The 54,043-nt window shown below is 69.1% G+C and carries 61 protein-coding genes; 27 read left to right on the forward strand and 34 right to left on the reverse strand.

From position 1 onward, the window contains the following. Window positions 1-475: 475 nt before the first annotated feature. Window positions 476-1,342 (reverse strand): hypothetical protein, encoded by an 867-nt coding sequence (locus tag G406_RS53905; RefSeq protein WP_028934085.1) that lies wholly within the window; start codon window positions 1,340-1,342, stop codon window positions 476-478. Window positions 1,343-1,561: 219 nt separating this feature from the next. Here G406_RS53905 and G406_RS46465 point away from each other — a divergent pair, with 219 nt between their 5' ends. Then, window positions 1,562-2,041 (forward strand): Fur family transcriptional regulator, encoded by a 480-nt coding sequence (locus tag G406_RS46465; RefSeq protein WP_051341998.1) that lies wholly within the window; start codon window positions 1,562-1,564, stop codon window positions 2,039-2,041. Continuing rightward, window positions 2,038-3,486 (forward strand): catalase, encoded by a 1,449-nt coding sequence (locus G406_RS0112440; RefSeq protein ID WP_028934086.1) that lies wholly within the window; start codon window positions 2,038-2,040, stop codon window positions 3,484-3,486. The genes G406_RS46465 and G406_RS0112440 overlap by 4 nt, the downstream gene beginning before the upstream one ends. A gap of 261 nt (window positions 3,487-3,747) precedes the next feature. Here G406_RS0112440 and G406_RS0112445 read toward each other — a convergent pair whose 3' ends face one another. After that, window positions 3,748-5,157, reverse strand: a complete 1,410-nt coding sequence (locus G406_RS0112445) for a WS/DGAT/MGAT family O-acyltransferase (RefSeq protein ID WP_037076290.1) — start codon at window positions 5,155-5,157, stop codon at window positions 3,748-3,750. A gap of 103 nt (window positions 5,158-5,260) precedes the next feature. Next, window positions 5,261-5,776 (reverse strand): MarR family winged helix-turn-helix transcriptional regulator, encoded by a 516-nt coding sequence (locus G406_RS0112450; protein ID WP_028934088.1) that lies wholly within the window; start codon window positions 5,774-5,776, stop codon window positions 5,261-5,263. A 94-nt stretch (window positions 5,777-5,870) separates the two neighbouring features. Here G406_RS0112450 and G406_RS0112455 point away from each other — a divergent pair, with 94 nt between their 5' ends. The 3 genes from G406_RS0112455 to G406_RS0112465 all read left to right on the forward strand — a co-directional run bounded on the left by G406_RS0112455 (window position 5,871) and on the right by G406_RS0112465 (window position 8,585). Further along, entirely contained in the window at window positions 5,871-6,770 is a 900-nt protein-coding gene (locus G406_RS0112455; RefSeq protein WP_028934089.1) for an EamA family transporter, read from the forward strand. Between the two features lie 2 nt (window positions 6,771-6,772). Then, the gene (locus tag G406_RS0112460) at window positions 6,773-7,645 is read left to right on the forward strand and encodes an SDR family oxidoreductase (RefSeq protein ID WP_028934090.1); all 873 of its coding nucleotides are present in this window, start codon (window positions 6,773-6,775) and stop codon (window positions 7,643-7,645) included. Window positions 7,646-7,721: 76 nt separating this feature from the next. After that, window positions 7,722-8,585, forward strand: coding sequence for a siderophore-interacting protein (locus G406_RS0112465; protein ID WP_028934091.1), 864 nt, complete (start codon window positions 7,722-7,724; stop codon window positions 8,583-8,585). A gap of 105 nt (window positions 8,586-8,690) precedes the next feature. Here the strand turns inward: G406_RS0112465 and G406_RS0112470 are convergent, their stop codons facing one another. Next, window positions 8,691-10,265 (reverse strand): multicopper oxidase family protein, encoded by a 1,575-nt coding sequence (locus G406_RS0112470; protein ID WP_028934092.1) that lies wholly within the window; start codon window positions 10,263-10,265, stop codon window positions 8,691-8,693. 88 nt (window positions 10,266-10,353) lie between these two features. Between G406_RS0112470 and G406_RS0112475 the strand changes: the two genes are divergently transcribed. From G406_RS0112475 to arsC, 3 genes are read left to right on the forward strand one after another with little or no spacing between them, the layout of a single operon-like run. Further along, window positions 10,354-10,692 carry a PadR family transcriptional regulator gene (locus tag G406_RS0112475; RefSeq protein WP_028934093.1) on the forward strand — a complete coding sequence of 113 codons (339 nt, stop codon included), beginning with the start codon at window positions 10,354-10,356 and terminating at the stop codon, window positions 10,690-10,692. Then, the gene (locus G406_RS58355; RefSeq protein ID WP_064742907.1) at window positions 10,674-11,330 is read left to right on the forward strand and encodes a permease prefix domain 1-containing protein; all 657 of its coding nucleotides are present in this window, start codon (window positions 10,674-10,676) and stop codon (window positions 11,328-11,330) included. The genes G406_RS0112475 and G406_RS58355 overlap by 19 nt, the downstream gene beginning before the upstream one ends. Window positions 11,331-11,346: 16 nt before the next feature. Next, a complete protein-coding gene (gene arsC, locus G406_RS0112485) occupies window positions 11,347-11,706 on the forward strand; it encodes an arsenate reductase (glutaredoxin) (protein ID WP_028934094.1) in 360 nt (119 codons plus the stop codon). Here the strand turns inward: arsC and G406_RS0112490 are convergent. From G406_RS0112490 to G406_RS53910, 4 genes are all read right to left on the reverse strand, one after another. Then, window positions 11,696-12,088 (reverse strand): thiol-disulfide oxidoreductase DCC family protein, encoded by a 393-nt coding sequence (locus G406_RS0112490; protein WP_051341999.1) that lies wholly within the window; start codon window positions 12,086-12,088, stop codon window positions 11,696-11,698. The genes arsC and G406_RS0112490 overlap by 11 nt on opposite strands. Further along, window positions 12,088-12,357, reverse strand: coding sequence for a hypothetical protein (locus G406_RS0112495; protein ID WP_028934096.1), 270 nt, complete (start codon window positions 12,355-12,357; stop codon window positions 12,088-12,090). Before G406_RS0112495 ends, G406_RS0112490 begins: the two co-directional genes overlap by 1 nt. 172 nt (window positions 12,358-12,529) lie before the next feature. Then, the gene (locus G406_RS0112500; RefSeq protein WP_028934097.1) at window positions 12,530-13,711 is read right to left on the reverse strand and encodes an MFS transporter; all 1,182 of its coding nucleotides are present in this window, start codon (window positions 13,709-13,711) and stop codon (window positions 12,530-12,532) included. Further along, window positions 13,708-14,310, reverse strand: a complete 603-nt coding sequence (locus G406_RS53910) for a TetR/AcrR family transcriptional regulator (protein WP_051342000.1) — start codon at window positions 14,308-14,310, stop codon at window positions 13,708-13,710. Before G406_RS53910 ends, G406_RS0112500 begins: the two co-directional genes overlap by 4 nt. Window positions 14,311-14,493: 183 nt before the next feature. On the opposite strand from G406_RS53910, the gene G406_RS55600 reads away from it, so the two are divergent. Next, on the forward strand, window positions 14,494-15,189 hold the full coding sequence (locus tag G406_RS55600) for a helix-turn-helix domain-containing protein (RefSeq protein ID WP_156934820.1): 696 nt from the start codon (window positions 14,494-14,496) through the stop codon (window positions 15,187-15,189). Here the strand turns inward: G406_RS55600 and G406_RS0112515 are convergent. Continuing rightward, window positions 15,103-16,188 carry a GNAT family N-acetyltransferase gene (locus tag G406_RS0112515; protein ID WP_028934099.1) on the reverse strand — a complete coding sequence of 362 codons (1,086 nt, stop codon included), beginning with the start codon at window positions 16,186-16,188 and terminating at the stop codon, window positions 15,103-15,105. The genes G406_RS55600 and G406_RS0112515 overlap by 87 nt on opposite strands. Window positions 16,189-16,309: 121 nt before the next feature. Here G406_RS0112515 and G406_RS0112520 point away from each other — a divergent pair, with 121 nt between their 5' ends. Beyond that, window positions 16,310-16,729 (forward strand): organic hydroperoxide resistance protein, encoded by a 420-nt coding sequence (locus G406_RS0112520; RefSeq protein WP_028934100.1) that lies wholly within the window; start codon window positions 16,310-16,312, stop codon window positions 16,727-16,729. Between the two features lie 42 nt (window positions 16,730-16,771). Here G406_RS0112520 and G406_RS0112525 read toward each other — a convergent pair whose 3' ends face one another. Next, window positions 16,772-18,646 (reverse strand): S9 family peptidase, encoded by a 1,875-nt coding sequence (locus G406_RS0112525; protein ID WP_037076367.1) that lies wholly within the window; start codon window positions 18,644-18,646, stop codon window positions 16,772-16,774. A 24-nt stretch (window positions 18,647-18,670) separates the two neighbouring features. Next, complete coding sequence (locus G406_RS46480) at window positions 18,671-20,392, reverse strand: NAD-binding protein (RefSeq protein WP_051342001.1); 1,722 nt, start codon at window positions 20,390-20,392, stop codon at window positions 18,671-18,673. A gap of 123 nt (window positions 20,393-20,515) precedes the next feature. On the opposite strand from G406_RS46480, the gene G406_RS0112535 reads away from it, so the two are divergent. Beyond that, window positions 20,516-21,838, forward strand: coding sequence for an ABC1 kinase family protein (locus G406_RS0112535; protein WP_028934102.1), 1,323 nt, complete (start codon window positions 20,516-20,518; stop codon window positions 21,836-21,838). A 341-nt stretch (window positions 21,839-22,179) separates the two neighbouring features. On the opposite strand, the gene G406_RS0112540 is transcribed toward G406_RS0112535, so the two are convergent. Then, window positions 22,180-23,655, reverse strand: coding sequence for a CoA-acylating methylmalonate-semialdehyde dehydrogenase (locus G406_RS0112540; protein ID WP_028934103.1), 1,476 nt, complete (start codon window positions 23,653-23,655; stop codon window positions 22,180-22,182). 248 nt (window positions 23,656-23,903) lie between these two features. Between G406_RS0112540 and G406_RS46485 the strand changes: the two genes are divergently transcribed. Both G406_RS46485 and G406_RS0112550 read left to right on the forward strand, forming a co-directional pair. Then, on the forward strand, window positions 23,904-24,542 hold the full coding sequence (locus G406_RS46485; RefSeq protein ID WP_064742908.1) for a L,D-transpeptidase: 639 nt from the start codon (window positions 23,904-23,906) through the stop codon (window positions 24,540-24,542). A 161-nt stretch (window positions 24,543-24,703) separates the two neighbouring features. Further along, window positions 24,704-25,789 carry a 3-deoxy-7-phosphoheptulonate synthase gene (locus G406_RS0112550; RefSeq protein WP_028934104.1) on the forward strand — a complete coding sequence of 362 codons (1,086 nt, stop codon included), beginning with the start codon at window positions 24,704-24,706 and terminating at the stop codon, window positions 25,787-25,789. A gap of 52 nt (window positions 25,790-25,841) precedes the next feature. On the opposite strand, the gene G406_RS57780 is transcribed toward G406_RS0112550, so the two are convergent. Genes G406_RS57780 through G406_RS46490 form a run of 3 tightly spaced genes read right to left on the reverse strand, consistent with a single transcriptional unit; the run spans window position 25,842 to window position 27,923 of the window. Next, window positions 25,842-26,006: a hypothetical protein gene (locus G406_RS57780; RefSeq protein ID WP_169736684.1), complete on the reverse strand. Its 165-nt coding sequence runs from the start codon at window positions 26,004-26,006 to the stop codon at window positions 25,842-25,844. 58 nt (window positions 26,007-26,064) lie between these two features. Then, window positions 26,065-26,715: a response regulator transcription factor gene (locus G406_RS0112560; protein WP_028934105.1), complete on the reverse strand. Its 651-nt coding sequence runs from the start codon at window positions 26,713-26,715 to the stop codon at window positions 26,065-26,067. Then, a complete protein-coding gene (locus G406_RS46490) occupies window positions 26,712-27,923 on the reverse strand; it encodes a sensor histidine kinase (RefSeq protein WP_051342002.1) in 1,212 nt (403 codons plus the stop codon). The genes G406_RS0112560 and G406_RS46490 overlap by 4 nt, the downstream gene beginning before the upstream one ends. A gap of 133 nt (window positions 27,924-28,056) precedes the next feature. On the opposite strand from G406_RS46490, the gene G406_RS0112570 reads away from it, so the two are divergent. After that, entirely contained in the window at window positions 28,057-28,533 is a 477-nt protein-coding gene (locus G406_RS0112570; protein ID WP_028934106.1) for a hypothetical protein, read from the forward strand. Here G406_RS0112570 and G406_RS0112575 read toward each other — a convergent pair. Continuing rightward, window positions 28,490-28,942 (reverse strand): MarR family winged helix-turn-helix transcriptional regulator, encoded by a 453-nt coding sequence (locus G406_RS0112575; protein ID WP_051342003.1) that lies wholly within the window; start codon window positions 28,940-28,942, stop codon window positions 28,490-28,492. The two genes, G406_RS0112570 and G406_RS0112575, sit on opposite strands and share 44 nt — an antisense overlap. An 85-nt stretch (window positions 28,943-29,027) precedes the next feature. Between G406_RS0112575 and G406_RS46495 the strand changes: the two genes are divergently transcribed. Both G406_RS46495 and trxA read left to right on the forward strand, forming a co-directional pair. Then, a complete protein-coding gene (locus G406_RS46495; RefSeq protein WP_051342004.1) occupies window positions 29,028-29,432 on the forward strand; it encodes a MerR family transcriptional regulator in 405 nt (134 codons plus the stop codon). After that, complete coding sequence (trxA, locus tag G406_RS0112585; RefSeq protein WP_037076295.1) at window positions 29,429-29,779, forward strand: thioredoxin; 351 nt, start codon at window positions 29,429-29,431, stop codon at window positions 29,777-29,779. Before G406_RS46495 ends, trxA begins: the two co-directional genes overlap by 4 nt. Window positions 29,780-29,903: 124 nt before the next feature. Here trxA and G406_RS0112590 read toward each other — a convergent pair whose 3' ends face one another. After that, on the reverse strand, window positions 29,904-31,049 hold the full coding sequence (locus G406_RS0112590; protein ID WP_028934109.1) for a citrate synthase: 1,146 nt from the start codon (window positions 31,047-31,049) through the stop codon (window positions 29,904-29,906). A 65-nt stretch (window positions 31,050-31,114) separates the two neighbouring features. Between G406_RS0112590 and G406_RS0112595 the strand changes: the two genes are divergently transcribed. Both G406_RS0112595 and G406_RS46500 read left to right on the forward strand, forming a co-directional pair. Next, entirely contained in the window at window positions 31,115-32,281 is a 1,167-nt protein-coding gene (locus tag G406_RS0112595) for a citrate/2-methylcitrate synthase (RefSeq protein WP_028934110.1), read from the forward strand. Window positions 32,282-32,612: 331 nt separating this feature from the next. Then, window positions 32,613-33,230: a L,D-transpeptidase gene (locus G406_RS46500; RefSeq protein ID WP_245607095.1), complete on the forward strand. Its 618-nt coding sequence runs from the start codon at window positions 32,613-32,615 to the stop codon at window positions 33,228-33,230. On the opposite strand, the gene G406_RS0112605 is transcribed toward G406_RS46500, so the two are convergent. Beyond that, window positions 33,227-34,603, reverse strand: a complete 1,377-nt coding sequence (locus G406_RS0112605; protein ID WP_028934111.1) for an MFS transporter — start codon at window positions 34,601-34,603, stop codon at window positions 33,227-33,229. The genes G406_RS46500 and G406_RS0112605 overlap by 4 nt on opposite strands. A 47-nt stretch (window positions 34,604-34,650) precedes the next feature. On the opposite strand from G406_RS0112605, the gene G406_RS0112610 reads away from it, so the two are divergent. Beyond that, window positions 34,651-35,010 (forward strand): MerR family transcriptional regulator, encoded by a 360-nt coding sequence (locus G406_RS0112610; RefSeq protein ID WP_028934112.1) that lies wholly within the window; start codon window positions 34,651-34,653, stop codon window positions 35,008-35,010. Window positions 35,011-35,042: 32 nt separating this feature from the next. Here G406_RS0112610 and G406_RS46505 read toward each other — a convergent pair whose 3' ends face one another. The 3 genes from G406_RS46505 to G406_RS0112625 form a co-directional block, all read right to left on the reverse strand. Then, window positions 35,043-36,119 (reverse strand): alpha/beta hydrolase family protein, encoded by a 1,077-nt coding sequence (locus G406_RS46505; protein WP_156934821.1) that lies wholly within the window; start codon window positions 36,117-36,119, stop codon window positions 35,043-35,045. A gap of 81 nt (window positions 36,120-36,200) precedes the next feature. Then, on the reverse strand, window positions 36,201-36,911 hold the full coding sequence (locus G406_RS0112620) for an ABC transporter ATP-binding protein (RefSeq protein ID WP_028934113.1): 711 nt from the start codon (window positions 36,909-36,911) through the stop codon (window positions 36,201-36,203). Window positions 36,912-37,144: 233 nt separating this feature from the next. Continuing rightward, window positions 37,145-37,939: a putative protein N(5)-glutamine methyltransferase gene (locus tag G406_RS0112625; protein WP_028934114.1), complete on the reverse strand. Its 795-nt coding sequence runs from the start codon at window positions 37,937-37,939 to the stop codon at window positions 37,145-37,147. A 324-nt stretch (window positions 37,940-38,263) separates the two neighbouring features. Between G406_RS0112625 and G406_RS0112630 the strand changes: the two genes are divergently transcribed. Further along, the gene (locus G406_RS0112630; RefSeq protein ID WP_028934115.1) at window positions 38,264-39,325 is read left to right on the forward strand and encodes a sodium:calcium antiporter; all 1,062 of its coding nucleotides are present in this window, start codon (window positions 38,264-38,266) and stop codon (window positions 39,323-39,325) included. Window positions 39,326-39,338: 13 nt separating this feature from the next. Here the strand turns inward: G406_RS0112630 and G406_RS0112635 are convergent, their stop codons facing one another. Further along, window positions 39,339-39,806: a VOC family protein gene (locus G406_RS0112635; RefSeq protein ID WP_028934116.1), complete on the reverse strand. Its 468-nt coding sequence runs from the start codon at window positions 39,804-39,806 to the stop codon at window positions 39,339-39,341. A gap of 116 nt (window positions 39,807-39,922) precedes the next feature. Between G406_RS0112635 and otsB the strand changes: the two genes are divergently transcribed. Beyond that, complete coding sequence (otsB, locus tag G406_RS0112640) at window positions 39,923-40,753, forward strand: trehalose-phosphatase (protein ID WP_028934117.1); 831 nt, start codon at window positions 39,923-39,925, stop codon at window positions 40,751-40,753. On the opposite strand, the gene G406_RS0112645 is transcribed toward otsB, so the two are convergent. From G406_RS0112645 to G406_RS0112655, 3 genes are all read right to left on the reverse strand, one after another. Continuing rightward, a complete protein-coding gene (locus G406_RS0112645) occupies window positions 40,750-41,706 on the reverse strand; it encodes a hypothetical protein (protein WP_156934822.1) in 957 nt (318 codons plus the stop codon). The two genes, otsB and G406_RS0112645, sit on opposite strands and share 4 nt — an antisense overlap. A gap of 111 nt (window positions 41,707-41,817) precedes the next feature. Beyond that, window positions 41,818-42,483 (reverse strand): hypothetical protein, encoded by a 666-nt coding sequence (locus tag G406_RS53915; protein ID WP_051342006.1) that lies wholly within the window; start codon window positions 42,481-42,483, stop codon window positions 41,818-41,820. Window positions 42,484-42,705: 222 nt separating this feature from the next. Then, complete coding sequence (locus tag G406_RS0112655; RefSeq protein WP_028934119.1) at window positions 42,706-42,897, reverse strand: DUF4177 domain-containing protein; 192 nt, start codon at window positions 42,895-42,897, stop codon at window positions 42,706-42,708. A 97-nt stretch (window positions 42,898-42,994) separates the two neighbouring features. Here G406_RS0112655 and G406_RS0112660 point away from each other — a divergent pair, with 97 nt between their 5' ends. Then, window positions 42,995-43,576 carry a TetR/AcrR family transcriptional regulator gene (locus tag G406_RS0112660; RefSeq protein ID WP_028934120.1) on the forward strand — a complete coding sequence of 194 codons (582 nt, stop codon included), beginning with the start codon at window positions 42,995-42,997 and terminating at the stop codon, window positions 43,574-43,576. Here G406_RS0112660 and G406_RS0112665 read toward each other — a convergent pair. Further along, window positions 43,570-44,685 (reverse strand): FAD-dependent oxidoreductase, encoded by a 1,116-nt coding sequence (locus G406_RS0112665; RefSeq protein ID WP_028934121.1) that lies wholly within the window; start codon window positions 44,683-44,685, stop codon window positions 43,570-43,572. The genes G406_RS0112660 and G406_RS0112665 overlap by 7 nt on opposite strands. Window positions 44,686-44,788: 103 nt before the next feature. Between G406_RS0112665 and G406_RS0112670 the strand changes: the two genes are divergently transcribed. Next, window positions 44,789-45,400, forward strand: coding sequence for a TetR/AcrR family transcriptional regulator (locus G406_RS0112670; RefSeq protein WP_028934122.1), 612 nt, complete (start codon window positions 44,789-44,791; stop codon window positions 45,398-45,400). Here the strand turns inward: G406_RS0112670 and G406_RS0112675 are convergent. After that, window positions 45,359-45,940, reverse strand: coding sequence for a TetR/AcrR family transcriptional regulator (locus G406_RS0112675; protein WP_028934123.1), 582 nt, complete (start codon window positions 45,938-45,940; stop codon window positions 45,359-45,361). The two genes, G406_RS0112670 and G406_RS0112675, sit on opposite strands and share 42 nt — an antisense overlap. Before the next feature lie 82 nt (window positions 45,941-46,022). Here G406_RS0112675 and G406_RS0112680 point away from each other — a divergent pair, with 82 nt between their 5' ends. Continuing rightward, window positions 46,023-46,718, forward strand: coding sequence for an SDR family NAD(P)-dependent oxidoreductase (locus G406_RS0112680; RefSeq protein WP_028934124.1), 696 nt, complete (start codon window positions 46,023-46,025; stop codon window positions 46,716-46,718). A gap of 98 nt (window positions 46,719-46,816) precedes the next feature. Here the strand turns inward: G406_RS0112680 and G406_RS0112685 are convergent, their stop codons facing one another. Beyond that, window positions 46,817-47,152 (reverse strand): YnfA family protein, encoded by a 336-nt coding sequence (locus G406_RS0112685; RefSeq protein ID WP_028934125.1) that lies wholly within the window; start codon window positions 47,150-47,152, stop codon window positions 46,817-46,819. A gap of 57 nt (window positions 47,153-47,209) precedes the next feature. On the opposite strand from G406_RS0112685, the gene G406_RS0112690 reads away from it, so the two are divergent. Beyond that, window positions 47,210-47,536, forward strand: a complete 327-nt coding sequence (locus G406_RS0112690; protein ID WP_028934126.1) for a hypothetical protein — start codon at window positions 47,210-47,212, stop codon at window positions 47,534-47,536. Here G406_RS0112690 and G406_RS0112695 read toward each other — a convergent pair. Genes G406_RS0112695 through G406_RS0112705 form a run of 3 tightly spaced genes read right to left on the reverse strand, consistent with a single transcriptional unit; the run spans window position 47,511 to window position 49,532 of the window. After that, window positions 47,511-48,074: a GNAT family N-acetyltransferase gene (locus G406_RS0112695; protein WP_028934127.1), complete on the reverse strand. Its 564-nt coding sequence runs from the start codon at window positions 48,072-48,074 to the stop codon at window positions 47,511-47,513. The genes G406_RS0112690 and G406_RS0112695 overlap by 26 nt on opposite strands. A gap of 13 nt (window positions 48,075-48,087) precedes the next feature. Then, a complete protein-coding gene (locus G406_RS0112700) occupies window positions 48,088-48,690 on the reverse strand; it encodes a TetR/AcrR family transcriptional regulator (protein WP_028934128.1) in 603 nt (200 codons plus the stop codon). Next, window positions 48,690-49,532 carry an oxidoreductase gene (locus G406_RS0112705; protein ID WP_028934129.1) on the reverse strand — a complete coding sequence of 281 codons (843 nt, stop codon included), beginning with the start codon at window positions 49,530-49,532 and terminating at the stop codon, window positions 48,690-48,692. The genes G406_RS0112700 and G406_RS0112705 overlap by 1 nt, the downstream gene beginning before the upstream one ends. 114 nt (window positions 49,533-49,646) lie before the next feature. Here G406_RS0112705 and G406_RS0112710 point away from each other — a divergent pair, with 114 nt between their 5' ends. Further along, window positions 49,647-50,192: an LppU/SCO3897 family protein gene (locus G406_RS0112710; RefSeq protein ID WP_156934823.1), complete on the forward strand. Its 546-nt coding sequence runs from the start codon at window positions 49,647-49,649 to the stop codon at window positions 50,190-50,192. Window positions 50,193-50,205: 13 nt separating this feature from the next. Here G406_RS0112710 and G406_RS0112715 read toward each other — a convergent pair whose 3' ends face one another. Further along, entirely contained in the window at window positions 50,206-51,165 is a 960-nt protein-coding gene (locus G406_RS0112715) for a MerR family transcriptional regulator (protein ID WP_028934131.1), read from the reverse strand. A 96-nt stretch (window positions 51,166-51,261) separates the two neighbouring features. Between G406_RS0112715 and G406_RS0112720 the strand changes: the two genes are divergently transcribed. Continuing rightward, the gene (locus G406_RS0112720; RefSeq protein ID WP_245607096.1) at window positions 51,262-52,209 is read left to right on the forward strand and encodes a cyclase family protein; all 948 of its coding nucleotides are present in this window, start codon (window positions 51,262-51,264) and stop codon (window positions 52,207-52,209) included. 15 nt (window positions 52,210-52,224) lie between these two features. Here the strand turns inward: G406_RS0112720 and G406_RS0112725 are convergent, their stop codons facing one another. After that, window positions 52,225-53,061 carry an oxidoreductase gene (locus tag G406_RS0112725; protein ID WP_028934133.1) on the reverse strand — a complete coding sequence of 279 codons (837 nt, stop codon included), beginning with the start codon at window positions 53,059-53,061 and terminating at the stop codon, window positions 52,225-52,227. Between the two features lie 203 nt (window positions 53,062-53,264). Further along, window positions 53,265-53,960, reverse strand: coding sequence for a GntR family transcriptional regulator (locus G406_RS0112730; protein WP_156934824.1), 696 nt, complete (start codon window positions 53,958-53,960; stop codon window positions 53,265-53,267). Window positions 53,961-54,043 lie beyond the last annotated feature (83 nt).

Here is a 54,043-nt window from a genome sequence, read left to right on the forward strand (position 1 = left end):
GGGGGCGAGGTTTCAGGGTTGACACCACCCACCCACGCCAAGTGCGGGCCAGGATCGCGGGGACGGGGGCAGTCTGCGCGCCCAGAGGGTCACGGCTGCGCCGCGCCCCGCCGGTTGCAGTGCGCCCCGGGAGGGGTGGGGGCGGGGTGACTTCGCAGAGCTTCGTGTCGTGTCGCAGATGTTGCAACATCTGCGACACAACACGAGCCTCTGCGAGGTGCGCCAGAACCTCTGCGAAGTGCGCCCGCTCCGCTCCGCCCGCTCCGCGAGTCTCCCCGAAGGGGGTTCAGTGCGAAGCACTGCACAAAACGCACCAGGCGAAGCAGAACGCGACCAGACAGACGCGCGTCAAGCGAGGGCAGCGAAGCCGGAGCGAAGCGACCGGCGAAGCCGCCCAAGTTTCCGGTTGCGGGCCCCCGGAGCGAAGCGGAGCGGGGTCCCAACCGGAAACTTTCGACGCGCGAGGGCCCGCCGGTTATCGACAAGCAGAATCCACCTGCACCGAGCGGTGTGGGTCGAAGTACGCGTCGGTGGGGTCGGGGTCGCGGAAGTCGGGGGCGGTGTTGCGTGCGTGCGGGGGTGCGGGGGCGGTGAGGCCGCGGGTCGAGGCGGTGCAGTCCATGCCGTGCCAGTAGCCCGTGGATGCGCCGAGGTACATGCCGCGCGAGGTGGGCCGCAGGTTCTTGGCCAGCGGGAACATCCAGTGCGTCTCGGAGTGCAGCACGACGACACCGGACGGCTGGTCGAACGCGTAGGCCCACACGTAGTTGCTGGTCACGTCCAGTGCGGGCAGGCCGTTCCAGTCGACCCGGGCGTAGCTGAGGCGCCCGTTGACCCGGGGTGGACCGGCGAGCACGGTGCCGGGGGCGAGGCGGATCATGGTGGTCCCGTAGTCGCCGTCGGCGAGCATCGAGCGCACCGTGCCGGCGCTGTCCGGTGCGAGCAGCGACAGCAGCGTGGCGGGGTCGTGTCCGACGAGGAGCCGGTCGTCGAGGTAGGACGCCTCGAGCGCGGACTTGACCTGGCGCAGCGCGCCGTCGACCTGTGCCGCGGTCATGCCTTCGACGGCGGTGGCTTCGGGGAGCACCAGTCCGTCGGGGGCGGTGGGGAAGTTCGCGGCCGGGGTGGTCTGGAACGGGTCGGTCGAGGTGACGAGCGGCAGCCATTGCGCGCGGCTGACCCAGAGGCCGGCGGCGGTCATCACCAGTAGGACGAGTGCGATCAGGCGGTTGCGGTCCCGGTTGCGGTGGACTTCGCGCAGTCCCGCGGAGACCGCGGCGAGGTCGTGGAGCTCATCGGTGCTGACCGGGTTGAGGAGCTTGCGTGGATGGTGGATGGTCACAGATGTCGGTCCGAGCTGTCGGTTCGAATGGGGGAACGTTGTGACTCATCGTCACAACGTCGCGGGCCTGGTGGGACCGCCATTCGGCGCATTTACGCGGTAGTAACCCCACATGGCCCAGTGCAATCGTGACACTCTGTATCCGAGCGCGCGGGTTTCTCGCACATCCGATCGTGGCCTTTTCTTGACTTAGTCCAGAAAAGGTGGTGGGTTGGAGTCATGCCCCAGCCCGAGCACGGTGTCACCACCGACGGCGCGCGACAGATGTTGCGCACCGCCGGCATGCGGGTGACGGCGGCTCGGATGGCGGTACTGGAGGTTCTCGGCGAGCACCCGCACGCCACCGCGGACACCGTGGCGAAGCTGGTCGCCACCCGGCTCGGCTCGGTGTCCAAACAAGCGGTGTACGACGTGCTCGCCGCATGCACCGGCGCCGGGCTACTGCGGCGCATCGAGCCGGCGGGCTCCGCCGCCCGGTTCGAGACCCGGATCGGCGACAACCATCACCACCTGGTCTGCCGCCGATGCGGACGCACCGAGGACGTGGACTGCACGGTCGGCCAGCGGCCGTGCCTGACCCCGAGCGACGACGCGGGCTTTGCGGTCGAGGAAGCAGAGATCGTGTTCTGGGGTCTCTGCCCGGATTGCCAAGGACAAGGCACCATCCACCACCACAACACGAAGGAGCTGCAGTCGTGACCGACACGCGGCCAACCACGACAGACGCCGGCATCCCGGTACCCAGCGACGAGCATTCGCTCACCGTCGGCCCGGACGGCCCGATCCTGCTCCAGGACTCCTACCTGATCGAGCAGATGGCGAACTTCAACCGGGAGATCATCCCGGAGCGCCAGCCGCACGCCAAGGGCGGCGGCGCGTTCGGTCGCTTCGAGGTGACGAACGACGTCAGCGCCTACACCAGCGCCGCGGTCTTCCAGCCCGGCGCGAAGACCGAGGCCGTCGTGCGGTTCTCCACCGTCGCGGGCGAGCGCGGCACCCCGGACACCTGGCGTGACCCGCGCGGCTTCGCGGTGAAGCTCTACACGTCAGAGGGCAACCTGGACATCGTCGGCAACAACGTGCCGATCTTCTTCATCCGGGACCCGCTGAAGTTCCAGCACTTCATCCGCTCGCAGAAGCGCCGCAAGGCCAACAACCTGCGCGACCACGACATGCAGTGGGACTTCTGGACGCTGGTGCCCGAGTCGGCGCACATGCTGTCCTGGCTGATGGGCGACCGGGGCATCCCGAAGACCTGGCGCCACATGAACGGCTACAGCAGCCACACCTACAGCTGGGTCAACGCGAACGGCGAGAAGTTCTGGGTCAAGTACCACTGGAAGACCGACCAGGGCATCGAGTTCCTCACCCAGGAAGAGGCGGACCGCATCGCCGGCCAGGACGCCGACTTCCACCAGCGCGACCTGTACACCAGCATCGAGAACGGTGACCACCCGTCCTGGTCGCTGAAGATGCAGATCATGCCGTTCGAGGACGCGAAGACCTACCGGATCAACCCGTTCGACCTGACCAAGGTGTGGCCGCACAGCGACTACCCGCTGATCGACGTCGGCACGCTGACCCTGGACCGCAACGTCGAGGACTACTTCACGCAGATGGAGCAGGCCGCGTTCGAGCCGAACAACCAGGTCGCCGGCACCGGTCTGAGCCCGGACAAGATGCTGCTCGCCCGCGGCTTCTCCTACTCCGACGCGCACCGCGCCCGGCTCGGCGTCAACTACCGGCACATCCCGGTCAACGCGCCGAAGTCCCCGGTGCACAGCTACTCCAAGGACGGCGCCGGACGGCAGATCAACGGCTCCGACCCGGTGTACGCGCCGAACTCCTACGGCGGCCCGAAGGCCGACGCCGGCAAGACCAACGAGGTCCTGTGGCAGTCCGACGGCGAGATGGTCCGCCAGGCCTACACGCTGCGCGAGGACGACGACGACTGGACCCAGGCGGGCATCATGGTCCGTGAGGTCCTCGACGACGAGCAGCGCGCGAGGCTGGTCGGCAACGTGGCGGGCCACCTGCTGGGCGGCGTGTCCGAAAAGGTGCTGGTGCGCGCGTTCGAGTACTGGAAGAACATCGACAAGGAACTAGGCGACAAGATCGAGCAGGCGGTACGAAACGGCACGTGAGTGGCAAGGGCGTCTACCCCGAAGGAGCGCGAAGCGTAGGCGCTCGGGGCACTCACGACAGCTTTTCAGTCGTGAGTGTTCCGGGCGCCTATAGGCGCCCTTGCCACTCACGAGTCGACGGCGAAGCCGAGATGCCTTGGACTCGACCACAAGGCGAAGCGACACCAGCCGTCACCGGCCCCCGTTCCCTAGCTGGGAACGGGGGCCGGTTCGCGTACGCGGTGTGGCCTGTGGCCAGTGGGGCCACCGCGCGCGAGGGGATCAGCCGAAGGCCTCCTCCAGGGCGGTCAGCTCGGTGTCCAGGTGGTCGAGCATGCGTTGCATGTGCGGGACGCTGCGGCGGCACGCGACCAGGCCGAAGGACAGCTGGCCCGCGTAGCTGATCAGGGTCATGTTCAGTGCCTGACCGTCGGCGATGACCGACATCGGATAGCCCTCGGTCAGTTGCGCGCCGTTGAAGTACAGGGGCTCGCGGCTGCCCGGCACGTTCGAGATGATCACGTTGAACGCCGGCGGCAGACCGGGTACGGCACTGAACAGCACCCCGCCCGCGGTGGCCAGCGTCATCAGGCCCATCTCGGTCGAGTTCATGCCGGCCAGGATCGTCTTGGCGTTCTTCGTCGACTTGTGGATCTTCGCCAGGCGCACCGCCGGGTCGGCCTCGTCGGTGGCCAGCTCGCACAGGATGCCACCGACCGCGTTCTCGTCCGACCGGCTGAGGTTGCCGGCCAGCGACGTGCCGCGCATCGACACCGGCAGCAGCGCGACCAGCGAGCGGTCCGGCAGCTCACCGGCGTCGAGCAGGTAGCGCCGCAGCGCGCCGGAGCACATGGCCACCGCGACGTCGTTGACCGTCGCGCCGGACTGGGCACCACCCTTGGCCGCCTTGGCGACGGCGCGCACCCGGTCCAGCGGCCAGGTCTGGGCCGCGACCCGGCGGGCGCCGCCGATCTTCACGTTGAGCATCGACTTGGGTGCCTGGAACGGCAGCGCCGCCGTCTCGTCGCGGATCGTGCTGGTCAGCGCCTTGAACAGGGCGGGCTGGGCGGAGACCAGGTTGCCCGCCATCTGCGTCGTGTCGCGTAGACGGCCCCACGTGGAGTTGATGACCGAGCTGACCAGGCCCTCCGGCTCCTCCTCCGCTGCCTTCGCGGCGGCGGGCCCGTGCGGCGCCCACGGCGGCTGCGCGGTGCCGTCGGCGTTCAGGGTCAGCCCGGCGGTCAGCCGTTGCATACCCGCTACGCCGTCCATCAGCGCGTGATGCAGCTTCGTGAACACGCCGAACCGGCCGTCCGCGAGGCCCGCGATCACGTGGCACTCCCACAGCGGGCGCTGCCGGTCCAGCAGTGTGCCGTGCAGCCGGGAGACGAGCTCGAGCAGCTCACGGACCCTGCCGGGATGTGGCAGTGCGGACAGGCGCACGTGGTATTCGAGGTCAACCTCGTCGTCCTCGGTCCAGGACCACTGACCGAGGCTCGACATGCTGCGCACCGGACGGCGGCGCATGAGCGGGTCGACGGCGGTGTGCGTCAGTAAGGAGCGGTAGAACTCGGAGACGTACTCGGGTCCCGAGCCCTCCGGGGGCTGGAAGAGCTGCAGCTTTGCGAAGTGAGTGGGGTGCTCACGGGATTCGATGTTCATGAAAACCGAATCCATCACGGCCATGGGCATAGTGCCCGAACGTTGTATAACAGTGCGTCGCTGTCAATCTCTGGGCGCATTGATCCGCCATATGAGGGAGGTCACATGCTCATAGGTCCGTCAGACCATTGGGCTAACGGGCCTCATGGCTCACGTCGTCGCCGAGGCTGAGCAGCAGTGTGCGGAGGGTGGCCGCGAGATCGTCCTGCTGGTGTCGGTCGAGTCCGGCGAGCAGACGCCTCTCGTTGTCGACGTGGGCGGCGACGGCGCGGTCGATCAGCTCGCGACCGGACGGCGTGAGAGCCACGATGACGGTTCGCCGGTTCGCCGGGTCCAGCTCGCGGGTGACGTAGCCCTTGGCGACGAGCCGGTCGAGCCGGTTCGTGACAGCCCCCGCGGTGACCATCGACGAGCGGGCCAGCATGCCCGCCGTCATCGTTCCCTCCGGTGACGCGGCGCGCCTCAGCGTGCCGAGCACGTCGAACTCGCCCCGCTCCAGCCCGAACCGGCCGAACAGCGTCTTGAGCTCGTGATCGAGGATCCGGGACAGACGGGAGAGCCGGCCGAGTACTCCCATCGGGCTCGCATCGAGATCGGGCCGAGCGCGCTCCCATTGCTCCAGGACCAGGTCCACGGCGTCACGTGCCACGAGCGACCTCTCAACGTTGAAATGTTTGACGTGAAGATACCATCCGACGTACGGTCCTCAACGTTGAACATTTCAATGTTAAGAGGTTGCCTCGATGAACACCGAACCCCGAACCGGCACCCCGACCGCGCTGACCGTGCTGACCGCGCTCGCGCCGATGAGCTGGGGCACCACGTACCTGGTGACCACCGAGTTCCTGCCGCCCGGCTATCCGCTGGTGTCCACGGTGATCCGGGTCCTGCCGGCCGGGCTCGTCCTGCTCGTCCTCACTCGCCGGCTACCGCACGGCGTGTGGCTGTGGCGATCGCTGCTGCTCGGCGCGCTCAACATCGGCGTGTTCAACGCACTGCTGTTCGTCGCGGCGTATCGGCTGCCCGGCGGAGTCGCCGCGACCCTGCAGTCCATCCAGCCGCTGTTCGTCGCGGGTCTCGCACTTCTGCTGCTCGGCGAGAAACCGACCCGGTGGCGGCTCGGTTGGGCCGCGGCCGGGGTGGTGGGTGTCGCGTTGATCGTGCTGCGCGGCCGGATCCACCTGGACCTCGTCGGCATCCTGGCCGGCGTCGTGGGCGCGGGCGTGATGGCCGCCGGAATCGTGCTGATCAAACGGTGGGGACGCCCCGACGGCGTCAGCGCGGTGACCACGGCGGGCTGGCAGCTCACCGCGGGTGGCCTCGTGCTCGTCCCACTGGCGGTCGTGTTCGAGGGGCTGCCGCCCGCGCTCGACCTCCCGGCGATCGGTGGCTATGCCTGGCTGGCGATCGTCGGCGCCCTGCTGTCCTACCCGATCTGGTTCCACGGCATCGGCAGGTTGCCGGTGGTCGCCGTGTCGTTCCTGCCGCTGCTCTCGCCGGTGGTCGCCACGATCCTCGGCCGGCTGTTCCTCGACGAGTCCCTGACCCCGGCGCAGGGCATCGGTTTCGTGCTCGCGCTTGGCGCCGTCGCCGCCGGCCAACTCGCTCCCCGCACCACCTCCGCTCTCGAGACAGGAGACTGACGATGTCCCGTACCGTTCTGATCACCGGGGCGACCGGAACCGTGTCCGGCGCGCTGATCACCGCACTGCACGACGCCGACCTGCAGCTGCGTGCTCTCGTCCGCGACGGGTCCCGCGCGGACGGCCTGCGTTCGCTGGGGGTCGAGGTGGCGGTCGGCGACCTCGACGACCCTCGGACGCTGCCGCCCGCCTTCGAGGGTGTGCGGGACGTCTGGCTGCTCGTCCCGAACGGACCGCGCGCGCCGGAGAACAACATGAACGCTGTGTGGGCCGCGCGCCGGGCCGGGGCGGAGCGCATCGTGCGGCTGTCGGTCGTCGGCGCGGCCCACGACGCGCCCAACCGCAGCGGCAGGCTGCATGCGTTGTCCGACCGGGAGACCGAGCGTTGCGATCTGAGCTGGACGATCCTGCGTCCGCACTGGTTCATGCAGAACCTGCTGAACGAGGCGGGCGACGTCGCAGCCACCGGCACGTTCTCGCTGAACATGGGCACGGCCCGCCTCGGCATGATCGATGCGCGGGACATCGCGGACTGCGCCGCCCGGGTGCTGCTCGACGCCCCGGACCGCCACCACGGCGCGACCTACACGCTCACCGGTCCGCGCTCACTGACGTTCGACGACGTCGCCGAGCAGCTGGGCCACGCCGTGGGCAGGCCGGTCGGATACCTGCCGGTCACCGACGAGGCGAAGCGCGCGACCCTGCTCGGCTACGGCGTCCCGACCTGGATCGTCGACATGCTGGAGGAGTACGCGCGGGCCTACGCCACGGGGTGGGGCGACTTCACCACGGACACGGTCGAGACCCTCCTGGGGCGCCCGCCCCGCACGCTCGCCGACTTCCTCCGGGACCACGCCGCCGCGTTCGGTGGGTAGTCGCCAGTGCGCCGAAAGAACTTTGCGTCACCCGTCCGCAAGAGGTAAGGTCAGCCTTACTCGAAAGGGGTTGGTTGTGCCTGCGGATGCTCCGAAGTTCGCCCTGCTGCACGTCACAGGCATCGAGCTGATCGCGCCGAAGATGATGCGCGTGCGGTTCGGCGGCGACGACCTGGCCGCTTTCCGGTCCGTGTCGCCGGACCAGCAGGCGAAGTTCTTCTTCGCCAAACCCGGACAGGGCGCTCCGGTCGTGCCGCCGATGCCCGAGGACGGCAACGTCATGACCTGGTTCCAGGCGTACCGGTCGATGCCGGAGGCGCGGCGACCGTGGATGCGCAGCTACTCGATCCGCGCGCACCACGCCGGCAGCGGCGAGATCGACGTCGACTTCGTGCTGCACGAGCACCCCGGTGAACCGGCCGGGCCCGCCACGAGCTGGGCGAAGAGCGCCTCGGTCGGTGATCGGGTCGGCATGCTGGGTCCGGCGCGGAGCCATTTCGTCACTCCCGGCGCGTACGACTGGCGGCTGCTGGTCGGTGACGAGTCGGCGCTGCCCGCGATCGCGGCGTTGCTGGATGCGGACAGCGCCGTGCCGACCCTCGCCTACATCGAGGTCGCGGACGCCGCCGAGGAGCAGCCGTTGACCGGCGCGGACGTCCACTGGCTGCACCGCGACGGCCTGCCGGCCGGTAGGTCCGAGCTGCTGGTCGAGGCGGTGCGGGCGGCGGAGTTCCCGCCCGGAACCCCGTTCGCCTGGCTCGCGGGTGAGTCGTCGGCGGTCCGTGCGCTGCGCCGGCACCTGGTCAACGACCGGGGCGTCAACCGCAAGCAGATCGCCTTCTCCGGCTACTGGCGCCTGCACCTGACCCAGGACGACGACCCCACCACGGAGGACGTGGCGGAGCGCGCCGAGATCATGGCCGAGCTGGGCGGCGCGTAGCGCAGTTCGCACCGACAACCCCCGAACCTTGATCACCACCGCCTGATGGCTGTTTTTAGGCGGGGACACAGCCGTCAGACGGTGGTGATCAAGAAACCACACCGGCTATGTGGTGCGCAGGACGGCCATCATCGCCATGTCCTCGTGCTCCAGGTTGTGGCAGTGGAAGACGTAGCGGCCCGGGTAGTCGGTGAAGCGGACAGCGATGGTGACGGTGTCGCCGGACCGCAGGTGCACCGTGTCCTTCCAGCCCGCGTCCTCCGGTCTCGGCGGGCCACCGCGCCGGTCGAGCACCTGGAACTGGTCCAGGTGGACGTGCACCGAGTGGTCCAGGCTGGAGGAGATTCGCCAGATCTCCAGGTCGCCGAGCCGGGCCAGGGCGTCGACCCTCGCCGGGTCGAACGCCCGGCCGTTGATCGTCCATCCGGTGTGGGCGCCGGCCAGTGTCCCCCTGGCGAACTTCCACTCCCTGCGGACCGAGCCGGTGTCGGGCACGAGCGGCTCGACGTGCGACAACGTGTCCGGCACCCGTGAGTCGTCACGGGCCGCGCGAGCCACCTTGAAGCGCAGGATCCGACCGGCCGCACCCGTGGCGTTCTGGTTGAGCAGGGTGACCTCGGAGCCCACCGGGTACCGGGAGAAGTCCACGATCACGTCGAACCGTTCACCGGAGGCGATGTCCAGGGTGGTCAGGCTCGCGGGCGCGGCGAGGAGACCGCCGTCCGAGCCGATCTGGACGAACTCGCCGCCGGGGGACAGCGCGAGCCGGTAGCGGCGGGCGTTGGACGCGTTCAGCAGTCGCAGCCGGTAGCGGGCCGCGTCGACCTCCGCGATCGGCCACGGCGCACCGTTGACCAGGATGACGTCCCCGAGCACCCCTTCCATCCAGTGGTTCTCCACACCGGGCAGCGTGTGCAGGGTCGGGTCGATCGAGGGGTAGCTGAACTCACCGTCCGGCCCGAACGAGCGGTCGCAGATCATCAGCGGTAGTTCACGGTCGCCGCTGGGCAGCCCCAGGGCGTCCTCCTCCGCGTCGCGGATCAGATGGAAGCCGGCCAGGCCCCGGTAGACCTGCGGGCCGGTGAAGTCCATCCGATGGTCGTGGTACCAGAGCGTCGCGGCGCGCTGGTTCATCGGGTAGTGGTGCTCCCGGCTGCCCATCCGCAGGTCACCTGGCATGCCGTGCTGGTCCCACCCGCCGTCGGCCGGCAGCAGCAGGTCGGCGGGCCAGCCGTCGCTGTCCGGCGGGGTGTGGCCGCCGTGCAGGTGGGTCACGGTCGGGACGGGCAGCTGGTTGGTGTGGACGACCGTCACCGGCTCGCCGGAGCGGGTCTCGATCGTCGGTCCGGGGAAGATTCCGTCGTAGCCCAGGATGCCGGTGCGTCTGCCGGGCAGGATCTCCGCCTCGGCCACGCGCTGGACGATGGCGATCCGCCCGTCGACCGGTCGCCGGATCGGCGGGATCGGCAGCGCCACGGTGAACGGCGAGGGCAGTGGGACCTGGCTGCGCACCAGCTCTCCGCTGCCGCCCCAGCCGCCGTCGCCGGCGCTTCGGGTGCTTGCGGTCCGGCGCGTGCTGACCGGATCGCCGGGTGTGCAACCGGCGAGTAGCGCGGCGCCGCCGGCGAGGGTGAGGAAGCGGCGACGGTCCAGTTCAGGCCGAGCCGATGATGTCCACATGCTTCTGAAGCTATATGTAGACGGTCTACGTATTGATCAGGGTTTTCCCTGATATTCGCGCCGTACCCAAGGGATAGACTCCCTACCTATGAAGCCGGACCGAGTGCGCGGCCACCTGGACGCGCTGATCCTCGCGGTGCTGGACGGTGAGCCGCTGCACGGCTACGCGGTGATCGAGGCGTTGCAGGTGCGCAGCGGTGGTGAGCTGGAGCTGCCCACCGGCACCATCTATCCCGCGCTGCGCAGGCTCGAGCGGGCCAAATGGATCTCCGGTGTGTGGAGCACCGTCGGCGGCCGTCGCAGGCGCACCTACCAGCTGACCAGGGCGGGCAGACACGAGCTCGGGGTCTCCCGCACCGAGTGGCGGGAGTTCCACCGGGTGATCGACGCGGTACTGGGGGAGGGTCCGTGCCCGGCGATCCGATAGACACGGTGCTCGCCGAGCTCGGGCGGGCCCTGCGCGGCCCGAAACGCGCCCGGGGTGACCTGCTCGCCGAGGTGCGGGACGGCCTGCTCGACGCCGCGCACCGCTACCAGGACACCGGCCTCGACCGGGACGACGCGCGACGCAGAGCGGCCGAGGACTTCGGTGACGTGCGAGAGCTGGTTCCCGCCTACCGGGCCGAGCTGATCGCGGGTCAAGGGCGGCGCACCGCGCTGGTCATGCTGCTGGGGCTACCCCCGTTGACCCAGCTGTGGGCGGTCCTTCCGCGCAACGCCCCACCGAGGCCCGACCGGCTGGGCTGGCTCTACCACCTGTACCAGGGTGCCGCCGCGGTCAGTGTGTGCGCGGCGGTGTGCGGACTGGCGTTGCTGGTGGTCTCGGCGCGGAACGGTCGCTCCCCGGGCGTCGTGGTGCTGGGCCTCGCGGTCGCCACGGGGGTTGCGGTGCTGATGAACCTGTCCGCCACGACGATCAGCGCGGTGGCGTTCCGGTCACCGGTCGACGTCGTCGCGCGATCCCCGCTCACCGCGCTCGTCTACCTCGTGACCCTGCTCGGTCTGGCGCTCGCGATCCGCGCCGCGTGGCGCTCGTTCGCCCTGTTCTTCGCGCCCCCGGCGTGACCCTACGATTCGTCTCATGACCGAGCCGAACGTGACGATCTGGCACAACCCGCGCTGTTCGAAGAGCAGGGGCGCGCTGGCGTTGCTCACCGAGAACGGGGTGGATCCTCAGGTGGTGCGCTACCTCGACGAGGCGCCGAGCCGCGACGAGCTGGTGTCGGTCCTGCGCAGGCTCGGCACCGACGACCCGCGCGCGATCACCCGCACCGGCGAGGCGCGCTTCAGGGAGCTGGGCCTCGCGGACGCCGGCCCGGAGCAGCTTCTCGACGCACTCGCCGCCAACCCGGTGCTGATCGAGCGTCCGATAGTCCAGGCCGGCGACCGTGCCGTGGTCGGTCGTCCGCCCGAGCGAGTGCTGGACCTGCTCAACCCGTGAGCGGCTTGTTCGGGCAGTCCTGCGGGTAGCGGGTGCACCACGGGGTGACGCCGGGCAGCCGGTGCCGGTTGTCGGCGACCCAGGCGTAGAGCGTGCGCTGCACGCCGGAGGTCCGGCGGTACAGGCGGTTGGGCCAGTCCGCGTCCAGCGCGACCGACAACGCGGCGCTCACCGCCTCGGCGCCCTCGGCTCTGCTGCCGTCGGCACCACGCCACTGCACGGCCGCCGCGCACTGCTCGGCGGTCAGGCCGAGGCTCTCCGGCACACCGGGCCGTTGGTACGGCACGCTGTCGATCCTGCGCCTGCCGTCGATGAGCCGCAGCCAGCCAAGCGAGCGGGTGCAGAAGCCGCAGTTGCCGTCGAACACCAGAACGGGGAGCACTACAGCATCCACAGCGGGCGTTCGGCGATCTGGCGGATGCGGTGCTCCGTGCCGTCCAGCTCCAACAGGCCCACCTCCAGGGTCTCCTCGATCTCCGGGCTGCTGTAGCGCAGGTCGTGCATGGTCATCCGCAGCTCACGGATCATCTCCAGTTCGGCGCGTGCCAGCTCGCGGCGGTGTCTCGCGGAGCGACGGGTGATCAGGTAGGCGAGCGTGAACCCGACCGCGTTGATCACCACCATGGCCTGGACGGCATGCGTGGTGCTCATGTGGCGTCACCTCGGAGTCGGCCCGGACTGTCCGCTAGATCATGGCCGGTATAGCGTCCCGTGACAATCCCGTGACCTTCCGGATTTGCCCAACCAGCTCGCACAGAGGTCGCCCACGCCGCACAGAGGCCAGGGCTTCTGTGCGGCGTGCACTCGTTCTGTGCGAGCTGATCTAGGGGGTGCGCAGGCCCGGGGGGAGCCGGAGCAGGGTCAGGCCGCCGACGGCCACCGTCAGGATCGCCAGGCCGACCAGGGTCGCGCCGAAGCCGAACCAGCCGGTACCCGCACCGGCCAGCAGCGGGCCGAGCATCAGGCCCGAACCGAACGCGAGGAAGTACAGCGCGTACGCGCCGCCCAGCGTCGGCGGTGTCGCGGCCATGCCGAGTTCCGCGACGAGCGTCGTCGTCGGTGCCAGCAGACAGCCCTCGCCCGCGCCGAGCAGCACCATGCCGACCCAGACCTGCCAGCTCTGCGCGGCGACCCCGATCAGCGCCATTCCGGCGGCGGCGCTCACCACGCCGAGACCGGCGAGCGCGCGGGCGTCCACCCGCCCGACCAGCCCGCCCGCGACCGGGCTCAGTACCGCGCTGGCCGCGACGAGCACCGCGAACAGGACGCCCACCATCATCGCGCTCATGCCGAAACCGGTGGTCAGGTGCAGTGGGAGAATCGGTTCGATCGCGGCGACGGTGCCGGCGCTCAACAGCACCGCGCCCAGCACCGGCCAGATTCCCCTGACTCGCAGCACCCCGCGCGGGCCACCCTGCTCGCCCGCACCTCGGCCGGAGCCGCGCACCGTCAGCCAGCCCAGCGCGCCCAGCACGGCGAGCCCGCTGGCGACCAGGAACGGCGTCTGGACGGTGAAGTGCTCCACCAGGATGCCGGCCAGCGGCGGGCCGACGAGCAACCCGACGGAGGTCATGCTCATCGCGAACCCCATGGCGCGGCCCCGGTTGGCCGGTGTCGTCACGGTGGCGACCAGTGACAGGCCCGCGACCCAGCCCATCGCTCCCGAGGCGCCCTGCACGACCCGGGCGAAGGTCAGCACCCAGTACTGCTCGCTCAGTGCGAACAGCGCGGTCGCCGCTGCCAGGCCGAGCATGCCGCAGAGCAGCGGCACCCGAGGTCCGAACCGGTCGACCAGCCACCCGGTGACCGGGGTGGCCGCGAGCATCGCCACCGCGTACGAGGCGAACAGCACGCCCGCCGCGGCGGGCCCGGCGGCCACGACGGTCGGCAACAGCGGCAGGATCGGGATGGCCAGCCCGTAGACCAGCATGTCGGTGAACATGGCGACGCAGGCGATGACGATCGCGGGCGTCGAGGACGGTGCTCGGGTCTCGACGTGGGTCATGCCAGCAGCCCCTTGACGATCATCCATGCGGTGTCGGTCGCCGGCAGCAGGCTCGGGTGGGCCGCGGCCTGCACCGCTGTTCCGTCCAGCCAGGCGTTGAGGTGGTTGGCCGCGGCGGCGGGATCGACGCCGTCGGCGAGCTCGGCGGAGGCCGAGGCCAGCGCGGCCTGCAGCCGGTCGCGCCACTCCAGGCGCCCGCGCAGATCGATCTGCTTGGCCTCCTCGTCCTCGCGAAGCGCGCCGCTCAGCTGCACGCTGATGTTGATCAGTGCGAGGAAGCGGTCGTCGGACCGCAGTGCGGTCAGCCAGTGCTCCGCGAAGGCGGTCAGCCTGGTCTCCAGCGACCTGCCTTCGGTGTCCGGGCCGTCCAGCACGGCCCATGCCGGCGCGGACACGGCGTCCCACGGCTCGTTCAGCGCGGCGTCCAGCAACGCCGTGCGATCGGCGAAGTGGTGGTAGAGCGCGCCTCGGGTCACTCCAGCCCGCGACGCGATGTCGGCGAGGCGCGCGGAGGCCACACCGCGCTCGGCGAACTCCAGCAGCGCCGCTTCGAGCAGCGCTGCCCTGGTGGCCGCAACGTCGGCCGGGGTACGTCTCATGCCACCAGCATACATGCATGTATGTATGTGATGGACCTACTTGTTAACTCAGGTTTATCCAATAGGGCCAAACGTCCATTCTTCAATGTCGATGGATGAATGTGCATTAGCAATCACATTGTCGGATCCGGTGAGGATTCGGTTTGTGTTACTGATAGTCTCCGATCGATTGGGGGGAGTGCGTTGCGAGTACGGGTAGAGGCCAATCTTCAGCCGCGTATTGATCCTTTGCTGGCGGCGCTGCGGAATCTCGGCGCCGAGATCGAGTTCTTCGACCACGCGCGGTTCGGTGATCTGGTGGACGGCGGTGCGCCCGTCATGGTGATGGCGAACGCCGAGGTGAACTCGCGGCTGGCGCAAGGTGATCATCGGCGGGCGCCGGTCGTGGTCGTCGTGGACGACTACCTCGGTCACCAGACGCATGTCGCCATTGATGCAGGTGCGACGGCCGTGATCAATCTGGCGATCCCGGCCGAGCGGCAGGTCCATGCGCTCGGGGCGCTGCTGGGACTCGGCGCCACGTCACTGCGTGCCGCCGTCGCCGACATTCTTTCCGATCACGATGCGGCGCTGTTGGCCCGGTTGTTGAGCGGCCCGGAGACCGTTGCCGCAATTTCCCGAAGATTCTTCTGCTCGGAACGTACGATGTACCGAAAGATTCGTGCACTCTATGCGCGCTTACGGGTCTCCAGTCGCGCCGAATTACGCGCGCTCCTGGCCGTTCGACCGGAGCTCGGCGAACTTCCGGGCGAGGACGGATCCGCTCGATACGAACCGGGAATGGGCGGCCTGTTACGAACCCTGGTTGATGGACGAGCGGCGCCCTTCGCCAACCGACTGAGCCAGGCTCACCCGCACTCGCAGCAGGCCGTCCACTAGCTGCGCGGTCGGCCGTAGCCCCGCCCGGCGCATCAGCCGGGTCACGCCGAGGTTGCCCGGCTGGGTCGACAGGGTCAGCTCGTCGTATCCGGCGTCGGTGGCGAGCGACGCGGCACGCCGGATCAAGGCGGTGGCCACACCTCTGGCCTGCCACGCGTCCTCCACCAGCACACCCAGCGCTGCGCCGTCCTCGCTCGTGTCCGGCCCGTCCGGATCCAGGGTCGCCACGCCGACCGCGTGACCGCCCTCGGTCGTCAGCGCGATCAGCCCGGTGCCGTTGCCGCACCGGCCGGCCAGCTGAATGGCCAGCTCGTCGGAGGACAGGGCGGGGCTCGGGTTCAGGAACGCCGAGCGTCGAGTGCTCGGGGTGCACCGCGCGTGCAGTGCGGCGATGAGCGGACCGTCCAGCGCCGTCAGCACTCTCAGCTCGACCTCCGAGCCGTCGCCCAGCAGCACCAGGCCCAGGCTCGCCGACGACTGGGTCTCGCCGGACGCCAGCGGATCGAAGCACAGCTCGGCGGTCTCCACCAGCATGGCGGCCCTGGACAGCTCGGTCGCGGTGAACGGCCACGCCCTGCCGAGGCGTACGTCCTGGTCGAAGACCGGGAGCCGGCACGTGTGGATCGACCGTTCGTCGTCACCGAGCAGGTGCGCGTGCAGCAGGTTGGCCACCGCGCGCGGGGCCGCGTCCGGATCGGCCGCCACCCTGCGGGCCAGCGCCAGCGCGGTGGTCACCGGGTCACGCAGCTCACCACCGCCGGCCGGCACCGCGAGCGTGCAGCCCATCCCGGCCGCCCGGATGCGTTCGGCCAGCCGGGCGGCGGTGTGCTCGTCCGCCGCCTCCACGAGCAGTTCGTCGGTGATCGAGCCGTCAGGGCCGGGTTCACCGAGCACGGTCAACGACACGATGTTGCAGCCCGCGCCACCGACGGCGGCCGCAAGTTCACCGAGCTGACCAGGACGGTCCTCGATCTCGACATGTACTCGCCACAGTCCCATACGTCCCATGCTGCCCGTCGGGTGTTTCCAATGCTTTTCCAGGGCGGAAACAGCTGGGTGGTGGTAGACCGAAAGCGAGGGTGACGGTCTACACGAAATCAACGAGAGAAGGACACAACTGATGAACGTGGTCTACACCGCGCATGCCACCTCGTCCGGCGGCGGTCGGGACGGCGCGATCCGCTCCGACGACGGCATCATCGACCTCGACGCGAAGATGCCGCCCGCGCTCGGCGGCCCCGGCGGTGGCACGAACCCGGAGCAGCTGTTCGCCGCCGCCTACGCGGCCTGCTTCCACGGCGCGCTGCGGCTGGTCGCGAAGAACGAGAAGGTCGCGGTGCCGGACGGCGCCACGGTCGAGGCGGCGGTGGGGATCGGCCCGGACGACACGAGCTTCGCGGTCACCGCGACCCTGACCGCGACCCTGCCCGGCCTCGACCAATCCCAGGCCGACGACCTGGTGGCGAAGGCCCACCAGGTGTGCCCGTACTCCAAGGCCACCCGCGGCAACATCGAGGTCAACCTCGTCGCCAAGGTCTAGAACCTCGTGAGTGTTGAGTATGGCTATAGCCATACTCAACACTCACGAGGTGTGGTGACGGGCGAAGTGGACCTCGGCCGCCTGGTGGCGTACGGCGTCCTCCACGACCAGTGAGCCGTGGCCCGCGTCGAAGCGCAGCACCTGGAACGGATGGTTGCGCGCGGCGAGCGCGTCGAGGTAGTTGTCGACCTGCCGGATCGGGCAGCGCGGGTCGTTCTCCCCGGCCAGCAGCAGCACGGGCGCGCTGACCTGGTCGATGTAGGTGATCGGGGACGCCGCGCGGTACAGCTCCGGCAGCTCGGCGGGGGAACCGCCGAACAGTGCGCGGTCGAAGGACCGCAGCTGCTCCATCTCGTCCTCGTAGGCCGCCAGGTAGTCGGCGACCGGGACGCCCGCGATGCCCGCCGCCCACCGCTGTGGCTGGATGCCCAGCGCGAGCAACGTGAGGTAGCCACCCCAGGACCAGCCCTCGACGATGCAGCGCGCCGGGTCGGCTATCCCCTCGGCGACCGCCCAGTCGTGGACCGCCGCCACGTCCTCCAGCTCGGTGTGCCCTGGGCGACCCTCGATCGCGTCGCGCCATGCGGTGCCGTAACCGGTGGACCCCCGGTAGTTGACCTCGATGACCGCGAACCCGGCGTCGACCCAGGTGGCCCTCGCCGCGGAGAAACGGTCCTCGTCGGCGGCGTGCGGACCGCCGTGCAGCGCGAACACCGCGGGCAGCGGGCCGGACGCATCCTCGGGCACCGACACCAGCGCGTGCACATCCCCGGTGCCGCCCGGGCTGGGCACCCACGCGTCGACGACCGGCACCGAGTCGGGCGCCCGTTCACCAGGAGCGGCGAGCAGCACCCGGTCCTGGCCGTTCGGGTCCTGTGCGGGGTCCGGATGCAGCGCACGGACCGACGGCGCGGTCGCCGCCGAGGACAGGCTGTACTCGACCGTCCCGTCCGGGCGGACACCCGCGCCGCCGACGCAGCCCGGCGCGGTGGCCAGGGTTTCGAGAGCGCCGGTCGCCAGGTCGTAGCGGTGCAGCGTGCACCGTGCCGCGTGGGTGTGGATGACCAGCAGCGCGGAGCCGTCCGGGTAGAAGTCGGCGCTCAGCTCACCGGGCAGGTCCAGGTGCAGCTCGGTCTGCTCGCCCGTCGCGACGTCCCAGATGAGCAGCTCGTCGCGGCCGCGCCGTTCGTGCCCGACGAGCAGCCGGGTGTCGCCGTCGACCTCGGGGAACGCCATCGGCATCAGCCCACGTCCCTCGCCGTCGTGCAGCTCGCCGACGGTCGACCCGTCCGAGGTGGACAGCACCCGGATCGACGGGTGCCGGGAGTCCCCGTGCTCGGAGTGCATGATCGCCAGCAGCGACTCGTCGTGGGACAGCGCGCCCACGCCCGCGTCCTCGGTGTGCCGGTAGATCAGCGCGGCGGGCGCCCCGTCGGTACTGAGCCAGATGCTGGTGCCGTCGTCGGTCGCGGAACCCAGCGCGACCCGGCCGCGCCCGAGCGCCAACCCGGCCGAGTAGCCGTCGAGCGCTTCGGGCTTCTCCCCGGCCGGGGCGTCGATCGCGGGCCGCGCCGCCTCGTCAGGGGGCAACCCACCGAACGGCTCGTTGACCCAGTGGCCGAACTCGTCGCCGGAGTGGTCGGCGAACCACCAGATGCGTTCGCCGTCCGGGCTGATCGTCGCGGCGTACGTGCCGTCCGGCCGGTCGGTCACCTGGCGATGGGTGTCGGTGGCGCGGTCCCAGGCGTAGATCTCCCAGGTGCCGCTCGCGTTGGAGCGGTAGACACAGCGGTCGGGGGCGTCCAGCGCCCATTCCGGCAGTGACACCCTCGGCGCGGCGAACCTGGCGCGCCAGCGCCGCTCCTGGACCGGGTCGTCGAACAGTGTTTCCGGGACGTGCGCGGCTGGGTGGCTCATCAGCACCGAGTTTGCCAGAGTCCGCTAGGACACCGTGGGATTGCCGGGTCGTCCCGAGGTCGCGGGGTTGGACCAGGAACTGAGCCTGGTCAGGCCGGTCCTGGTGGCGGCCACGATGATCCGGTCACCCACGTCCAGCAGGTGCTCCGGCGGCGCGGGCAGGTCGAGCACCTCGTGGCCCCTGCGTTGCAGCGCGATCACCCGCGACAGCCGAGGCACGTCCGCCGCGCGCACCGGTAGCCCGATGAACGCGGAGTTCGCGCTGATCGGCAGCTCGGCGACGAGCAGGACCTGGCGGCCGATCGGGATCGTGGCGAGCACCTGCCTGCCCAGCATCGCGGCGGTGAAGGCCGGCGCGGCGAGGAAGGACACGCTGCGCGAGATGTTGATCTGGAAGTTGCGTTCCACCCGCTCGGCGAGGTCGTCGTCGAACAGTCGCAGCACGACCCGCAGTCCTTCCCGCATCGCGCGGCCGTGCAGCGCCGCCTCGAGGTTGGTGACGTCGTTGTTGGTGACCGCGACCAGCGCGCGGCTCTGCGCCAGGTGCGCCTCGCGCAGGTTGCTGTCCCGGCTCGCGTCGCCGATCACCACCGGGACGCCGAGGCGCCGCGCGACCAGCACGCCACGGGCCTGCGGGTCGTGTTCGACGCAGATCATCGGCACGCCGAGGTCGTGCAGCTGGGTGACGACCCGGGACCCGACGTTGCCGAGCCCGGCCACCACGACGTGGTCGCGCATCGGCGGTGGTCTGCCGAGCGCGGTGGCCAGCCTGGCCTTGACGATCGCGTCCACCACCGCGGCGATGACCACCGGGATGAACGTGACACCGGTGACGGTGACGACCGCCTGCACCGCCTGCTGGAACCCGCTGAGCGTCAGGTCCGGTTCGGCGGCGCCCGCGGCGTCCAGCACGACCAGGTAGACGGCCTGCCACCAGCTCAGGTGCATGCTGACGGCGAGCGCGACGACGCTCAGCGCCAGCAGGCCGAGCAGCCCCAGCGCGGCGAACGCGAGCTTGGGACTGACCGCGGCGCGGATTCTCGGCCAGTCGCCCCGGCCGCGCCGACGGCGGAACCTGCCCAACCGGCCCGGCGGCGGCGCTTCTAGGGAGATCGGGCCGTTCGCCCTGGCGAGCACGAGGTCCGCGTCGGTCTCGTTGACCGGCAGCCGCTGTTGGTCGTAGGTGGCGGTGGTGTCGGCCAGACCGAACAGCACCCGGTCCTTCGGGACGTCGGAGCGTTTCGCCACGTACACCGTCGGACGGCCGCGCCCGGGCAGCTGCGCGTAGCTGGCCGGCACCTCGCCGAGGGTCGCGGCGACGAACAGCGGCGCGGCGGTCGCCGAGTCGGACAGCACCACGCTGCCCGGGAACAGCTCGCGGATCCGGTAGCCGAGGCTCATGTTGAAGAACCGGATGACCAGCCGCAGGTTGGCGTTGAGCTCCTGGGCGCGCAGCGCGGCGTGGATGTTCGCCACGTCGTCCGGGTCCACCAGCGCCAGCGCGTCGGCCTGCGCAACCCCGGCCGACTGCAACACCTCGGCGTTGAGCAGCGGCGCCTCGATCACCCGGACGCCGGAGATGGCGCTGATGAGCGGGCCGTGCCCCTCCTTGCGGGACGGCAGCACAACCGTCACCTTGATCCCGGCGTGGTCGGCGAGCGCGACCGCGAGCCGGTAGGCCAGCGGGTTGCCGCCACACACGATCATCCGCGCCCACGGCCGCTCGCGACGCGTCAGTTCGATCACCGGAACGACAGTAGTGCTCCGCCGGTGTCGCTAGGTGGTGTTTCGCGTACTCACCGTATTCACATGTTTCGAGACACTGCAACAGATTGGACGTATTGTCGTTTTTGAAGGTATGTTAGGGGAGTGACAGAGCCGCCGAGACGGACCGCGCAGCGCACCGCCAAGCTGGGCTCCATTCCGCTCGGGTTCGCCGGGCGGGCCGCCAGTGGGTGGGCGAAACGGGTGACCGGTGGGGACCGGACCGAGATCGCCGCCGACCTGGCGGTCCGCAACGCCGACCAGCTGTTCGCCGTGCTCGGCGAGCTCAAGGGCGGCGCGATGAAGCTGGGCCAGGCACTGTCGGTCTACGAGGCGCTGATCCCCAACGAGCTGGCCGAGCCCTACCAGCAGGCGCTGATCAAGCTGCAGGCCAGCGCGCCGGCGATGCCCAAGAAGGACGTGCACCGGGTGCTCGCCGAGCAGCTCGGCAGCAACTGGCACACCCGGTTCGCCGAGTTCGACGCCGACAACGCGCACGCCGCGAGCATCGGTCAGGTCCACCGCGCGGTGTGGCACGACGGTCGCGAAGTCGCGGTCAAGCTGCAGTACCCCGGTGCGGACCAGGCGCTGCTGTCCGACCTGCGCACCCTCCGCCGGTTCGCCCGGCTGATCCAGATGATCGTGCCCGGCGCCGACGTGCGTGCGCTGATCTCCGAGATCACCGAGCGGATGGCCGAGGAGCTCGACTACGCGGCCGAGGCGGACCACCAGCGCACCTTCGCGGCCGCGTTCGCCGACGATCCCCGCGTCGTCGTGCCGAAGGTCGTCGGATCGGCGCCCAAGGTGATCATCTCGGAGTGGCTGGAGGGTGTGCCGCTGTCGAAGTTCGCCCGTCAGCCGATCGCCGACGACGAAGACCGGCAGATTCGGGACCAGATCGGCGAGATCACGATGGAGCTGCACTTCTCCTCGCCGGCCAGGGTCGGGCTGCTGCACTCCGACCCGCACCACGGCAACTTCCGGCTGCTGCCCGACGGTCGAATCGGCATGCTCGACTATGGCGCCATCACCGAACTGCCCGACGGCATCCCGCCCTCCATCGGCCGAATCCTGCGGCTCGTCGCTGACGGCCGCAAGGACGAGATGATGCAGCTGCTGCACTCCGAGGGCTTCGTCGGGCGCGCGGACAAGGTCACCGCCGACGACGTGATGAAGTTCCTCGGTGCGTTCGCCGACCCTCTGCGCACCGAGAAGTTCCACTACAGCCGCGAGTTCATGCAGGCGGAGGGCAGCCGGGTCACCGACATCAACGGCGACTTCCGCACCGCGCAGGCCATGAACCTGCCGCCGCAGTACCTGATGTTCATCCGGGTGGTCGTCGGCTGGATGGGGATTTTGTCCCAGATCGACTGCACGGTGGCGTCGCTGCCGATCGTGGAGCGCTGGGTACCTGGGTTCGCTGGCTGACCCTGTTCGGGCTGCCGGTGTTTCGGTGTGTCCCCGCTGGCCATCCAGTGTCTTGGCGTGGTCGGGCGGTATCAACCCCCGGCTTCGCCGGCCTCGCGCTCGTTCCTGGTTGCACGGGTTCGGGGGCGAGGTTTCAGGGTTGACACCGCCCGACCACGCCAAGTGCGGGCCAGGATCGCGGGGACGGGGCAGTCTGCGCGCCCGCAGCGGCCACGGCTGCGCCGCATCCCGCGTGGGGTTTTCATGATCACCACCGCGTGAGGGCTGTTTTCGCGCCCCAAAACAGCCCTCAGGCGGTGGTGATCATGAAAACCCGCCCTTGTGCCCGCGCGGAACAGGCCCTAAGAGTTGGTCGGGAAAGCCATCTCCAGGCCCGCGCCGGGGGCTACCCAGCGGCTGGTGACGATCTTGCCCCGGGTGTAGAAGTGGACGCTGTCGCTGCCGTAGATGTGGTGGTCGCCGAACAGCGAGGCCTTCCAGCCGCCGAAGGAGTGGTAGGCGACCGGCACCGGGATCGGCACGTTCACGCCGACCATGCCCGCCTCGACCTCCATCTCGAAGCGGCGCGCGACCGCGCCGTCGGAGGTGAACACGGCGGCGCCGTTGCCCCACGGGCTCGAGTTGACCAGGTCCATCGCCTCGGCGTAGGTCTCGGTGCGGATGACCGAGAGGACCGGGCCGAAGATCTCGTCGCGGTAGGCGTCGGAGTCGACGCTGACCTTGTCCAGCAGGCTGACCCCGAGGAAGTGTGCGCCCTCCGGTCCGACCTGCTCGGCGGTGCCGTCCAGGACGATCTCGGCGCCCTGTTCGCGCGCGGACGGCAGGTAGGAGGCGACCTTGTCCCGGTGAGCGGCGGTGATCAGCGGGCCCATGTCGGAGGTCTCCTGGTCGCCGGGGCCGATCCGCAGGCCCTTGGCACGCTCGGCGATCTTGGCGACCAGCTCGTCGCCGATCCCACCGACCGCGACGACCACCGAGATCGCCATGCAGCGCTCGCCCGCTGAGCCGAAGCCGGCGGACACCGCGCTGTCGGCGGCGAGGTCCAGGTCGGCGTCCGGCAGGACGACCATGTGGTTCTTCGCGCCGCCGAGCGCCTGCACGCGCTTGCCGGCCTCGGTGCCCGCGCGGTAGATGGACTGGGCGACCGGCGTCGAGCCGACGAAGCTGATCGCGGCGACGTCCGGGTGCTCGAGCAGCCTGCGCACCGCGACCTGGTCACCGTTGACGACGTTGAGGACGCCGGGTGGAAGCCCCGCGTCGGCCATCAGCTCGGCGACCCGCAACGCCGCCGACGGGTCCTTCTCGCTGGGCTTGAGGATGAAGCTGTTGCCGCACGCGATGGCCATCGGGAACATCCACAGCGGCACCATCGCGGGGAAGTTGAACGGTGTGATGCCAGCGACGACCCCGAGTGGCTGGCGGATCTCCCGTACGTCGACGCCGGTGGAGACCTCGTAGGAGCCCGCGCTCTTGAGTAGCTGCGGGATCGAACAGGCGAACTCGACGACCTCGATGCCCCTGGCGACCTCGCCGAGCGCGTCGGAGTGGACCTTGCCGTGCTCGGCGGTGATCAGGCGGGCGATCTCGTCGCGGTGGCCGTCGAGCAGCTCGCGGTACTTGAACAGCACCTGGGTGCGCTTGGACAGCGAGGAACGTGACCAGCTGCGTGCCGCTTCGGCGGCGACCGCGACCGCCTGGTCGACGACCGCCTCGTCGGCGAGCGCGAGCTGCTGGGTGACCTCACCGGTCGCCGGGTTGGTGATCGGCACCGTGCGTCCCGCAGCACCTTCGATGTACTTGCCGCCGATCCAATGCATGCCAGCTCCTGGTGTGAGTCGCGAGGTCTCCCCTTCGGTTATATTGATTGAGCAAAGCTGTAGCAATACCTCTTTTGTTACAGAACAATATTTCTGCGCAAGTGTGGCCAGGGTCGCTGAGATTTGTCGCGGATCTGCGCAACCTCACGGCATCTGACGCGTCATACCCTGTAGAACGCCGGATCCCCGAACCGGTGGCAAGCGCATGCCCAGATACTCCTGGGGAAACGCAAAGGATGGTCAGCAGTATGCAGTTCGGCAAGCGTCGAGCGTCGGTCGTGGCAGCAGCCGTGATGGCGCTGTGCACCGCGACCGGTGCCTACCTCGCGGTGCCCGCATTCGCCGCCCCACCCAAGGTGGCAGCTGACCCGAATGCACCGCTGGTCGCGGGCACCCCGTGCACCGCGACCGCACGGTCCTGCGTCGACCTCGACAGCCAGCGCGCCTGGCTGCTCGACAACGGCAAGATCACCAGGGGACCGGTCAAGATCTCGTCAGGCGGTAACGGCAAGGCCACCCCGATCGGCCACTCGCTGCGGGTCTACCGCAAGGACAAGGACCACAAGAGCGCCGAGTCGAAGCTGCCCAACGGCCAGCCGGCGCCGATGCCGTGGTCGGTGTTCTTCGAGGACGGCGGCATCGCGTTCCACAGCGGGAGCCCGAGCCGCTCCTCCGGCGGCTGCATCCACCTCGGCCCCGCCGACGCCCAGGCCTGGTTCAACTACCTCGAGATCGGTGACCAGGTCCAGGTCGTCAAGGCGTCCCAGGAGCTGCCGAAGCACAAGGGACAGCCGACGGTCGACCCGAAGGTCGGCACCGGTGACCACCACGAGGACGGCGACGACAACGATGACGACGACTCCGACGACTCGGATGACGACGACTGAGCTACAGTGAGTCTCATGCAGCGCTATTTCTGGTTTAGCGGGCCGGCCCCGGGTGGGCCTGCCAGCGGCCTGCTGCGCTGACCTTCCACCCCGAGCCGGTTCCCCTGAGCCGGCTCGGCGCTTTTTCGGGGCGGCTCTCTCCATGAGAGGACGCCTTACCGATGACCATCACCGCTGACTCGCTGGCCCTTCCCGTCCTGGACGGCAAGCGCACCGCGAAGATCAGCCCGCTGATCTCACCCGCCCTGCTGCGCCAGGAGCATCCGCTGCCCCTGCATACCGGGCAGCGCATCGAACGTGCCAGAGCCGAGGTCGTCGACATCCTCAATGGCGTCGACGACCGGCTGGTCGTCGTGGTCGGCCCGTGCTCGATCCACGACAAGGCCGCCGCGCTGGACTACGCGGCCAAGCTCGCGGTCGACTCCGAGCGGCTGTCCGACGAGCTGCGCATCGTCATGCGGGTCTACTTCGAGAAGCCGCGCACCACACTCGGGTGGAAGGGCCTGATCAACGACCCGGAGCTGGACGGCAGCTTCGCGGTCAACCAGGGGTTGCGGGTGGCGCGGGGGCTGCTGCTGGACGTGTCCGAGCTGGGGCTGCCGGTCGGATGCGAGTTCCTCGACCCGATCATCCCGCAGTTCCTCGCCGACACGGTGTCCTGGGGCGCGATCGGCGCCCGGACCGCGGCCAGCCAGGTGCACCGGCAGCTGTGCAGCGCGTTGTCCATGCCGGTCGGCATCAAGAACTCGACCGACGGTGACGTGCAGGTCGCGGTCGACGGCGTGCGCGCGGCCGCCGCCGAGCACGTGTTCCCCGGCATCAACGCCGACGGGCTCGCCGCGCTGATCAGCACGACCGGCAACCCGGACTGTCACGTGATCCTGCGCGGTGGCTCGAACGGTCCGAACTTCTCCGCACCCGACGTCGCCGCCGCACTGGAGAAGCTGCGCTCCGGCGGTCTGCCCGAGCGGGTGATCGTGGATGCGAGTCACGGCAACAGCGGCAAGAGCCACGTCCGGCAGGCCGAGGTCGTGCGCGATATCGCCGACCGCATCGGTGCGGGCGAGCGCGGCATCATGGGGTTGATGCTGGAGAGCTTCCTGGTCGAGGGCAACCAGAACCTCACCCTGGGCCGGCGCGACGAGCTGACCTACGGCCAGAGCATCACCGACGCCTGCATGTCCTGGGACACCACATCCGCCCTGCTGGAACAGCTCGCCACGGCCGTCAAGGCCCGTCGCCGCTGATCAGAACCGTGAGTGGCGCGGCCGCCTACAGGCGGCCGCGCCACTCACGGGTTCACAAGCGGGTGCGGGCTCGGCCACCCACGCCGGCCAGGTGCAGCGCCAGGCACAGGAGACCGGCCGTGACCAGCACGTTCCAGTCGACCGTGCCGAGCGCGATGGCGGCGAGTTGGAAGATCAGGGCGATCAGAAAGATGACTGCGGCAACGATGGCGAGCATCTTGCACCCCTTCGTAAGGCGATGGAGCCTGAGTATGCGGCGTGGGCGGAGTACCCAGTCACTCCTTGATCCAGTCGTGCCCTGATCGAGATGTCAGCGCGAGCTGTACGCGGTTGCGGCTCCGCGTCTTCGCCATCAGGTTCGTGACGTGCGTCTTGACCGTGGTGATGCCGATGTGCAGCTCACCGGCGATCTCCGCGTTCGAATGACCCACCGCGACCAGCGCGAGCACCTCGCGTTCGCGGTCGGTCAGCGCGACCTGCTCGGATGCCGCCCGTGGCGGCGGGGTGCCCTCGACCGCCCTGCGCACCACCCGGCGAAGCACGTCGGGGCTGAACGAGCTGTCGCCGTCGGCCGCGCGGCGGATGCCGTCCAGCAGCGCTTCCGGGGCGGTGTCCTTGGCGAGGAAACCACACGCGCCGGCCGCGAGCGCAGGGTAGAGGTGCTCGTCGTCGTCGAACGTGGTGAGCACGACGATCCGCAGCGCCGGCCGCGACTGGAGGATGCGTTTCGTCGCGGTGATGCCGTCGACGCCGGGCATGCGCAGGTCCATCAGCACGACGTCGGGCACGAGCTGCTCGACCAGCCGGATCGCCTCCTGGCCGTTCTCCGCCTCGCCGACGACCTCGACGTCCGCTTCCGCCGCGCACAGCATGCGCAGCCCGGCGCGGATCAGCCGCTGGTCGTCGACCAGCAGGACGCGGATCATCCGGCGACCCGAGCCATCGCGTCGGGCAACGTCGCGCGCAGCGCCCACCCGGTGGCGCACGGTCCGGCGCGCAGCGTGCCGTCCAGGAGCTCCACCCGCTCGCGCATCACGATCAGGCCGTGTCCGGAACCAGGGCTCGCCCCGGACAGGACCGGAGGCATGGTCGCGCCGAGACCACCGTCATCGATCACCTCGACCAGCAGACCACCCTGCTCGTCACGACGGACGGTCACCTCGGTCTCCGCGCCGGGCCCGGCATGTTTCAGCACGTTCGTCAAACCTTCCTGAACGACCCGCCACACGGCGTGCCGGTGCACCGTATCGAGGTCGTCGACCACCACCGGATCGATGTGGGCACGCACCTCGACCCCGGCCTGGCGGGTCCGGGTGAGCACCTCGTCGAGCGTCGTGGACAGGTCGGCCGCCGCCAGCAGCGCGGGGTCGGTCCCCTCGGCCGGGTTGCGCAGCACCGCGACCAGCTTCCGCAGGTCGGTCAACGCCTGGCCACCGATGCTGTGCACGTCGTCGAGGGCGTCCAGCAGATCCGGATCGCCGTTCGGCACCACATGCCTGGCGACTCCGGCCCGCAACACGATCGCCGCCACGTGGTGCGCCACGACGTCGTGCAGCTCGCGGGCCACCGCGGTCCGCTCCGCCGTGCGCGCGGCGCCGACCTCCCAGCCGCGGCGCCGTTCCGCCTCGACCGCGCGCAGCTCGGCCTGGCGGGCCAGCTCGCGCTGGGTACGGATGAACGTGCCGAGCAGCACCGGCAGGCCCACGTCCAGCACGATGATCAGCACGTTCGCCGCGATCGAGTACAGCGGAAAGGCGTGCGCGCTCGCCGCCACGGTCAGTGCGGCGGCACCGATCCAGACCGGCGGACCGGGGCGGCGCAGCGCCACTTCGCCGAGCGCGACGGAGGCCAGGATCTGGGCTACCCCGCCGCCCAGATCCTGCACCTCCCGCGCCGCGCCCGCGACGAGCGAAGCCGCGAACACCAACGCGCACTGGACCAGCAGCACGGTCAGCGGGAAGCGCGCTCCGGCCAGCACACACAGGGCGGCGGCCAGCGCGACCACCCAGTCCAGCGCGGTCGGCCGGAACCCGGGGATGTGCAGCAGCGACAGCACGGCGACGGCGCCGACCAACGGCAACAGCCGTGTCCAGCCGTAACCGCCCATCGGCATCCGAAGCCAGTCGATTCGCACGAGCTCGAATTTAGTGTGTTAACACCGGTCACGGCCTCCTCCCAGAGTAGGAACAGGTGTTCCTACCGGGTTGGTGTGGGCTCGGCCCGGCGCAGGATTCCCACTCGACAGCGGTTCACGCAGGCTGGGCGACATGGAAAACACGATGTGGCTGCGCCGGGTGATGCTCGGTGTCCGGCTGTTCCTCGCGCTGGTGTTCATCGTCTACGGCGGAGTCAAACTGCTCGGTGGGCAGTACTACTACGGCGACTGGGTGCTGGACAAGAAGACGGTGCAGGGGCCCTCGCTGGTGTGGGCGTTCTACGGCTACTCACCCTTCTACGGGCGGATGACCGGGCTGTTCGAGCTGCTGCCCGCGCTGATGCTGCTGTCCTCGCGGACCGCGACCCTGGGCGCGTGCGCGCTGTTCGCGGTCGGGCTGAACGTCACGGTGATGGACTTCGCGTTCGGCTATCCGGAGGTCAAGTACTACATCCTCGGCTACACGCTGCTGTGCGTGTCACTCATGGTGTACGACCGCAAGCGGCTACTGCTGCTGGTGCGCAGGCCCGCCGAGATCCGTGCGCTCAGTCCAGCAGCCGGCTCATCTCCCGTGCCGACTGGTCGGTGAGTGCCCGGACCAGCCGCAACAGCGCCCCCAGCTCCGACTCGGGATGCTCGGCGAGCACGGCGCGGCTGCGTTCGGCGATCTCCTCGAACTCCTCGGTGAGGATCGTCAGGCCCTCCGGGGTGGGTGCGACGCGCACGCTGCGCCGGTCGGTGTCCGAGGGCATCCTCCTGACGAACCCGGCGCGCTCCAGCCGGTCGATCATCCTGGTGACCGCGCCGGTACTGCGGCCGACCCGGCGGGCCAGCTCACCCGCCGTCGTCGGACCGTGACGGTTCAGGAAATGCAGGCACTGCAGGTCCGTGGCGCCGATCCCCAGGCGTTCGGCGATCAGTTCCTGCAGCCGCGCGGTGAACGCGTACCAGTCGGGCAGGGCCGTGAACAGCAGTTCGTCGACCGCGTCGGTGTGCACGGCGAGGATCCTGCCCGATATGTCGCCTGTGTCGAGGGGACGCGACGCTTGCCTTGACGTAGGCGTCAACGTCTACCGTCGGGGCATGCGGATCGGTGAACTGGCCACACGGGTCGGCACGACCACCCGGGCGTTGCGTTTCTATGAATCCCGGGGGTTGCTCGCCACGTCGCGCACAGCCAACGGGTACCGGGAGTACGGCGAGGAGGACGTCCGGCTGGTCAGCGAGATCGTGGCGCTGCGGGAAGCCGGATTCTCGCTCGACGACACCCGGCCGTTCGTCGACTGCCTGCGCTCAGGGCATGCGACCGGGGACAGCTGTCCCGACTCGATCGCCGTCTACCAGCGCAAACTCACTGAGCTGTCGGCCGTCCAGGAACGGCTCGACGAACTGCGGGACGTGCTGGAGCGCAAGCTCGCCGATGCGGTGGAACGCCGGTTCGTCCATACCTGCACCGTGGAACCTCTCTCGGATCGAGGCCTGTCATGACCGTTCCCACGTCACTGGAGCTGCGTGCCGTCACCGACGACACGTTCGACGCCGAGGTGTTGCGGCACGACACACCCGTGCTGGTGGACTTCTGGGCCGAGTGGTGCCCGCCGTGTCGGATGATCGCGCCGGTCCTCGCCGAGATCGCGGCGGAGCGGGCCGGGTCGTTGAAGATCGTCAAGCTGGACGCCGATCACAATCCGGTGGTCACCCGCCGGTATCAGGTGATGGCGATGCCCACGTTGGTGCTGTTCGTGGGTGGGGAGGCGGTGTACAGCGTCGTCGGGGCCCGGGCCAAAGGGCGCTTGCTGGGTGAAGTGGATTCCGCGCTGTCCGGTGGTGGTTGAGTTTTACGGCTCGTGAGTGGCGAGTGGTCCTATAGCAACCCTCAGCACTCACGACCAAACAGCGGTCGTGAGTGCTGAGGGTGCTACGCCTTCGGCGCCCCTTCGGGGTAGAACCACTCGCCACTCACGTGGGGCGTAGGCGCAGGGGCGGGTGTTGGTATTCCTCCAGGGCGTGGGCTGTCCAGCCTGGGGTCCTGGCCAGGGCGAACAGGGCTTCGCCTGCGTCGGGGCGCATGTCGTAGACGTGCATCATGACCGCCAGGGCCAGGTCGACGTTCGGGAACTGGCCCTGAGCCAGCGTGATCACCTTGTCGACCGCGGTCATCATCGTGTCCGCTTCGGGGCGCCCGCGCAGCAGGCCCAGCAGCAGCTCGGCCCGGGGATCCTGGGTGCGGTAGAGCCGGTGCCCGAAACCGGGCAGCGGCTCGCCGGTGCGGAGCCGCTCGGACAACGCGCCGACCGGGTCCGCCAGCGCATCGACCCAGAACCGATACGCGACGCTGCTCGCCGCGCCGTGGTACGGCCCGTCCAGCGCGCCGAGCGCGGCCGACACGACCGCATACGGGTTCGCCCTGGCGCTCGCCGCGACCCTCGCGGACAGCGTGGACACCGCCAGCTCGTGGTCGGCGAGCAGCACCAGCGCGGCGTCGAGCAGCCCGGGCGGCTCGGGATGGGCACTCAACGCCGGCCACAGCCGTCGTCCCCAACCGGAGTCGGCCGAGGACGGCCCCAGGGAGTCGGTCAACACACCCAGCAACGTGCGGACGGTCCGCACGACCGATGCCGGGGACAGATCGAAACGCAGCGGATCGGCGGCGCCCAGACCGACGACCGCGACCCGCAACCGGTCGGTGAGCCGCGCCGTCTCCGGTAGCGCATCGATCAGCGACCGGGCGAGCCCGACCAGCTCGGGATCGCGGGGAAACGGCTCTCGGGGTTCGAGCGAACCGGTCCAGAGCAGGTGCGCGACGGACTCCGGCGTCGCCTCGGTGGCCAACCGGACGGCCGAATGCCCCCGGTAGCGCAGCTCACCGTCGGTGAACTGGGTCACCTCGGTTCGAATGCGCGTCGGGTCGTCGACGGTGGACCGCTGGCGGCGCGGGTCGCGCAGTGCCAGCCGCTCGACCTCGTCGGCCGCGAACAGGCTGCCACGCTGTCCACGTGGGCGAACGCTGCTGAGCAGACCCCGGCTCACGTAGGCGTACACGGTCTCCGGCTTGATGCCGAGCCTGCGCGCCACCTCGGCGGTACTGAGGTACTCCTCGGCCATCCCGTGCTCCATACATTGATTCAATCAATATTGACAAGACATTACCGCACGCGGAGCCTGAGGTCATGACGACGAGCACGGAAGACCTGGTCGACGCCCCGGCCGGGCTGCGGAACGTGGTGGTGACGACCACTCAGATCGGCGATGTGCGAGGCGATGAAGGCTTCTACCACTACCGTCAACACTCAGCCATCGACCTGGCGACGACGGCCACCTTCGAAGAGGTCTGGTTCCTCTTCGTCGAGGGCCGCCTCCCGTCGGAACCGGAGCTTGCGGCGTTCACCGAGGTCATCGCCGCGCGCCGGGAACTGCCCGAAGAGCTGGTCGAGCTGCTCCCGGCGATCGCGCTGGGCGGAGACAGGTTCGACCCGCTGGCCGGCCTGCGCACCGCGCTGTCCCTGCTCGGAGCCACCCGCGGACTGGCGAAACTCTGGGACGCCGACCCCCGGACGGCGAAGGACGACGCACTGACCGTGTGCGCGGTGACACCGACCATCCTCGCCGCCCTGTACCGGCACCGGGCGGGCAAGGAGCCGTTGGCGCCGTGCCCGGACCTGTCGACCGCGGCGAACCTGCTGTACCTGATCACCGGCGACACCCCGGACCCAGCCATGGCCCGCGCGGTGGAGCGCTACCTGATCGCCACGATCGACCACGGCTTCAACGCATCCACCTTCACCGCCAGGGTCGTTGCCTCGGCCGGCGCCGACGTGGTGGCCGCGGTGGCCGCCGCCATCGGCACGTTCTCCGGCCCGCTGCACGGCGGCGCCCCCGACCGAGCCCTCGACGCGCTGGACGCCATCGGAACCCCCGACCGCATCGACGACTGGGTGCGCGCCCAGGTGCTGGCCGGGGACCGCATCATGGGCTTCGGGCACGCCGTCTACCGCGTGGAGGACCCGCGAGCCCGGATGCTCCGGGAGATCGCCCAGCATATCGGCGGCGACCTGGTCGACTTCGCGGTCCAGGTCGAACAGCGCGTCACGACGATCCTGGCGGAGCTCAAACCCGGCCGGGAGCTACCGGTCAACGTCGAGTTCTACGCCGGAGTCGTGATGCAGCTGTGCGGCATCCCGCGCGAGATGTTCACCCCCACCTTCACGGTCAGCAGGGTGATCGGCTGGTGCGCGAACATCCTGGAGCAATCCGAGACAGGCAAGATCATCCGCCCGGCGGCGAGATATGTCGGGCCTGCTCTGTCTTTTGGGCCTGTTTCGCGCTCAAGATCCTAAAGAGGCCCCCTCCGGAGGCCGTCTTTAGGATTTTCGGCCTTCGGCCCAAGCGCGCGCTTGTTGTCACCTGGGGAGCCGCCCTGGTCGCTGGGTGGGTTGTTGCGGACATTCACTACGCCGGCCTTCGCCGGAACTCCTTCGGAGACTCGCGGAGCCGGCTTAGCTGTTGTCGGGTTGAGTTGGAGGGGGATGCGGTCGGGTTGGTTGCTTGACCCTTGTTAAACCACTCTAACGAGCGATCAAGAGTTAAAGCATCGATAGGGTCCGCGACCTTCTGCTCACTCTTTCGTTTGAGATCTTGGTGGGTCTGCACGCCGTAGGAGCGCGTGAGGTGTCCGCCGAAGTCAAGGAAAGGGTGCGGATGCTCAGCCAGCGTCACTCGGTGCGTCGTCGGATCGCGATGGTGGCGGGGGGTGTCATCGCACTGTCCACCTCGACCGCCACACTGCTCGCCACGCCGGCCTTCGCCGCTCCCGCGCCGGCCATGGTCCCCGGGACGCCGTGCACGGTGACGGCGAGAGCCTGCGTCGACCTGAAGGACCGCTACTCCTGGCTGATCCAGAACGGCAAGGTCGTCGGTGGCCGGGTCGACAGCAGCTCCGGTGGCGACGGCGAGGAGACGCCGATCGGCACGTACCACGTCCTGTCCAAGGACAAGGACCACAAGAGCCAGGAGTCGCGGCTGCCGAACGGGCAGCCCGCGCCGATGCCGTGGTCGGTGTTCTTCGCCCCCGGCGGCATCGCGTTCCACTCCGGTGACCCGGAGAAGGCATCAGCCGGATGCATCCACCTGCCGCCCGCCGAGGCCGAGCGGTGGTTCAACACGCTCAAGGTCGGCGACGAGGTGCAGGTCCGCGAGGGTGGCCACACCGACGACGGTGACAATGGCGACGACGGGGACGACGGCGATGACGACAACGGGGACGACGGGGACGACGGCGACCACTAGTGGTCGGCCGGCTCCGTCTCCGCTGAGGCGGACGCTCCACGACGGCTGAGCGATCTGCCCTCCGCCAAGGCGAGCAGGAACCCGAGTGCCGCCGCGCCGGTGGTCACCAGGAATGCCGACCGGACGCCGGCATGGTCCGGCGCCCGTCCGAGCACGAGGGTCAGTACGGCGATCGTGATGGCGCCGGACAGGTACTGCGACGTGGTCAGCAGGGCACCCGAGGTGCCCTGCTGACTCGTCGGCACGTCGTGCGTGCCGATGATGAACATCGACGTGTAGATCATGCCGTGGCCGAGCCCGCTGAGCAGCAGCCCCGGCAGCAGGTCGGCGGCGTACGAGCTGCCGTGCAGGGTGAGCGACAGCCACAGCAGACCGACGGTGGCGATGGCGAAACCGCAGGCCAGCACCGTGGCGGGGGAGAAGCGTCGGACCGCGCGTCCGGCCGTGGTGCTGCCGACGGTGACCAGCACGGCCAGCGGGAGGAACGCCCACCCGGCCCGCAGCGGCGAGTAGCCGTCGACCGACTGCACGAGCACGGTGAGCAGGTAGAACTCCGATCCGACGCTCGCCATGTACAGCGCGGTCGCCGCCGCGCCGACCCGCAGCGACCGGATGCCGCGCAGCCCGCGCTCGATCAGCACGGTGGACGAGACCGTCTCGTTCCGGAGGAAACCGGCCAACAGCGCGAGCGCGAGCACCAGACAGCCGAGCGTCGAGCCGGCGCCCCAGCCTTCGGTCGAGCCCAGGGTCAGGGCCAGTACCAGCGTGAGGACCGTCGTGGTGCCGAGCACCGAGGCGAGCATCGGGACCCGCCGAGAGTGCCCGGCGTCCACCGCCGAACCGACCCACAGCGCCGCGCCCAGCGCGCAGAGCAGCGTCAATGGCACGTTGATCATGAAGGTGAGCCGCCAGGACGCGGTGGTGAGCAGCCCGCCGAGGATCGCGCCCGCCGCGAGGCCGGACGCGCCGACCGATCCCCAGACCGCCACCGCCCTGCCTCGCGCGGGACCGGGCGGGAACGTGGTTCCGATCAGCCCCAGGACCGCCGGCTGGAGCATCGCCGCCGCGAGACCCTGCGCACCTCTCGCGGCCAGTAGCACCGTTCCGTCGCCCGCGAGCCCGCCGACCGCGCTGGCCAGGCCGAACGCGACGATGGCGGCGATGAACAGCCGTTTCGGCCCGACCCGGTCGGTCAGCCGTCCGCCGACGATCAGGAAACCGGCGAACAACACCGCGTAGGCGCTGATCACCCATTGTGCGAGCGCCGGCTCCAGGTGCAGATCGGCGCCGACGCTGGGCAGCGCGATGTAGATGATCGAGTAGTCGAGCGCGATGAGGAACTGGGCGACCGAGAGCACGGCCAGGACGGGCATGCCGTCATGATGGAACCTTCACACTAGTGTGAAGGGAAGGTCGGATCATGCGAATCGGAGAGCTGGCCGAGCGGACCGGCGTGCCGACCCGTCTGTTGCGCTACTACGAGGAACAGGGGCTGCTCACCCCGGACCGGGCCGCGAACGGCTACCGCGACTACTCGGAGAGTCTCCTCGACCGGGTCGCCCAGATTCGTGGGTTGCTCGATTCAGGGCTCCCCACGAAGATCATCAAGCAGATTCTGCCGTGTCTGGACAACCCGTGCACGATCCACGTCACGGACGCGACGCCCGAGCTGATCGCCGACCTTGAACACGAGCGGGACCAGATGACCGCCCGGATCAGCTGCCTGACCCGCAACCGTGACGCGATCAACCGCTACCTGGACGCGGTGACCAGACCGTGAGTGCGTAGGCCGCCTATAGGCGGCCTACGCACTCACGGTTGCGCGCTGGGGAACAGGACCGGCTTGGCCTGCGGCGACTCGAACAGCGCGTAGTGGTCGTGCGCGACTCCCGGGACCGTGATCTTGGTGTGCGGCGCGTTCGGGAACGCGGAGTGCATCACGTTGAAGTAGCGGGTGCCCCGGTCGAACCGGTTCTTGCCCTCCAGCATCGCGCCGCAGTCGGTGTCCAGCTCCTTGCTGCCGGTGTCCGCCTCGCCGAGCAGGATGGTGACGCGGCGGCTCACGTAGTTGGCGAGCAGCTGCTGGTCGGCGATCTTGGCCAGGTACGCCGGCTTCTCCTGAAGTCCGTACTTGTACTCGTCGTAGCCGCCGCACGGATTGGCCGGCACCACCGGCGGGATGCCCGTCGCGTTGGTCAGGTCCGGCCGTTGCGGGGTGAAGTACAGGTACGAGGACGGGTTGGCGACCACGTAGTCGATCGTGACCCCGGTCAGCGTCGAGGGTGCCTGGCCCGCCGCTGCGTAGCGCTGGGTGAACTGGCCACCGGCGGAATGCCCGACCACGGTGATGCGGCTCAGGTTGGGGAACTTGGACTTGTCCGCGAGCCTGGCCAGCAGCTCGTCCATCGCGGTGAACGAGCTCAGCCCGGCCGGCTTCTCCGAGTCGTTGCCGTCCTTCCAGGCGTCGCTGCTCCAGGTCGCCTCACCCTTGGCCGGGTTGTCGCTGTCGGTCTTGAACCAGGGGGCGGCGATCAGCGTGTGGTCCTCGGCGCCGGCCAGCTGCGCGGCCTTGGCCATCCCGGTGAGCGTCGAGACGGGGTTGCGGCCGTCGCCGTGCACGACCACGAGGGCATCGGTCAGGCCGGGTGCGCCGTCGAGCGGGTAGTTGCGGTACACCTCGAGCTTCGAGCCGGAGGCGAGGGCGAAGTCCTCGTGGCAGGACTTGGTCTCGGTGCACTGGTTCGGCGCGGCTCCGGGTAGCGGGGCGCTCCGGGTGCTCAGCTCGGCGTTGGGGACGACCGAGGGGCCGCAGGCGAGGGTGAGCGCGCTGAGCAGTGGTAGCAGCAACGCCGCGACCACCGTGCGTCTCTGACCTGGGCTCCTGCGCATGGTGCCGCCGACGTTACTCCGAACGGTGTTATACGTGGTGTCAGTGAGGCTGGTGTGTCGTTAAGAGTTGCCTGTGACTTGTTAAACAGCGCGCAGGTGCGGCGGTTTGCGTAGTGGGTGCTTACCACTCTCGTCGCTGATGATACGACCCTCGTGCAACCGGATTACCCGGTGGGCGTAACCGGCGGTCTCCTCGCTGTGTGTCGAGTAGACGATCGTGCGGCCGTTCTCGTTGAGCTGGGCGAACAGCTCCATGATCTCGCGGCTCGAGTCGGCGTCCAGGTCACCGGTCGGCTCGTCGTCCAGCAGGACCGGCGGGTCGTTGATCAACGCCCGGGCGATCAGTACCTTCTGGCGCTGCGCCTCGAACAGCTCGATCGGCATGTCGTCGTGGTGGCCGAACAGTCCCACGCGTTCGAGCGCGACCATGGCCCGCGCGCGGCGCACCCGTTTGCGGGTGTAGAGCATCGGCAGCTCGACGTTGCGCCGAACGTTGACGTCGGAGATCAGGCTGAACGACTGGAACACGAAGCCGATCTTGGTGCCGCGGAACTTGGTCCTTCGGCGCTTGGACATCCGCCCGACATCGGTGCCGTCGAGCAGGTACCTGCCCCCGCTGGGCACGTCCAGGCAGCTCAGGATGTTCATCAGGGTGCTGGTTCCGGAACCGGACGGTCCCATGACCGCGACCATCTCACCGTCGGCGATCGTCAGGTCGACGTCGTGCAGCGCGGCCACCGTCGCGCGCTCGGTCGTACGGTAGGCCTTGCTGACTCCCTGGAGTTCGATCATCAGCGTTGACTCCTCAGTCGTGCCTTAAGTGCGTTGACCACAAACCTTCACCGGCCCTCGACGCCCCAGCTTCCCGCTGGACGCACCGGCGAACGACCCGAGTACGCCCGGTACGAGGGCCGTTCGCCGGCACGCCCAGCGGAAATCTGGAACGCCGATCATCCGGCGAACGTTCGTGGTCAACGCACTCGCCATGCTATTGCCCGTTCACTGAGAACCCGACCCGATCTCGATCACCCGGTGTGGCGCCCCGCGACCACCGTGGCCCCCAGCTCCGCGCACTGGACGACGCGCGCGCTGAGCCCGCCGCGCAGGAACGACTCGGCGGTGCTCGGTGCCTGCGTGACGCTGGTCTCGATCAGCAGGTAGCCGCCGGGTGCCAGCCAGCGCACCGCATCCGAGGCCACCCGCCGCTGCACGTCGAGGCCGTCGGCGCCACCGTCCAGCGCGACCCGGGGCTCGTGCAGACGGGCCTCCGGCGGCATGAGCCGCATGGCATCCGTCGGCACGTACGGCGCATTGGCGACCAGGACATCGACCCGGCCCCGCAGGGCCGGGGGCAGCGGCTCGTACAGATCGCCCTGGAAGACCCGCCCATCGGGCAGGTTGCGGCGGGCGCAGCGCGCCGCCGACGGGTCGATGTCCGTGGCGTACAGCTCGATCGGGTCGAGGGCGGCGTGCAGGGCCTTACCGACCGCGCCGGAGCCGCAGCACAGGTCGACGACCACGGCCGGTCCGGTCGTGCTGAGGGTCGCATGCGCCGAGATCGCCTCGCGGACGAGCAGCTCGGTGCGTCTGCGCGGCACGAACACACCCGGCTCGACGAGGACCCGCAGCCCGCAGAAGTCGGCCCAGCCCAGCACGTACTCCAGCGGCAGGCCCGCGACGCGCCGGTCGACCATCGCGGCCAGGTCGGACGGCGTCCGCGCGGAGGAGGTGAGCAACCGCGCTTCGTCCTCGGCGAACACACAGCCGGCGGCGCGCAGTCTGGCGACGATCGTGGTGTCGGTGTGGGGGGAGACAGACATGGGAGGCCTTTCGATGATGCCCATCGGGCGCCCCCGCGTCGGCCCCTAAGCGGGGTCTGCCGACCGGTGTCGAGAGGGGAGCACCCGATCCGAACCAGCGGTAATGGGGCTCACCTCCTCCGTCGGTCCGAGTCCAGCAACTGAGGTAACCCTACCTCGCGCGAACGCATCGCCGCACGTCCCGAGGGGAGTGGACGCGCTTCGGGTCAGCGCATTCGATTTTTGCCTCCGGCATAAGAACGGTTTCGGCGTGCCTCACTTTTTGCAGCGGTTGCGAAAACAATGAAACGCCTGAAATGGTGGTGGAGCTGGGAGGGAGAAGTAGTGCTGCATGTTCTGATGCTGCTGGTCTGCGCGGTGGTGATCTATCTATCGTGTGAATGGTTCGTGAACTCCGTCGAATGGTTGGGTCTGCAGCTGAACGTCGGATCGATGGCGGTCGGCACCGTTCTCGCCGCCGTCGGCACCGCACTGCCGGAAAGCGTGGTGACGCTGGTCGCGGTCACCTTCGGTGGCGGGGAGCACGGCGCGGAGATCGGTGTCGGTGCGGCCATGGGCGGTCCGCTGGTCGTCGGCACCATCGCCTACGCGGCGGTCGGGGTGACGCTTCTGGTCACCCGGCGCAGGTCGTCCGGCAGTATTCCGCTCGCCGACGCGATGGCAGGCGGCGGCCGTTCGGAACGTCCCTCGGTGCTTCCGGCGCGCCCGCTCGGAATCCAGGGTGTGAACACCAGGCGACTGGCGCGCGACCAGACCTGGTTCCTCTCGATATTCGTGGTCAAGGTCGGTCTCGGCCTGGTGGCGTTTGCCATCAAGCCCTGGCTGGGACTGCTGTTCTTCGCTCTCTACGCGGTGTACTTCTGGCGTGAGCTGCGCGGCGGCAGCGAAGTGTCCGCCGCGGATCTCCCACCGCTGAAGCTGCAGCCGAAGCGCGCGACGCCGGCCAAGTGGGCCGTGTTCCTGCAGACCGGCTTCACGCTCGTCCTGATCTTCGAGGCCTCGCGGCTGTTCGTCCAGCAGCTCGAATGGGCCGGGCCCGCGCTCGGCATGTCACCGGTGGTGGTGGCGATGCTGCTGGCGCCGGTCGCCACGGAGCTGCCGGAGGTCATGAACGCCCTCATCTGGGTCCGCCAGGGCAAGACCCAGCTCGCCCTGGCGAACATCTCCGGCTCGATGATGATCCAGGCGACCATCCCGTCCGGCCTCGGCCTGCTCTTCACCCCGTGGCTGTTCGACACTCCCCTGGTACTCGCCGGAATCGCCACGATCGCGGCAATCGGATACCTGCTGATTCTGCTGCGCTTCAGTCGGCTGACCCCGATTAGGCTGGCGATTGCCGCCGGGTTCTATGTCGCTTTTGCGCTTGTTCTCGCATTATTCAGCTGAGCGGTGAATCCGTTCAGGACGTGCCCTCGTAGGCGGCCACGAGTGGGGCGATGTCCAGCTTGACCATGGTCAGCATCGTCTCCATCACACGCCGGGCCTTCTCTGGGTCCGGGTCGTGGTGCATGTCGATGAGCTGGGTGGGCACGACCTGCCAGGACACGCCGAACCGGTCCTTGAGCCAGCCGCAGGCACTCGCCTGGCCGCCGTCGATCAGCCGGGACCAGTAGTGGTCGACCTCGTCCTGGTCGGCGCACGGGATCTGGAACGACACGGCCTCGTTGAACGTGAACATGGGTCCCCCGTTGAGCGCCACGAACTTCTGCCCGTTGAGCTCGAACTCGACCGTGAGCACGGTGTCCGCCTCGCCCTGGCGCAGGACCCTGCCGACCGAGGAGTTCTTGAAGACGCTGACGTAGAAGCCGACCGCCTCTTCGGCCTGGGTGTCGAACCATAGGCACGTGGTGAACGCGGTGTCGGTCATGGGATTCCTCCTGAGATCGCCGTGAGCACATCGGTCGAGGTACTGACCCGGCCCGCGAGCGCAACTCATCGGGTTCGCCGCTATCACTGTCTGCCCGTGCTGGGTACAGTCCTGCTGTGGCCACCAGAATCCTGCAGGTCAGTGACTTGGCGGACGATTCGATTGCACGGCGCGCCATCGGTTCGGTCGTGACGAACCGCGCCTGTGCCGGCCTTTTCTTCGACTTCGACGGCGTATTGGCGAACATCCAGAACGATCCGGAGACGGTCGAGCCACTGCCGGAGATCCCGGCGCTTCTCGGCGATCTGGCAGTTGGGGTGGCCGTGGTCGCGGTGATCTCTTCCCGGCCGGCCGAATTCCTGTGGAAGCGCCTGGGGTCGGTGGAGAAGCTGACGATCCTCGGGCTCTACGGTCTGGAGCAGGCCGACCGCGGTGGCGACGTGACGGTGGTGCCTGAGGCCCGCGAGTGGCTGAACATCGTGCCGCTGATCGTGGCCGCGGCTCGCGACGAATTGTCCGGAAGTGTGTACATCGAGGACAAGAAGCTGTCGGTGGGTCTGCACTACCGGGCGGATCCCGGTAAACGGTCCGAGGTCGAGGACTGGGCGGTCTCGGCCCGGTCGAGATGGGGCGTCAAGGTGCAGCCCGGGCGTCTGGCCGTGGAGCTCAAGCCGGACCTGGGAGTCGACAAGGGAACCACACTGGAGAAGTGGTCCGCCGAACTGTCGAGCGTCTGGTACTGCGGGGACGACCTCGGAGATCTGCCCGCTTTCGACTATCTGACACGTCGAGCGGCAGCGGCCGGCAAGGACGACTTCTCGCCGCTGGCGGTCGGGGTGGGCAATGACACCGTCGTGCCGGAGGTCCAGGCGGCGGCGGACATCTTCGTCGAGTCACCGGACGTCCTCTGCCGCTTGTTGAGGCTGCTACGTGCAGAGTTGCGCTAGAGCTGCTTCGGGGGCTTCCGCTTGAAGTCGCAGACCCATTCCATCGCCGTGGCATCGTCGGGATCCGACTCCCGGCCCTGTGCGCTCGACTCGAACCCTGTTGATGCCCGGGGAAGGAATATGCGATACAGCACGCCGAAGTCGTTGGTGCCGTACTTCTCGAATTTCCGCCAGTCCGTCAGCTGGTCGACCGCCGCGGCGGTCGCGGCCGTGCAGGTGCCCGCGCACACGAATACTTTCTTCTTCTTCTCGACGGTGAGGCGGCAGACCACGAAGTAGTCTTCTATGTGGTCTTCTCCTTCGGTTCGGATGTAGTCGCGCGGGTAGACGCCCAGGGCTCGGATACCGCGGAGTGCTTTTCCGTCAGGATCGTTCCGGCGGATGAACTCAAAGAACCGCATGTCATCGGCGTTCTTGGGGCGATGCCGAAAGATGTGATGGGTGAGTAGATTGTAGATCGGGCCACCTATGAGGATGGTGCAGGTGTTCTCGCGCAGGCTCGCCGAGATCGCGTTCGAGTCGTAGGAGACCTCTCCGCCGGGAGTCACTCTCGTGTTCTGGCGGAATGAAGGGCTGTGCTCGATCGTCGAGAGTATCCGGTCCGCGCCCGAACGGGTGCCGAATATGGTGGTCAGGATCCAGGAGAAAGAGCCGCTGCGCATTAGAGCCGCGAACTCGAGGGCGTGCTTGTATTCCAGCTCGGTCATGGCGTCGCCATGAAAGCCTTCCTTGATCTCGGCTGTTCCTCGCGTTCCTCCCGGGTTGACCGCAATGGTCGACAGGAAGATCTTGATGCTGCTGCCGCCGCTGGCCACGCCGAAGAACCGACGGACCCCTCGACTCCGATATCCGGTGAGGATTGCCAGTGCGATGAAGCCGACGACGAACGCGGCGATGATGTTCGCTGCCACGTTGACCAGAAGATCGACGACGATGGATCCATCCTGAGTCAAGATGCACTCCGAACGCAGTAGCGGACGCGATCGCTGGGTGTTGACCTGGGATGAGTCGCCGACAAGGTGATCTATGTTACATGAGAAGTGGTGTTGCGTGGGTCGGATGAGTCAGGTGCGTTCCCGTCGTAGGACGACCGCGGTCGCGGCGAGGAACAGGTAGCCGGGGAAGCGGCCCGCCGGGATGAACGGGACCACGAGTGCCGACGGCAGCATCGGGGTGGCGAAGTTCAGCGCGGACAGCAGGCCCAGCGCGGCGATGACGAACCCCGCGACGGTCAGCCAGCCGGGCAGTCGCCCGGAGCGTCGCCCGGCGATGGCGGTGGTGCCGATCAGGACGGCCAGCGCGACGACGTGTCCAGGACCGCCGATCATGAACCCGAGGTGGTAGATCGCCGCGGCGAGCGCGGGCTGGTCGGCCAGCTCGGGCAGGGACAGGACGTTGAACAGCGCCGCGCCGACGAACAGGGCGCTCGCCGCGAGCGTGCCGGCGGCGACGAGCTGGGGCGCCGCACGGCCACCGAACGTCGCGGCCAGACCCGCGGTGAACACCACGAGCCCGACGGCCGCCACCGCCTGGCTCAGCTCGTTGATCGAGGTCACCACGTGGTGGCCGCTGAAGTAGGCCAGTACCTGGGCTGGGGTGCTGGTGGGGGTCGGATAGGTGCCGAACGTCGGCGCCAGCCCGGCGAGGAACACCACGACGAACCCGATGCCAGCCCTCAGTCGTGGGTCTGTGTCGGGTCGTGTGCTGCCTGGGGTCTCGATGACGGCCATCGGGCCAGCCTGCGCGCGGGCGGAGCTCGTGTCGTCGGTCCTGGGGAGTGTTCAGGGGTACCGCGCTCGGCGTAGCGGGGCTCAGCCCTTTCTGGGGTGCGGAGGGCTCGTGAGTGCTGAGGCCGCCTGTAGCCGGTCTACGCACTCACGACGGAAAAGCTGTCGTGAGTGCGTAGACCGGCTACGCCTTCGGCGCCGCTACGCGGTAGGCGGCCTCATCACTCACGAGGCTGGGCGCTTCAGGATTACTGCCAGGTCCATGGCCTGGCCCGCGCCCGTGCTGGGTGAGACGGTGCTGACCGCTTCCCAGCCGTCGCGGCCGAGATCGGTGAGGTCCTTCTCGATCTGCTCGTACTTGAAGCCCTTCCAACCGAACTTGTGGACGACCACCTTGTACTCCCACTGCGCGGCCATGCGTCGATCTCCCTCGTCGTCGGTTGCGAGCCGCAACGATACGAGCCGGTTCGTCTCGCGTCAAGACGATCCGTCTCGTCTGCGATATGCTTTCTCGATGACGCCGTCCACGCCCGATCCCACCCGGCGCAATGAGCATTCGCGTCGGGCGATCCTGGCGGCCGCCGTCGATCTGATCAGCGAGCTGGGCTACGAGCAGGTCTCGATCGAGGCGATCGCCCGTCGAGCGGGTGTCGGCAAGCAGACGATCTACCGGTGGTGGCCCTCGAAGGGCGCCGTCGCGCTCGAAGCACTCGACGACAGCCTCTCCTCGGTCGTCAGCTTCCCGGACTCCGACGACCTCGTCGAGGATCTGCGCACCCAGATGAAAGGGGTCACCCGGCTGCTCGGGTCGACCCAGGTCGGGCCCGTCTACCAGGGGCTGATCGCCGCCGCGCAGTCCGACCCCGCGCTGTCCCGCGCCCACCTGGACACGGTCATCGAACCGGCCATCGTGGCGTGCCGTGAGCGGCTCGCGCGCGCGAGGCAGCATGGTCAGCTGCGCGCCGACGCCGACGAGCAGGCGCTCATCGACATGCTCTACGGGGCGATCTACTACCGGCTGCTGCTGCACACCCGGCCGCTGGAGGAGGACCAGGTCGACGCTGTGCTGGACATCGCGGTCAAGGGGTTTCAGTAGTCCGCGAGGGTGATCGCGTGTGAGGCCTCGGCCAGCGCGTCCGGCCTCGACAGTGCACCTCCGTCCCGCGTGGCCAACGCCTGGTTCGCGGCGACGTACCCGGCCATTGCCCGCCGGTAGCCGTCGAACCCCGCGCGATGGTCGTCGGCGGTGCTCAGCTCGCCGGCCAGCACGTAGCCGCCGACCAGCGCGAGGCTCGTGCCCTGGCCGGACATCGGTGATGCGCAGTGCGCGGCGTCGCCGGCCAGCACGATCCGGCCCGCGGACCAGCTCGTCAGCTTGATCTGGCACATCTGGTCGAAGTAGAAGTCCGGCGCCCGCCACATCGCGTCCAGCAGCCGGGGCAGCTCCCAGCCGACCTCGGCGAAGTGTTCGGCGAGGAACTCCTTCTGCCGCTGGGTGTCCCGATGTCCGGGGGTGTCCGAGGTGGACCGGAAGTTGAGGATCGTCCGAGCCTCGGTGTTGTGCCGCGCGCTCATCACGACGACCAGGTGGTCCGGGGTTCGCAGGCCGGTCTGCCAGTGGTCGAGGTCCAGGAAGTTCTCCGAGCTGAAGATCGCGATGTGCCGGCCGAGCGGATGCGCGAACCGGTCCTCCGCTCCGAATGCGAGCGCCCGGACCTGCGAGTGCAGCCCGTCCGCGCCGACGACCAGGTCGAACCGGCGTGGTTGCGCGTGCTCGAAGGTGACGTCGACCCCGCTGTCGTCCTGCATCATCGCGGTGACCGAATCGCCGAACCGGAACTCGACGGTCCGCCCGATCGCCTCTGTCAGGATGCGGCTGAGGTCGTCCCGCATGAGCTCGACGTCGTCGTTGGCGATGACGCCGCCGGTCAGGGTCGTGCCGGTGTCGCGCATCAGCTCGCGGCCGGCCGCGTCCACCATGTTCATTCCCCGGATGGCGGTCCGCGCGCCCCGCACCTGGTCGAGTACCCCCATGCGCTCGACGACGCCCAGCGCCGACCCTCGGACGTCGATCGCCTGTCCACCGGCCCTCGGCGCCGGTGCGCGTTCCACCACCGTCACCCGCCACCCGTGCCTGGCCAGCCAGTACGCGGTGGACACACCGGCGATGCCGGCTCCGGACACCAGGACGTTTCCCGTTCTCATCTGTTCCTCCCCAAGGCCGATCAGTGGTCTCGAGACTGACTGTACGAATGTCTGAGACAAATGTGCAAGACGTTCGTCTCAAATGTGGGCTAGCATGCTCCGCATGGGAAACCGGGACGATCTGCTGGCCGGTGCACGGCGCTGCCTGTACTCGAAGGGCTACTCACGTACGACGGCGCGTGACATCGCGACGGAGGCAGGCACCAGCCTCGCGGCGATCGGCTACCACTTCGGTTCGGTTCAGGCGTTGCTCAGCGCCGCGATGGTCCAGACCATGAGTGAGCTCGCGGATTCGCAGCGGGACGGCAGGCGGCAGACCGAGGGGTCCCCGGTCGAGCGGCTGGCGGCAGTGCTGGCCGACACCATCGCGCACCACCTCGAGCACCGGCAGCTCTGGCTGGCGAGCCGGGAGGCGGCGGTCGCGGCTGAGCATTCTCCCGAGATTCGCGCGGAGCTGGTCAAAGGTCTCGGGCTCGGTCGTCGGGGGATGGCGGCCGAAGTGCTCGACGTCGACGAGGACACCGTCGACGAGGAGGCGGTGCGCACGGTCGGCGCGTTCGGCATGTGTCTCCTCGACGGCTTGAGGTACCAGCTACCGATCGAGGCCCAGGGTGCGCCGTCGGTGGAGGACGTGGTCGCCGGGATGCTCCGCGTGCTCGCACCGACGGGTGGGTCAGCCGGAGTCGAGCAGGTCGTCGGTGAGGGTGTCCAGTAGGTCGACAGGAATGCTCGCCCCCCTCAGCGCGCGATAGACGATCGGGCCGAGGAGGGCGTCGATCGTGGTGTCGGGGTCGAGCCTGAGCGAGATCTCCCCGGCCTGGACCCCGGCCGTGAGCATGTCGCGTTCCTGGGCGCGGCGTGGGTCGAGATAGCGCTCGTGGAAGCGCGCGGCCGTGGCAGGGTCGTGCTGCGCCTCGGCGAGCAGCGCGAGCAGAACCGCGCCGGCGGGGTCCTCGCCGACGAACCGGGCGAATCCGCGCAGGTAGCCCCGGATGCTGTCCGCCGTCGGGTGCTCCGTCGGGACGGGCAGTTTCTTGGTGCTGTCCTCGATCAACGTGTCGAGGAGGATGTCGACCTTCGAGGGCCACCAGCGGTAGATCGTCTGTTTGGCGACACCTGCCCGGCGAGCGATCGCCTCCACGGTCAGGGCGCCGAAACCCTGTTCGGCCAGCAGGTCGTCGGCGGCATGGAGTACCGCCAGGCGGGCGGCCTCGTCACGCCGGGGGCCGGAGCGCGTCCGGGGGCTCGCGGGCATGGGGGCACGATACCGGTCGTGGTCATTGTCTAGACGCAACGTCTAGTCTAGAGTTTGGTGGTCTCACACCGAAGGAGTCACTATGTCCGCCACTCGCGATCGCCACGCACTCGTCGTCGGAGCCTCCCGAGGTCTGGGCCTCGTACTGGTGGGCGAGCTCGTCCGCCGTGGCTGGCGGGTCACCGCCACGACACGCCGGAGCGGAGGCGAACTGCAGGCACTCGCCGACGCCTCACCCGGACGGCTGACGATCGAATCGCTGGAGATGACCAGCACCGAACAGCTGGCCGCCCTGCGCGCGCGCCTGACCGGCCGCACGCTCGACCTGGTGTTCGTCAACGCCGCGATCGACCGGGGCGACCTGCCGATCAGCGACGTCCCGACCGACATGTTCACCGAGGTGATGATCACCAACGCGCTGAGCCCGCTACGCGTCGTCGAGTCACTCCGCGACCTGGTCGTGCCGGGTGGAACGGTCGCGGTCATGTCCTCCGAGCAGGGCAGCATCGCGCGCAACGTCGAGGGCGGATTCGAGCTGTACAAGGCGAGCAAGGCGGCGCTCAACCAGCTGATGCGTAGCTACGCCACCCGCTGCGCCGAGGACGGCAGGACCAAGCTGCTGATCGACCCCGGCCACAACCGCACCCAGCTGGGTGGGCCCGACGCGCCGCTCACCGCGTGGGAGAGCATCCCGGCTGTCGTCGACGTCCTGGAGGCACAGGCGGGTGCTCCCGGCCTGCGCTTCCTGGACCGTCACGGCGAGCCGGTCCCGTGGTAGCGCCGGTTCAGCTCGCCGGTGGACCGGGCTTCATGATCACCACGGCGTGGTGGCAGATTTTCCGGCGCGAAACAGCCACCAGACCGTGGTGATCATGGCTAGACCCCTCGGGGGGCGTACATGATGATGGCGACGCCGACGAGGCACACGGCCGCGCCGACGACGTCGTAGCGGTCGGGGCGGTAGCCGTCGAGGACCATGCCCCACGCGAGGGAACCGGCCACGAACACCCCGCCGTACGCGGCGAGGATGCGGCCGAAGTTCGCGTCGGGCTGCAGGGTCGCGACGAAGCCGTAGAGGCCGAGCGCGACGATTCCGGCACCGATCCAGGCCAGACCGCGCTGTTCCCGGACGCCCTGCCAGACCAGCCACGCGCCGCCGATCTCGGCGACGGCGGCGAGGACGAAGAGTCCGATCGAACGCAGCACGGTCACAGCGGCACCCTAACCAGGGTTACCGTGGAGGCGACTGCGAGATGCGGGAGCCCGGTGATGGTCTTCGACATTCCGACGAGCTGCACCCTGCCCACGGCGGAACGCCCGATACGTGCGGCCGAGTTCGAGGCGTTGCTCCCGCGCGCGGTCGATGTGCGGCGCGACGGTCCCTGCCACGTCCGGTTGACCTTCGCCGGCGGTGACGCGGTGGCGGTGCGTGACCTGGCGGCGCGAGAGACCGCGTGCTGCTCGTTCTTCGAGTTCGTCGTCTCCGTCGAGACAGGCCGGGTCCTGCTCGATGTGACGGTGCCGGCGAGCCGGGTGGAGGTGCTCGACGGCATCGTCGTCCTCGCGGCCGCTAGCGAGCAGGATCGGCGCGGATAGCCGCGTAGAGAAGCATGTCGCGTCTGGTGCCGCCGATCTCCTGATGGCTGCGCAGCAGTCCTTCGCGCTGGTAGGAGGCTGTTTCCGCGGTACGGATCGAGCCGCTGTTCCACGGCTCGATGTACAGCTCGACCCGGTGCAGGGCGGGGATCGTCCACGCGAACGTGGTGAGCGCCCGCAACGCGTCGCCGGCCAGACCTCGTCCACGGTGCTCGTCCGAGATCGAGTAGCCGGCCGTGGCGCGACCCGAGGGCAGCTCACGAAGCCACAGCCCGATCGCGCCGACGGCCCTGTCGCTGCCGGCGTCGGCGATGGCGAAGGAGAACCCGGCGCCCTCGGCATGTCGTCGGAGTTGGCGCCGGACCCAGTCCAGCGCCTGCGCGTCCGACGGACGCTCCGGGAGGCTCCCGATGAGCGGGATGTAGGGGTCTTCGCCCAGCTCACGGGCCAGGTGAACGTCCTCGTCGGTGAACTTCCTGAGCAGGACCGGGCCGTGCGCGGGTGGCGTGGCCGGCCAGGCCGGCAGGTCTTCGGTCAACGGCGTGGTCTCCTCACGCGGTCAGGCCCGCGCTGGTCAGCCAGATGTGTTCACAGGTCGCCGACGCCTCCCGCAGTGTCTCGGGGGAATCCTGGGACGCGTGGTAGAAGGTTCGTTCGATCATCCAGCACAGGGCGCGGGCCATCGCCGGAGCCTGTGTCGGGTCGCCGCCGGTCTGGACGCCCGCCCGCTCCAGGACGCTGGTGATGGCGGAGATGAACAGGTCAGCCGTGTGGTCCCACAGCTCGCCGATCTCCGGCACGGTCAACGACAGATCGATCGCCGTGCGCATGACCAGGCCGTGCGCGCTCCACAGCTCGACCGTGCGCCGCATGGCCGCCGCGATGGCCTGGCGCGGCTCGTCGGCCTGTGCGGTGCTCCGGGATCGCTCCCACAGGTGCTCGACGGTCCGCGCGACGAGGGCCGTGACCACCTCCTGCTTCGAGCCGAAGTAGAAGTACAGGGCGCCTCGGGTGATGCCGGCGCCCTGGGCGACGTCGCCGACGGTCATGGCGTCGTAGCCCTTCCGCGCGAGCAGCGCCTCGCAGGTGTCCAGGATGGCTCGTTCCCGGACGTCGCCCTTGCGTTCGGTGCCGCGCCTGCTCCGCGCGGGCATCAGAGCTGTGCACCCTCGGCGAAGTCCGTGGTGCGGGAGAGCGCCTCCCACGCACAGATGTCCTGGTCGACGGCGGTGCGCGCGGTGGTGACCAACCGCAGTGCGTCGGAACCGAGGAGGAGGTGGGCGGGCGGGCGCTCGACCGACGTGATGTGCACGACGGCGTCGCCGGCCTTGACCGGATCGCCCAGCTGGTTGCCGCTGGCCTTCCGCCTCGCGTCGCGGATGGGGGCGAACAACTCGTCGTAGTCGTCGACGGTTCGTGCGGTGCGGGTCATGGACCGTCCCGCCCAGTCGGTGCGGAAGGAACCGGGCTCGATGGCCGTCACGTGGATACCGAACTGCGCGACCTCCTTGCCAAGCGCCTCGAGAATGCCCTCCAGTGCGAACTTGCTGCCGCAGTAGGCGGACATGCCGGGCACCGCCATGAGCCCGCCCATGGAGGTGACGGCCATCAGGTGCCCGCGCCGCCGTCGGCGCATGTGCGGCAGCGCCGCGCGCAGGGTCGCCACCGCGCCGAACACGTTGACCTCGAACTGCCGCCGCACCTCGTCCAGCGGGGTTTCCTCGAAGGTGCCCTCCAGGCCGTAGCCGGCGTTGGCGATGACGACGTCCAACGGGCCGACGCTGTTCTCCACCTCGGCGATGACGCTCGACACGGCGGCCTCGTCGGTCACGTCCAGGATGCGGCCGTGAGCGCCCTCGAACTCGTCGAACGCCGCCAGGTCCCGCTCCGAGCGGACCGTGCCGACGACGGTGTGCCCCGCGGTCAGCGCGGCCTCGGCGAACGCGCGCCCCAGGCCCGTGCTGACCCCGGTGATGAACCAGTTCTGCTTCTCCATGTCCCAAAATCTACACAGTGCAGATTTTTATTGCCACTGCGTTGATTCTAGTGTTGTAACGGTCACACCGTTTCGGCCGACCTTGTTGTTGTTCCCGTGCGAGGAGGGGCTGCCGTGACCACGTCAGACGAGACACAGGCCACTGGCCGGCCCAACCCTGAGGAGCCTCGGCGGCGCAGCCGGCTGTGGCGGATCCTCGGCGTCGTGGGGATCGTCGTGGTCAGCCTGGTCGTGGTCGCAGTCGTCTACGCCGTCAGCTACACCACCGACGATGCTGCTCAGGCGCAGCCAGGTGACTGCGCGAAGGTCAGCGCGACGACCTCCACCGACCAGACCGGGTACGAGAAGCGTGACTGCGCGGCCCCGGACGCGGGTGCCCGGGTCACCCATGTGTCGAAGAACGCGGCGGGGGCGTGCCCGGACCCCAGCCACTCCTCGATCTCGGTGGTGTCGAACTTCTCGCCGAGCTACACCGTCTGCTACGTCCCGAACTGGGTCGAGGGCGCCTGCTACGACGCGAGCGACCTACGCACCGCGTGCCCGGGCAGGTACCAGGTCGTGAAGGTCGTCCCGAGGGACAGCCCCGACGGCGCGGTGTGCGACACGTCGAGCTACCGGAGCTTTCCCGAGCCGGCGATGACCGTCTGCACCAATCCGTGACCCGGCATTGCGGCTAGGACAGGGCATGGTCCCGAAGCCAGGCCAGCACCTGCTCGGCGTGCTCGTTCGGGGGGAACACCGGATAGAACACGTGCTCGACCATGCCGTCGCGGACGACGAGGGTCAGCCGCCGGTACAGCATCAGCCCGCCCGCCTCGAACGTGGGCAGGCCGAGTTCGCGGGCCAGGCTCCGGTGCGGATCGGAGAGCATCTGGAACGGCAGGTGGAGCCGCTCGACGACCTCACGTTGGTAGTCGGTCTCCTGGCTGGACAGGCCGAACACGCGCCCGGCGCCGGCGGCGAGAAGATCCTGGTGGTGATCGCGGAAGCCGCAGGCCTCGGGAGTGCAGCCGCGCGCTCCGGGGATCGAGTCCCAGCCTTCTGGCAGGTCGACGCCGGGGCGTCCGGTGAGCGGGTACACGTAGATCACCGTGCGACCCGCGCCGAGCGCATCGAGGCGGACCATCGCGCCGTCGGTGCCGGACAGCTCCAGGTGCGGCAGCGTCGTTCCCGGCAGATGATCGGTCGCGTGGTCGTCCTCGGGGACGGGAAGGTCGGTGGGCAGGCTCGTGTAGTCGGTCATCGGGTCCTCTCCTCGGTCGGCCGGTGCGGCCTGGCTGCCGCGGTGAGCGGCCTGTCGCAGATGCGTGATCAACACCGCCCGGCGGGCGGTGAGTCCCTCGATCCGCTGGGTGAGCTCGTCGATCGCGTCCCGGTAGCCGGCCAGCGACGCCGGACAGTCGTCGGCGTGCCGATGACCGGCCGTCAGGCACTCCAGGAACGGCCGGGTGCGCTCGACCGGGATTCCGAGACCGCGCAGCACCCGGATCTCCCGGGTGAGCCGCACGTCGTGCTCGTCGTAGTCCCGGTAGCCGTTGGCCAGTCGTCCAGGTGCGATCAGCCCCAGCGACTCGTAGTAGCGCACCGCTTTTGTCGTCACACCCGCCCGACGGGCCACCTCACCGATCCGCATTCCGCTCACCTCGACGAACGCTAAACCTTGCCCCGTAGGGCAAAGTCAAGCCGAACGTGCCCCGAACCGCTGAGAGAAGAAGGAGTCGATGCCGGGATGACGGCAGGCATGCCCACCCAGGATGACGTGCTCGGGTACTTCGACACATTGTCGAACTGGGGGCGATGGGGTGACGACGACGAGCGCGGCACGCTGAACCACGTCACCGACGACGTCCGGGTGGCGGCGGCACGGGCCGTGCGCCACGGCAGGAGCGTGTCGTGCGCGTGGGAGGTCGCCGTGCCGGGGGAGATGGAACGGTCGACGACGACGTGTCCGTGCGCCGCCGAGATGCCGGGCGCCGAGAACATGCCGGCCGCGTTCCACAACGACCGGCGCTGGGGCTTCTCGTCCGAGCAGCTCGGCATCGCGTTCCACGGCAACACCATCACCCACGTCGACTCGCCGTGTCACATCTACTGGAACGGCTCGATGTACAACGGGCGGCCGCACTCACTGGTCGACCCCGCAACCGGGTCGGCGTGGGCAGCGGTCACGGCGGCGGCGAGCGGGATCGTCACGCGCGGTGTCCTGCTGGATGTGGCGAAGGTCCGCGACGTGCCGTGGCTGGAGCCGGGGGAGGGGGTGTTCCCCGCCGACCTCGAGGAGGCCGAGCGTCGCCAGGGCGTGCGGGTGCGTCCCGGCGATGCGGTGCTGCTGCGGACCGGTTTCGGTCGCGCCCGGCACGAGTCCGGCGTGACGCCCGGGTTCACGCAGGCCGGCTGGCACGCCGCCTGTCTACCGTGGCTGCACGAACGGGGGGTCGCGCTGATCGGCGCCGACACGCCCTCCGACGTCCAGCCGTCGGGATACCAGGACGTGCTGATGCCGGTCCACGCGGTGGGTCTGGTCGCGATGGGTCTGTGGCTGCTCGACAACTGTGACCTGGAGGCGTGCGCGAGGACGGCCGTCGAGCTGGGCCAGTGGGACTTCCACCTCGCGGTCGCGCCGGTCCGCTTCGCCGGGACGTCCGGCAGCCCGGTCAACCCGATCGCCACGTTCTGACGCGACCGCCCGCCGTCACGCGCTGTCGTACGCGGTGGGCAGCGCGACGGGCGCCCACTCGTCCATGGAGTCGAGGAACGCGGCGAACTTGGTCCGGGCGAGCCCGTAGGCCCGCTCCCCGAGAGGGAGGTGCAGCGGGGGTTTCTCGGCGTCCACGGCCCGCAGGATGACGGCGACCGCCTTGTGCGGGTCGCCGGGCTGCCTGCCGTCGTTGTCGACCCGATACCTCCGCCGGGCCCCCACGGTGTCGGAGTACTCCGGTATCTCGGCGGCCGCGATCCGCATGGACCTTCCGAGGAACTCGGTGCGGAACGGGCCGGGCTCGACGATGGTCGTCGCGATCCCGAAGGGCGCGACCTCCTGGGCGAGCGCTTCGGACAACCCTTCCACGGCGAACTTCGTCGCGTTGTAGTAGCCGTCGCCCGCGATCCCGGCGATTCCGGCGCCGGACGACATCATGACGATCCGCCCGCCGCCGGTCTTCCTCAGGTAGGGAAGGACCGCCCGGGTCGTCTCGATCAGCCCGAACACGTTGGTCTCGAACAGCGGGCGATACTCCGAGGGCGTCGCTTCCTCGATCGCACCCATCATGCCGTGACCGGCGTTGTTCACCAGGACGTCGATCCGGCCGAACTCGCGCTCGGCCAGAGCGGCGGCGGCAGCGGCGTCGCCGTCCCGGGTGACGTCGAGCGTCGTGGCCCGGCACGTGTCCGGGTACCGCGCGACGAGATCGCCCAGCGACCGAGGGTCGCGGGCCGTGGCGACGACCTGATCACCTCGGGCCAGCACCGCTTCGGCGAGAATCAGACCGAGTCCCCCGGAACAGCCTGTGATGAGCCACGTCGACGGCATCTTCCTACCTCCTCGGGATGGGTGTCCGCCCAGTGCCGAGCCGTGTTCGAACCTGGCCTGGCGGACCTTCGCACTCGACGCTAGCGGCGCCGGACCGTCGCATCGGTGGCCGCGCTGCACCCACCCGGCAACCCTGATTCAGTGCTAGTCGGCGACCGAGGGACAGCCAGGGCGCGAGGTCGGCTTCGGGCTGGACCGCGCGCTCAGATCGAGATGACCTCGGCGGTCCGGAGACCCAGATGGGATATGTCTTCGGCGAGCCTGACGTAGCTCAGCTGGGCATCGGCAGCTGCCTTCGCACTCCGCATCCGGCAGGCGTCGACGACCTGCCGGTAGCTGTTGGCCAGAGTCTGCATGTCAGCGGGGTGGTGCTGGAGCATCCAGTGGTAGCCGATTCGCTGGCTGCGCTCGGATGCGACCTCCAGCTCGATCATCAGGGACATCTCGATCGGGGTGAGGACGGGAGCGAGGAAGTCGGTGAAGACTTGCCGCTCGACGCCGTGGGCGTGGTCGTCCAACCACTCGACGACGGTGAACCCCTTCATGACGGCCTCGAGGCCGGTGAATCCTTCGACTGGTGACACGGTGGCCGCACGGGCGAACGCATCCGGTTGCAACGCTCGCCGAAGAGTGAACACGCGGTCCAGCTGCCGGGGGTTGACCTCAGTCACGACCAGGTGGTTCATCCCGCCGAGACTGACCAGTCCGTCTTGCTCCAGCGTCCGAAAGACCCGGCCCAGTTGTGCCGGTGACAAGTTCAACTCGTCGGCAAGTGGTCGAAGGTCGATGTGTTCGCCTGGCAGGCGTCTGCCAGCCAAAATGTCGGCCCTGGTCTGCTCGACGAAGGTCTTCAGAGCGCGCGAGGACTCCATCGAGTAGAGACGCGCACGATCGGGCACCCAAATCACGCTACTTGATGCATCACATGACGCAACGTGCGGAAGTTGACGTGTCATCGATCCAGCGAGGCTCTCGCGGTAAC

This window comes from Actinospineispora spinosispora DSM 44797, assembly GCF_000429025.1.
GTDB lineage: Bacteria > Actinomycetota > Actinomycetes > Mycobacteriales > Pseudonocardiaceae > Pseudonocardia > Pseudonocardia spinosispora.

Coding starts and splice junctions, on each gene's coding strand:
- G406_RS46465 (WP_051341998.1), top strand. CDS start 1,562: ATGCCCCAGCCCGAGCACGGTGTCACCACCGACGGCGCGCGACAGATG.
- G406_RS46505 (WP_156934821.1), bottom strand. CDS start 36,119: ATGCGCAGGAGCCCAGGTCAGAGACGCACGGTGGTCGCGGCGTTGCTG.
- G406_RS0112625 (WP_028934114.1), bottom strand. CDS start 37,939: ATGTCTGTCTCCCCCCACACCGACACCACGATCGTCGCCAGACTGCGC.
- G406_RS0112610 (WP_028934112.1), top strand. CDS start 34,651: ATGCGAATCGGAGAGCTGGCCGAGCGGACCGGCGTGCCGACCCGTCTG.
- G406_RS0112605 (WP_028934111.1), bottom strand. CDS start 34,603: ATGCCCGTCCTGGCCGTGCTCTCGGTCGCCCAGTTCCTCATCGCGCTC.
- G406_RS0112620 (WP_028934113.1), bottom strand. CDS start 36,911: ATGATCGAACTCCAGGGAGTCAGCAAGGCCTACCGTACGACCGAGCGC.
- G406_RS0112520 (WP_028934100.1), top strand. CDS start 16,310: ATGAACGTGGTCTACACCGCGCATGCCACCTCGTCCGGCGGCGGTCGG.
- G406_RS0112660 (WP_028934120.1), top strand. CDS start 42,995: ATGACGCCGTCCACGCCCGATCCCACCCGGCGCAATGAGCATTCGCGT.
- G406_RS0112725 (WP_028934133.1), bottom strand. CDS start 53,061: ATGCCGTCGACGTGGCTCATCACAGGCTGTTCCGGGGGACTCGGTCTG.
- arsC (WP_028934094.1), top strand. CDS start 11,347: ATGACCGAGCCGAACGTGACGATCTGGCACAACCCGCGCTGTTCGAAG.
- G406_RS0112540 (WP_028934103.1), bottom strand. CDS start 23,655: ATGCATTGGATCGGCGGCAAGTACATCGAAGGTGCTGCGGGACGCACG.
- trxA (WP_037076295.1), top strand. CDS start 29,429: ATGACCGTTCCCACGTCACTGGAGCTGCGTGCCGTCACCGACGACACG.
- G406_RS0112705 (WP_028934129.1), bottom strand. CDS start 49,532: ATGGAGAAGCAGAACTGGTTCATCACCGGGGTCAGCACGGGCCTGGGG.
- G406_RS53910 (WP_051342000.1), bottom strand. CDS start 14,310: ATGAGACGTACCCCGGCCGACGTTGCGGCCACCAGGGCAGCGCTGCTC.
- G406_RS0112680 (WP_028934124.1), top strand. CDS start 46,023: ATGTCCGCCACTCGCGATCGCCACGCACTCGTCGTCGGAGCCTCCCGA.
- G406_RS0112525 (WP_037076367.1), bottom strand. CDS start 18,646: ATGAGCCACCCAGCCGCGCACGTCCCGGAAACACTGTTCGACGACCCG.
- G406_RS0112495 (WP_028934096.1), bottom strand. CDS start 12,357: ATGAGCACCACGCATGCCGTCCAGGCCATGGTGGTGATCAACGCGGTC.
- G406_RS0112595 (WP_028934110.1), top strand. CDS start 31,115: ATGACGACGAGCACGGAAGACCTGGTCGACGCCCCGGCCGGGCTGCGG.
- G406_RS0112715 (WP_028934131.1), bottom strand. CDS start 51,165: ATGCGGATCGGTGAGGTGGCCCGTCGGGCGGGTGTGACGACAAAAGCG.
- G406_RS0112720 (WP_245607096.1), top strand. CDS start 51,262: ATGACGGCAGGCATGCCCACCCAGGATGACGTGCTCGGGTACTTCGAC.
- G406_RS0112700 (WP_028934128.1), bottom strand. CDS start 48,690: ATGCCCGCGCGGAGCAGGCGCGGCACCGAACGCAAGGGCGACGTCCGG.
- G406_RS0112665 (WP_028934121.1), bottom strand. CDS start 44,685: ATGAGAACGGGAAACGTCCTGGTGTCCGGAGCCGGCATCGCCGGTGTG.
- G406_RS0112445 (WP_037076290.1), bottom strand. CDS start 5,157: ATGCCCATGGCCGTGATGGATTCGGTTTTCATGAACATCGAATCCCGT.
- G406_RS0112550 (WP_028934104.1), top strand. CDS start 24,704: ATGACCATCACCGCTGACTCGCTGGCCCTTCCCGTCCTGGACGGCAAG.
- G406_RS57780 (WP_169736684.1), bottom strand. CDS start 26,006: ATGCTCGCCATCGTTGCCGCAGTCATCTTTCTGATCGCCCTGATCTTC.
- G406_RS0112655 (WP_028934119.1), bottom strand. CDS start 42,897: ATGGCCGCGCAGTGGGAGTACAAGGTGGTCGTCCACAAGTTCGGTTGG.
- G406_RS0112690 (WP_028934126.1), top strand. CDS start 47,210: ATGGTCTTCGACATTCCGACGAGCTGCACCCTGCCCACGGCGGAACGC.
- G406_RS46495 (WP_051342004.1), top strand. CDS start 29,028: ATGCGGATCGGTGAACTGGCCACACGGGTCGGCACGACCACCCGGGCG.
- G406_RS53915 (WP_051342006.1), bottom strand. CDS start 42,483: ATGGCCGTCATCGAGACCCCAGGCAGCACACGACCCGACACAGACCCA.
- G406_RS0112455 (WP_028934089.1), top strand. CDS start 5,871: ATGAACACCGAACCCCGAACCGGCACCCCGACCGCGCTGACCGTGCTG.
- G406_RS0112670 (WP_028934122.1), top strand. CDS start 44,789: ATGGGAAACCGGGACGATCTGCTGGCCGGTGCACGGCGCTGCCTGTAC.
- G406_RS0112570 (WP_028934106.1), top strand. CDS start 28,057: ATGGAAAACACGATGTGGCTGCGCCGGGTGATGCTCGGTGTCCGGCTG.
- G406_RS0112470 (WP_028934092.1), bottom strand. CDS start 10,265: ATGTGGACATCATCGGCTCGGCCTGAACTGGACCGTCGCCGCTTCCTC.
- G406_RS0112675 (WP_028934123.1), bottom strand. CDS start 45,940: ATGCCCGCGAGCCCCCGGACGCGCTCCGGCCCCCGGCGTGACGAGGCC.
- G406_RS0112500 (WP_028934097.1), bottom strand. CDS start 13,711: ATGACCCACGTCGAGACCCGAGCACCGTCCTCGACGCCCGCGATCGTC.
- G406_RS0112515 (WP_028934099.1), bottom strand. CDS start 16,188: ATGGGACTGTGGCGAGTACATGTCGAGATCGAGGACCGTCCTGGTCAG.
- G406_RS0112460 (WP_028934090.1), top strand. CDS start 6,773: ATGTCCCGTACCGTTCTGATCACCGGGGCGACCGGAACCGTGTCCGGC.
- G406_RS0112590 (WP_028934109.1), bottom strand. CDS start 31,049: ATGGCCGAGGAGTACCTCAGTACCGCCGAGGTGGCGCGCAGGCTCGGC.
- G406_RS0112560 (WP_028934105.1), bottom strand. CDS start 26,715: ATGATCCGCGTCCTGCTGGTCGACGACCAGCGGCTGATCCGCGCCGGG.
- G406_RS0112475 (WP_028934093.1), top strand. CDS start 10,354: ATGAAGCCGGACCGAGTGCGCGGCCACCTGGACGCGCTGATCCTCGCG.
- G406_RS46485 (WP_064742908.1), top strand. CDS start 23,904: ATGCAGTTCGGCAAGCGTCGAGCGTCGGTCGTGGCAGCAGCCGTGATG.
- G406_RS0112635 (WP_028934116.1), bottom strand. CDS start 39,806: ATGACCGACACCGCGTTCACCACGTGCCTATGGTTCGACACCCAGGCC.